Raw genomic sequence first — 54,538 nt, forward strand, 5'->3', positions numbered from 1 at the left:
TCCGCATGGCGGGTTGGCGCCGCACGCGGAGCGGGTGTATTGCTGCCACCGACAAAGCCATGGCTGGGAAGAGCGAGGGAAACACCGGGATGAGCGACGTCACCATCTACCACAACCCGCGCTGCACCAAGTCGCGCCAGACGCTGGAGCTTCTGAGGTCCAGGGGCGTCGAGCCCACCGTCGTGGAGTATCTGAAGACCCCGCCCGGCCCGGCGGAGCTGAAGGCCATCCTGGCCAAGCTGGGCAAGGGTCCCCGCGACATCCTGCGCGCCAAGGAGGCGGCGGAGGCCGGGATCGCCAAGGATCTCGACGGCGACGCCCTGATCGACGCATTGTCCGCCAACCCCGCCGCCATCGAGCGGCCCATCGTCGTCACGGGCGACAAGGCCCGCGTGGGCCGCCCGCCGGAAAGCGTTCTGGAGATCCTGTAAGTGACCAAGCCCGCCCTGGACCTCACCCCCGCCGACGCGGCGACCGAGCTGCGCACCGTCCGCGACCTGATCCGCTACGGCGTCAGCCGCTTCAATGAGGCCGACCTGGATTACGGCCACGGCACCACCAACGCCCATGACGAGGCGGTGTTCATGGTGCTGGAAGGGTTGAGCCTGCCCATCGACCAGCTCGACCCCTATGTGGACGCCCGGCTGACCCTGGCGGAGCGCCGCAAGGTCGCCGACCTGCTGCACGCCCGCGTGGAGACGCGCAAGCCGGCGTCCTACCTGCTGAACAAGGCCTACATCCAGGGCATCCCCTTCTATGTGGACGAGCGGGTGATCGTGCCGCGCTCCTACATCGGGGAAATCCTGTTCTCCGACCTGATCGGCGGCGACGACTTCACGCTGGTGGAGGACCCGACCGAGGTCGAGCGGGTGCTCGACCTCTGCACCGGCTCCGGCTGCCTCGCCATCCTGGCCGCGCAGATCTTCCCGGAGGCCCATGTGGACGCGGTGGACCTGTCCGCCGACGCGCTGGAGGTGGCCAGGCGCAACGTCGCCGACAGCGGGTTCGAGGACCGCATCGCCCTGCACCACGGCGACCTGTTCGCGCCGCTGAAGAACCGCAAGTACGACGTCATCATCACCAACCCGCCCTATGTGGACGCCGAGGCGATGGCCAACCTGCCGCCGGAATTCCGCCATGAGCCGCAGATGGCCCTGGCGTCGGGCGAGGACGGGCTGGACATCGTGCGCCGCATCCTGAAAGAGGCGCCCAAGCACCTGACTCCGGAGGGCGGCCTGCTCTGCGAGTTCGGCACCGGCCGGGAGATCCTGGAGGCCGAGTATCCGGACCTCGACTTCTTCTGGGTCGAGACCGCCAACAGCTTCGGCGAGGTCTTCTGGCTGACCCGCGACCAGCTGAAGCCGGGCCGGTAACTAGACCGCTGATCAGATCGGGCGCCGGAGCAGCACGCTTCCCCCCTGGTGCGGCAGACGCTCGTGCCAGGGGATGTCGGCGCGGCCGATCTCGGCGAAGCCTTCCTTGGCGTAGAGTTGGCGGGCGTCGGCGTTGTCGGCCCAGACATGCAGCGTCACCCGGTCGAACCGGCCGCGCCGCGCCCGTTCATAGACCCAGGCGAGAAGCCGGGAGGCGATGCCGCGGCGGCGCCACGCCGGATCCACGGCCAGCGCCGACAGGAAGTAGCTGCCCCAGTCGTGCACCCGGTTGAAATCCTCCATGTGGGCCAGCCGGTCGGCGGGCAGTCCGGTGTAGTCCTGGGTCTTGATCCAGTCCACGGGATAGGCGTGGACGATCCCGACGATGCGCCCCGCCGCCTCCGCCACGCCCGAATGGCGGTGGGAGAAGGACCCCGACGTGCCCGCCAGCCCCGGCACCAGCATCTCCGCCGCCGTCTGGCCGGGCACCAGCCCGTCGAGCAGGAACTCGTAGACACCGCCGCCGGCCATGTCGATCAGCCGCGCCAAGTCCGGCGCGTCGTCCGGCTCGGCCGGGCGGATGTGAATGCCGTTGTCGTTCATGACCCGCGTTTCCAGTTGACTGCGCTTGTGCCCCTCCCCGGGGGCGGGAGAGGGAATTTCCTGACTCCATTGACCATGGCCGCCCATCGCCCTATCCTGACGCCCATGATGGACCGTCACCTTACCCTGGGTCTGCGAATTAGCAGCCCGGTTCTCCTGTGAGAGCCGGGGTTTTCGCGCGTCTGCAGGTCTGACCCTGCACTCATCGACTCAAGACCAAGGTAAGAGCGACCCATGTCCACCGTCACGTTGTCCACCGTCACGCTGGCGGCGCCCGCCGCCGAATCTCGTCCGACCGATCCGAACCGCCTCGTCCGCTTCGCCGTGCAGGCCGACGCCGATCCCGGCAGCCTGCCCCGCGTGCTGGAGCTGTTCGCCAAGCGCGGCCTCGTCCCCCTGTCGCTGAACAGCCGCCTGCTGGGCGAGACGCTCACCGTCGAGGTCGAAATGGCCGGCATGGTCGCTGCGGAGTCGAACCATGTCGGCAATTGCCTGCGCCAGATCCCGATGGTCCTGACGGTCGCCGTGACCGAACGGACCCTGCCGCTGGACCTGCCCGCCGCCGCCGAGTGACGGCAACGGCGGGCCTGCCGCTCAGTCGTTGGCCATTCAGTCGTTGGCCATTCAGTCGTTGGCCGTCTTCGTGACGTCGGCCGTCTTTGCGGCTTCCGACGAGGACGGCACGTCCGGAGTGGCGGGCGCGGGTTCCTCCGCCGGCGTCTCCTCCGTCTCCTTCATCAGCTGGGCGGCCTGCTGCAGCTTGCGGAACTGCGCCACCGAGAAGGGCAGGCTCGCCAGATAGGCCAGCCCGAGGAAGGCGAGCGTCCACCAGGGCTGGCTGACCAGCGAGGCGGCGAGCAGGCCGACGCCGACCAGACCCGGCACCACATACTGGGTCGGCACCCGCATGCCCTTGAAGGAGAAGGTCGGCAGCGTGCTGACCATCAGCCCGCCCATCGCCAGCGTCCAGGGCACCACGACGGCCGGGTGGCCGGCGATGTCCGGCCCGGCCTCGAAGCCGATGACCATGGGAAGGATGGCCAGACCGGCGCCCGCCGGGGCGGGAACGCCGGTGAAGTAGTTGAAGGCCCAGGGCGGCAGGTCGACGTCCAGGCGTGAGTTGAAGCGGGCCAGCCGCAGCGCCGCGCAGACCGCGTAGGCCATGGCGGCGATCCAGCCCAGGCTGCCGGCGCCGTTCAGCGCCCACAGATACATCATGAAGGCGGGGGCCACGCCGAAGCTGATGACGTCGGACAGGCTGTCCAGCTCCGCGCCGAACTTGCTCTGCCCGTTCAGCAGGCGGGCGATCCGTCCGTCCAGCGCGTCGAAGATCGCCGCGATGACGATGCAGACGACCGCCTGCTCCCACCGCTCGTGCATGGCGAAGCGGATGGCCGTCAGGCCGGAGCACAGCGCCAGCACCGTCAGCACGTTGGGCAGAAGATGGTTGATCGACAACCCCTTCAGCCGCGGATGCGGGCGGCGCGCCCGGCGCTTGCGGAACACTGCCGGCTTGAAGACCGGACGCTTCATCGGCGGACATCCCCCTGCCGTTGCGGTTCGGTGGCGGTCAGGTCGGCCAGCACGGTCTCGCCGCCGATCGCCGTCTGCCCGACGCAGACCAGCGGAACCACGCCGTCCGGCAGATAGACGTCGGTGCGGCTGCCGAATCGGATCAGGCCGAACCGCTCGCCCGCCTTGACCTCCTGGCCGGCCTTCACCCAGTAGAGGATGCGGCGGGCGACGAGGCCGGCGATCTGCACATAGGCGATCTCACGCCCGTCGGGAAGGCGGTGGCGGAAGGCGGCGCGCTCGTTCTCCTCGCTGGCCTTGTCCAGCGCGGCGTTCACGAAGGTGCCCTTGTGATACTCCGCCGCGACCACCGTTCCGTCCGCCGGCACGCGGTTGACGTGCACGTTGAAGACGTTGAGGAAAATGCTGACGCGGGTCAGCGGCGTGTCGCCCATGCCCAGCTCCGGCGGCGGAACCGCGGGAACGATCATGGTCACGCGCCCGTCGGCGGGGCTGACCAGCAGGCCGGGGCGCGTCGGCGTCACGCGATCGGGATCGCGGAAGAAATACACGCACCACAGGGTGAGCACGAGACCCAGCCAGCCCAGCGGCTTCGCCACGGCAAGCCCGAGAATCAGGGAGACCACGGCGAAGGCGGCGATGAAGGGCCAGCCGGCGCGGTGGATCGGAACGACTACGGTGTTGAGGGCGGACATCGCCGGTTACTTCAGCCTCGGATCGTTGGAGCGGCGCATTCTAGACAGCATCCCCCGCCCTTTACAGAATTTTAGCAGGGAAGGTGGAGAGTGACGCCACCGACACCACAGGAATGAGCGAGCCCCCGTGTCCGTTCCCGCCGCCCGCCTTCAGGCCATGCCGTCGCTCGCGCAGGTCTCGCAGACCGCCCTGCCCTTCAGCCCCGACACCTTCGTGATGACCCCCGAAGGCGTGCTGGGCATCGCCCAGCCTCCGCGTCCGGCGCGGCTGCACTTCATGGCCGACGGGCTGCCCTTCAGCATCGCCGTGGGCTTCGACGGGGAGAAATCGCGCTCGCAGGTGTGGGCGGAGATCGGCCACATCCCCTACACCGCCCAGTCGCCGGAGCGGCGCCGCCAACTCCTGGCGATCCTGCGCGGCATCCAGGACCGCCGGGGCACCCGCTTCCTCGTCCAGGAGGGCCAGAAGATCCTGCTGTTCTCCGAAGCGGAGTTCGAGGGGCAGGCGACGCCGGAGGATCTGATCCACCAGACGGTGGTCGCGCTCCAGCAGGCGCGCCCCTTCCTGCGCCTGCTCGCTCCTTATCTCTAAGACCCGGTTCGAAAAAAGCTCAGTTCGAAAAAGCTCAGTTCGAAACCGGCAGCGCGAAGATCTGGCCGGGATAGATGAGATCCGGGTCGCGGATCTGGCCGCGGTTGGCCTCGTAGATCAGCGTGTACTGCACGCCGTGCCCGTAGGTGGAGCGGGCGATCCGCCACAGGCTGTTGCCGGGCTGGACGACCATCGACCGGCCGTCCGGCAGGCTGGCCGGAACCTCCGACACCTGAACCGGCAGTTCGACGCGGGCGGTGACCTTGCCCGAGTCGGTGACCTGATCGGCGCGCAGCGTGTAGACGCCCGGCGGCACGGCCCGTTCCGGACGCAGCCGCCACTGGCCGTTCGGGTCGGTGTGGGCGCTGCCGACCAGCAGATTGTCGAGATAGAGCTGCACGGCGCTTCCCGGCTGCGCGCGGCCGCCCATGGCGACCTGCCCCGAGGCGTCGTAATCCATGCTTTCCAGCGACACGCCCCCCGGCGGCGGCGGGGCCGCCACGCCGCGGGTCGCCGGGGCGGCGGGACCCTTCGGGGCCTGCAGGATCGTGCTGCCCAGCCCGTCGCGCGGCACAGCCACGGCCAGCGGACCTGTGGGCGCTTCCGAAGACGCGCCGCCGGTGGCGGGCGGCGGCTCGGGCACGACGACGACGACGACGCGCTCCGCCGGAACCGGCTCGGCGTCGGGGGCCGCCTTCTCCGACAGGCTCAGTTCTCGGGCGCCGGGGGTCAGGGGCTGGTCGGGAAGGAGGACCCATTCGCCGCGCGCGTCGGCGTTGACGGAGCCGAGCGCGCGCTCCCCGTCATGGACGGTCACCGACGAGCCCGGCGTGGCGCGGCCGGCCATCACGGTGGCGCCGTCCGGGGAGACGCGCACGATGTCGAAGCGCGGACCGGCGGGCTCCTCCGCGGCTTTCGCCGGGGCGGGCGCGGTGGCCGGCGGCTTGGCCGGGGCCACGCTGCCCAGCGCGACGGTCGTTCCAGACCCGGCCGTTCCGGCGCGGGAGCCCGGCGCGGGCGCCGGATCGATGGCCACATACGCGACCGCGGCAGCGGCGATCACCGCCGCCGCACCGCCGAACAGGAGAGCTTGCTTCACCGGAGCACCGCCGCATCATTGCCGGCGGACACGCCGGCTTGCGGCAGGATAGCAGATTGCGGCGGCGGAACTGAACACCGCCGATGGAGCAGACGCCTAGCCGCATCGGGACCGGCCCACCGCCTTCGCGCCGCCGGGCGGGGCGGTTCCCCCGCCGACCTCTCCGGACTCACTTCTCCAGCTTGGCGACCGTCTCGGAATGGCGGCCGGAGGACAGGTCGCCCGAGGACATGTCGGCCGCGGAGACGCTGGTTTCCGCAGCCCGAACCGTCGTGGCGCCGCCCGCGTTCGCCTTGCCCCCGCCGGTCAGGAAGCCGATCCCGCCGCCGAAGCCGAGGAACAGGAACGTGGCCACCGAAATGGCGGCCAGGGCGTTGACGACGCGCGAATCCATAATGATCCCTCCCGATGGGCTGAAGTCCGATGTCCGGGTAGACGCCGCCCCGGCTTTGCTATTCCCTTGCTTTAGGTGACCCCGCCGGACGCACCGGAACAGTCACCGGAACGTGTACCCAACCGGCGAGAAAGGGTGAGCGATGAAAGCCCTGAATTCCGTCTGCGTCTATTGCGGCTCATCCAGCCGCGTCGCCGCTGTCCACAAGGAGGCCGCCCATATGTTGGGCGACGGACTCGCCCGGCGGGGCATCCAGCTCGTCTACGGCGGCGGGCGGGTCGGGCTGATGGGCATCGCCGCCGACGCGGCACTCGCCGCCGGGGGGCAGGTGGTCGGCATCATCCCGGAGCACATCCAGTCCGCCGAGATCGAGCACACCGGCCTGACCGAACTGCACGTCGTCGACAGCATGCACACCCGCAAGCGCATGATGGTCGACCGGGCCGACGCCTTCGTCGTGCTGCCGGGTGGCCTCGGCACGCTGGACGAGGCGTTCGAGACATTGACCTGGAAACAGTTGGGCCTGCACGACAAGCCGGTGGTGATCGCGGATGTGGACGGTTACTGGCGCCCCCTGCTCGGCCTGATCGACCATACGGTGGCGCAGGGTTTCACCCAGCCGGCGCACCGCGCGCTGTACACCGTCGTCGATGACGTGGACGACGTGTTTGCCGCGCTGGCCTATGAACCGGAGCCCACGTTGAAGATTCCCACACAAAAGCTCTGAAAAGGCCAAGTGGTAGGACCAGATCGCGCAAATTGCGCCGTTTTCAGCGCGATATCGTCTGTTTTGATGCCCCGCGGTCCTTTCTTTCGGCGGTGCCCCGGTGCTATATAACCGCCATCCGTTTCCGTCCGGGGAACCGGGGCCCGTCTTCGGATGGACGCCCCGGCCCGTGCCCTCGCACAGCGCGCCCGGCGTCCAAGCATAAGACAACCCCTACCCGTTCGGGGAGAACTCGCACCCATGACGAAGATCAAGGTAGCCAATCCGGTCGTCGAACTCGACGGCGACGAGATGACGCGCATCATCTGGCAGTTCATCAAGGACAAGCTGATCCTGCCGTACCTCGACATCGAGCTGAAGTACTACGATCTCGGCATCGAGAACCGCGACAAGACCGACGACCGGGTGACGGTCGAATCGGCCAACGCGATCAAGCAGTACGGCGTCGGCGTCAAGTGCGCGACCATCACCCCGGACGAGGCGCGGGTGACCGAGTTCAGCCTCAAGAAGATGTGGAAGTCGCCGAACGGCACGATCCGCAACATCCTGGGCGGCACCGTCTTCCGCGAGCCGATCGTCTGCTCCAACGTTCCGCGCTACGTTCCGGGCTGGACCAAGCCGATCATCATCGGCCGTCACGCCTTCGGCGACCAGTACAAGGCCACCGACTTCGTCGTTCCCGGCAAGGGCAAGCTGACGATCAAGTGGGTGCCGGAAGGCGGCGGCGAGCCGATCGAGCACGAGGTCTATGATTTCCCCGGCGGCGGCGTCGCCATGGGCATGTACAACCTGGACGAGTCGATCGAGGGCTTCGCCCACTCCAGCTTCATGTACGGCCTGGAGCGCGGCTACCCGGTCTACCTGTCCACCAAGAACACGATCCTCAAGGCCTATGACGGGCGCTTCAAGGACATCTTCCAGAAGGTGTTCGACGAGCATTACGCCGCCCAGTTCAAGGCCAAGGGCCTCGTCTACGAGCACCGCCTGATCGACGACATGGTCGCCTCGGCCCTGAAGTGGGAAGGCGGCTTCGTGTGGGCCTGCAAGAACTACGACGGCGACGTGGAGTCGGACGTCGTGGCGCAGGGCTTCGGCTCGCTGGGCCTGATGACCTCGGTGCTGATCACGCCGGACGGCAAGACCGTCGAGGCGGAGGCCGCCCACGGCACGGTGACCCGCCACTACCGCGAGCACCAGAAGGGCAAGGAGACCTCCACCAACCCGATCGCCTCGATCTACGCCTGGACGCAGGGTCTGGCCTACCGCGGCAAGTTCGACAACACGCCGGACGTCGTGAAGTTCGCCGAGACGCTGGAGCGCGTCTGCGTCGAGACCGTCGAGTCGGGCTTCATGACCAAGGATCTCGCGATCCTCATCGGTCCGGAGCAGCCCTGGCTGACCACCAAGCAGTTCCTCGACAAGCTGGACGAGAACCTGCAGAAGAAGATGGCCGCCTGGGCGTAACGCGACGTCCGCGTCAGGTGCGACGACGCGTCCCGGTCAAACGGGACGCCCGGTCGATGTAAGGTTGCGGCGGGGAGTTTCGGCTCCCCGCTTTTTTCTTGCCCGCGCGGCCTGGACGGCGACGCGGACCTGACGAACCGGAATTCGAGACTTTCCCATGGCCAAGGACATCTTCCGCATCGCCGTGATCGGCGCCGGCGAAACCGGAACGCCCCTGCTGACGCAGCTTCTGGACGCACCCTTCGTCGAGATCCTCGGCGTTGCCGACCTCGACGCCGAGGCGCCCGGCATGCGGCTCGCCCGCGCGCGCGGCGTCGCCACCACCACCGATTTCATGGACCTCGCCCGGCTCGGCGCGGCGGTGGATGTGCTGATCGACGTGACCGGGGTGCCGAAGGTGCGCGAGGCGCTGCGCCAGCACATGCAGGACAGCGGCAACACCCACACGCTGATCGTCCACGAGATGCTGGTGCAGCTGATGCTGTCGCTGCTGAGCGGCCGTCTCGTGCAGGTGAAGCACGAGGTCGAGGAGTACTGACCCCCACCGGTGTTCCGCCCCCTTTCCTGCGAGCCGCCGCGCCACCACATCCACGCGGCGACCAGGGAACAGGGAATTGGAACAGGACATGGACACGAAGGACCCGGCTCGGGCGTCCGCGCTGCTCAAACGGCTGCACGGACGCATGACCGGCGACAAGCCATCGCTGGGCGAGGTGCTGGGCCATCTCGGCGACCGCGCGCCGGGCTTTCTGCTGCTGGCGCTGGCGATCCCGGCCGTGGTTCCGACGCCGGGGCTGCCGGCGGGGATGATCTTCGGCACGGTGCTGGCGCTGGTGGCGATCCAGATGATCGTCGGCCGCGACCGGCTGGAGGTGCCGGGCTGGATCGGGCGGCGTCGCGTCGCCCGCAGCACGCTTGAAAAGATCGTTGAGAAGGGAACGCCGCTGGTGGAGCGGTTGGAGGCCCGGCTGCGGACGCGCTGGCCATCCCTGACTCACCGGGGCGTGCTGCGGCCGCTGGGCCTTTTCGTGCTGATGATGGGAATCCTGATCGCCCTGCCCATCCCGTTCGGCAACACCCTGCCCGGCTTGGCGGTGCTGGTCATCGCGCTGGGGCTGATCGTGAAGGACGGTCTGGCGGTCGCCGCCGGCCTCGGTCTCGGCGTGGCGGCGGCGGGTGTCTCGGCGATGCTGATCGCCGGAAGCTGGTGGGCGATCACCGCGGCGCCCATTTGATCGGCGCCGATCCGGAAGCGGTCGTTCCGGAGGCCGTGTCGGGCGGGCGCCCGCGTGAAGAGCGCCCGAAATCCGGAAACCCGGCGGAGAAATCCAGCGGAGAAATCCAGCGGAGTCTAGGCGGCGCCGACGTTGCGGTCGCCGGTGTTGCGATCCTCGTCGCGCTTCTTGCCGGAGGACGCCGGCTGGTAGGCCACCGCCGCGTGCTCGGCGCAGTAAGGCAGGCCGGGCAGCGAGGGCTTGCCGCAGAAATGGAAATCCTGGTGCTTCGGGTCGCCAACCGGCCACTTGCACATGCGCTCGGTCAAAGCGAGGATCGTCGCACCGCGGGTCGGCTTTTTCTTGATCGGCGACGGGCGTCCCGACAAGCCGAGACGGTGCGCCTTCCCGATCACCGCGTTGCGGGTGATGTCGCCCAGGATGTCCGCGATTTCACTCGCGCTCAGCCCCTGGGCCCAGAGGTCCTTAAGCTGCTGAACCCGTTCGTCCGTCCAACTCATCCCCTGTCTCCCGTGGTCCGGTAACCGGTGACTTGGTTAACCAATATACCTTCCGACCAGACGGCCGTTTTCCATAAGGCGCAATATTTTGTGCCCAACGCCGGCCAACCTACCAGATGGCCGGATAGAGGGATAGGGGGCTCGAACAACATTCCTGTGCATAAGTCTGTGGGTGTTATGAGTTCAACGCGCCGTACACCTCCTCGGCTATGGCCGAAAGGGTCACTCGGTCGAGGTCACCCGTCACCGCCCAGGCCAAACCGTTGTCCCGCCAATAGAAAGCCTGGACGTTGCCGTCCCGGGCAAAGCGGAAGGAGGTGTCCGGCGCATCCGAGGACGGCCGGATGTAGAGGGTGATGCGGCGACCGGCCGCATCCTGGTACATGAGTTGGGCCGCCGGCCCCCGCGCGTCGGACAGCAGCCGACCGCCCACCAGATCGTAGCCCTTGTCGGCAAGCCGCGGCGCCCGCAGGGGCTTGCCCAGGCGCTTGGACAGCCAGCCCACGAGATGCGCCTCCTGGTCGGCCCCGACCTCCACGGGATGGCGGACCTCCACCGCGAAGACCCGGTGCGCGGCCACCGCGTCGGCGACGAAGGCCGCCCCGCCGCCGCCCGCGCCGCCCGACCAGCCGCGCAACCACCAGCCCCCCGCCCCGCCGGCGACGAAGACCAGCAGGACCGCCGCCGCGGCCAGCGCCGGAAGCCATCGGCGCGGGCGCGCCGCCGGTCGATCAACCGGCCGGGCGTAGGGCGGCACCAGGGCCGCCGGCAACGGACGATCGATCAGCGGGCCAAAGGTTCCCTGGAGCATCGCCCTCTGGGCGCGGTAGCGGTCGAAGCGGCGGGCCAGATCGGGATTGCCCGCCAGATGGCGCTCGACCTCGCCGCGCCGTTCCTCCGGCAATTCGCCGTCCATCCAGGCGTGCAGGTCGGCCTCGGTCACCGGGGCGTCCGGTTCGGTGTCCATCACTTGATCCTCCTCACCGCCTGCTCCGTCCCGCCGTCCAGCAGGAGGCGCAGCCGTTCCCGGGCGCGGGCCAGCCGCGACATGACGGTTCCCACCGGAACCCCCAGCACATCCGCCGCCTCGCGGTAGGACAGCCCCTCCAGCCCGGTCAGGAGCAGCACGGCCCGGTGCTCCTCCGACAGCTGGTTGAAGGCGCGCACGAAGTCCCGCACCTCCGCCCGGTCGGCGGGGGCGGCGCTGAGCGCCAGATCGTTCGCCAGATCCTCCACCGGCACCTCCGGCCCGCGGCGGCGGCGCCAGCGCAGGCCGGAGACATGCAGGTTGTGCAGGATCGACAGCAACCAGCCGCCGAGCCGGGTGACGTCCCGCAGCGTGTGCCGGTTGGCCAAGGCCTTCTCGATGCAGTCCTGCACGAGGTCGTCGGCGTCGGGCAGGTTGCCGGCCAACGCTGCGGCGTAGCGGCGCAGCCGCGGCACCTGGGCGGCAATGGCCCGCTCGTCCACCGGAGAACCGGCCGTCGGGCCGTTCGCTGGCGGGGGATCGGGAGGCGGCTTTGGCAGAGGCATGCGGCGGCGCTCCCCGTGGAAGGATGTCCTGCCCGTCTGGACGTCCGGCGGAGACGGATTATTCCGCCGCTTCGCGCCTTACGCGGCCGAAAAACCGGACTTGCCGTCGAAGTTGCACAGGTTTTCGGTCTGGGTGAAGTCGAGCCCGGCGCGCGCGAGCCCCGACAGCAGCTCGACGATGTCGGGGTGGCCGACCGCCACGCCCTCCGGCGCCAGGAAGCGGCAGCGCCAATGATCGGTGCAGAAAACGCCGATGTTGCCCTCCGGCCAGACCTTCTGCGAGCGGTTGGAGATGCTGGACAGGCGCAGCGCCGGGGTGGCCACCGGCAGGACCAGGCCGGCCAGCTCGTCCGGGTTGCCGCCCGGCCAATGCAGGAACACGTCCACCCCGACCAGCTCCTTCACCGCCTTGCGGCGGGGGGACAGCCGAACCCCGGATTCATAGGCGGGCCGCGCGGTGACGGCGTAGCCGACGGTGGGCAGGGTCACCGGCATCTGGCCCAGCCGCTCCACCACCGCGTTCGCGAAGGCGTGGGTGCCGACGCGCTGGCGGCTGACCCCGCGGTTGAAGATGTCGACGGTGTGGACGCCGTCCTCGATGGTCTTGAGCCAGGCGTTGTGGATGCGCGCCGCGACGTCGCCCTGCCCGATGTGGACCAGCATCATCACCGCGGCCATCAGCAGGCCCGACGGGTTGGCGATGCCCTGCCCCGCGATCATCGGCGCCGAGCCGTGGATCGCCTCGAACATGGCGCAGGCGTCGCCGATGTTGGCGGAGCCGGCCAGCCCGACCGAGCCGGTGATCTGGGCGGCGATATCCGACACGATGTCGCCGTAGAGGTTCAGCGTCACGATCACGTCGAAGCGCTCCGGCTGGTCGGCCAGACGGGCGGCGCCGATGTCGACGATCAGGTGATCGGCCTTGATCTCCGGGTATTCGGCGGCGATCTCGTTGAAGATCTTCAGGAACAGCCCGTCCGTCATCTTCATGACGTTGTCCTTGACGAAGGCCGTCACCTTGCGCCGGTGGTTGGCGCGGGCGTAGTCGAAGGCGTAGCGCACGATGCGCTCCGACCCCGGCCGGGAGATCAGCTTGACCGACTGGATCACGTCGTCGGTCTGGCGGTGCTCGATCCCGGCGTAGAGGTCCTCCTCGTTCTCGCGGATGATCACCACGTCCATGCGCGGGTGCCGCGTGCGGACGTAGGGATGGTGCGACACGCAGGGCCGCACGTTGGCGAACAGCCCCAGCGTGGTGCGCGCGGTGACGTTCAGCGACTTGTTGCCGTATCCCTGGGGCGTGGTGATCGGCCCCTTGAGGAAGACGCGGGTGCGGCGGATCGACCCCCAGCCGGCAGCGTCCAGACCGCCCAGATGGCCGCGGCGGTAGACCTGCTCCCCCGCCGGCACCTCCTCCACCTTCAGGCGGGCGCCGGCGGCCTCCATCACGTGAAGCACCGCGTCGGTGATTTCCGGACCGATGCCGTCGCCGCGGGCGACCGTGATGGGGGTGGTTTCGCGCATCCATTCACTCCTGGGGAAACCCTCGAAGGAACGAAGCCGGAGGGACCGGAGCGACCCTAGACGAAAGCAGGCCCGCAGTTCAATGGGCGGCGCTTTTTTCCACCTGCAAAGCCGGGACCATTGATGCGGCGACTTGACGCTGAGCTGCAATGCTTGCGTTTTCCCCATGGCGGCAATGGCAAAACGGTGGGGGCGTCCGCCGGGTTGGGCTTCTATCTTCCCGCACCCTTCGACCTTGCGACCCGCCCCGATGCTGCAATCGCTCCCCCGCGCCCCGTCCAACTCGCTTCTCGAACAGGGCTTGATCCGTGCCCTGAAGTCCTTCAACGGGCTGCTGCACGTGGTCCTGGCGATCGCCCTGGTCGCGGCAAGCGCCATGGTGGTCTGGGAGTTCTTCGTGGAGGCCTGGGCGGCCTTCCAGAAGGACCAGCTGGCGCACGGCTTCCTGCACGCGCTCGGCGTGCTGTTCATCGTCTGGACATTGTCCGCGCTGATCTCCGCGGAGGTCGACTATGTGCGGACCAACCGCTTCCACCTGCGGGTCTTCCTGGAGGTGGCGATGATCACGTTGCTGCGGCAGCTGATCGTGCGCCCGGTCCAGGCGGTGGCGGGCGACGTGCAGACCGGCGACTGGTCCAGCCTGTGGCAGTATGGCCTTCTGCTCGCCGGCCTGATCACCGTCGCCATCGCCCATCGCCTGATCGGCGACGAGGACGCGCTGAAGGGTTGACCGCAAGCGCGACGGCTTAGCCCTCGCGCCCCACGGTCTGGATCACCTCGAAGCCTTCGAACTGCGGCGGGCCGAGATAGAGCGGCTTGCGGTCCCCCGCCCCGCGATGGGCGGCGCGGAACTCCTCCGACCGGGTCCAGGCCTGGAAATGCGCCTCCGACTCCCAGACGGTGTGGGAGGAGTAGAGGCGGTGGTCCTCGTAGCGCGGGCCGCGCAGCATGTGGAATTCCACGAAGCCGGGGACCTTGTTCAGATGGACCTCGCGGTTCAGCCAGACCTCCTCAAAGTCCCGCTCCGAGTCCGGACGCACGCGGAAACGGTTCATGGCGATGTACATGGCGGAGCCTCCCGATGCCGTCCCAAGAAAGCTGAATCGTCAAGCTGACCCTCAAGGTGACGGCGGAGGCCCGCCCCGTCAACCGCCCCCGGCCGTCAGATCTCGCCCTTGGCGAGCGCGCTGTGCAGGCGTCCGATGGTGTCTGCCAGGTTGACGCCCAGATCCTTCGCCACCTTGTCCCAAGGCATGGCGGTCCAAGCGCCCTGATCCGCGCACTTCTTGCAGGCGCTCCGGGTTCCCGACCCGATGTTCACTTCCTTGGGTGAGCGGACGGCCACATATTCCTTGTATGCCTCTTCCGCAGGCTCCGCCTTCGACAGCTTGCCTTTCAGGATCTTGTCGTACAGCTCGACATTCTCGAGCGACATCTCCTGCTTCGCGACCTTGTGCAGCAGTTTGAACCAGTAGGGCGATTTGAAATAGCCTTCGATGGTCTTTGGCAGGCCGTCGAACCGTTCCAAATCCGTCACGACGCTGCCGGCGATCTTGTTCAGCGACGCCACCATGTCGGCGCAGGCTTCGGCGTAGACCGCGTCGCCGTCCTGCTTGGCCGCCTTGCCCGCCGCGTCGAGCGTGGGGATGTAGCCGCTTGCCGCGGATTGGAAGGCGCGGGCGTGCTTCTGCGCATCCTGCACGGTCGTGGCGGCGTCGTAGCTCTTCAGCGCGCCCTCCAGGCCGGTCGAGCTGATCTTGCTGAACAGCTTGCCGAAACGGCTCTTGGGGTCGGGCTTCTTCTTGCCCGTCGTCTTCTCGAAGCGGTCCTTCGCCTTCTTCCAGGACGCCAGATAGGATTTCGCCACGGTCAACCCTCCATTCGAACGCGAATGGCCGTGACGATAAAAACGGGATTTCGGTCCGGCAAACGCCGTTCGGTCCGTTCAGGAGGTAATGGTTCGGGGGCCTGCGCCATCGCACGCCCCCGAACCCCGTGCGCGGCCCCTTACGCGGCGCGGATGCCGGCCAGGAAGCGCTCCACCTCCGTCCGCAGGACCTCCGACTGGCGGGACAGTTCGCCGGCGGCGCCCAGCACTTGGGTGGCGGCGGAGCCGGTCTGGGTGGCGCCGTCGCTGACCTCGGTGATGTTGGTGGTCACCAGATGGGTGCCCTGCGCGGCCTGCTGCACGTTGCGGGCGATCTCGCCGGTCGCCGATCCCTGCTCCTCGACCGCCGAGGCGATGATCGTGGCGATCTCGCTGATGGTGCCGATGGTGTCGCCGATCCCGTTGATGGCCGCCGCCGCTCCGCCGGTGGCCTCCTGCATGGAGGCGATCTGGGAGGCGATCTCCTCCGTCGCCTTGGCGGTCTGGTTGGCGAGGTTCTTGACCTCCGACGCCACGACCGCGAAGCCCTTGCCAGCCTCCCCGGCACGCGCCGCCTCGATCGTCGCGTTCAGCGCCAGCAGGTTGGTCTGGCTGGCGATGTCGGTGATCAGCTTCACCACGTCGCCGATCCGCTGCGCCTGCGCGACGAGGCCCTGCACCCGCTCGTTGGTCTGCTGCGCCTCGCCCACCGCGTGGCTGGCGATGTTGGTGGAGCGCGTCACCTGACCGCTGATCTCGTTGATCGACGCGCTCAGCTCGTTGGTCGCCGCGGCGACGGTCTGCACGTTGACCGACGCCTGCTCGGCCGCCGCCGCCGTGCTGGCCGCCTGTCCCTTGGTCTGGTCGGCGGTCGTCAGCATGCTTTGCGCCGTGGCCTCAAGCTCCGTGGCGGCGGAGGCGACGGTGCGCAGGATGCCGGAGACGTTGCGGTCGAAGGACTGCACCAGCTCCTCGACGGCGTGGGTGCGCCGCTCCTTGGCCCGGCGCTCGGCCTCCTCGGCGACCCGCATGCGCTCGCGGTCCACGGCGTTGTCCTTGAAGACCGCCACGGCCTTGGCCATGCCGCCGATCTCGTCGCCACGGCCGAGGCCCGGCACCGTCACCGAGGTGTCGCCAGTCGCCAGACGGGCCATGACGTCGGTGATCCCGGCGATCGGGCGGGAGATGCCGACGCGCGCGACCAGGACGCTCAACGCCAGCGCGCCGAGGCCGCCGCCGATGCCGACGACCATCATGAGCGTCGTCATCAGGCTGTTCACGGCGGTCAACTCGTCATTGGCCTTGTCGATGCCCTGCATGTTGCGTTCGGAGGCCTTCTCGAGGAACTGCCCCAGCTTGCTGCGCAGCGCGCGGGCCTCGGGGGTGTCGCCGTGCGCGCGCGCCTTTTCGGGGCCAGCCTCCATCCCGAGGCGGGCGACCTCGTTGCGGTGCAGGACGAAGGCGCGCGCCGTCTGCTGTGTCTCGCCGAAAGCGGCCTTGCTTTCCGGCGGCAGCAGGGCTTCCAGCTTAACCACGAGCTTTTCCAGCTCGCCGGTGGCGCCGATGATGTTCTTGGCGTAGGGCGTGGCATCCGCCGTCCCATCCGCGGCGTAGATGCCGCGGCTGTCCATGACGACCTTGTAAATCAGGCTGTTGATCTGTTCGTTGATCAGGGCGCGCCGGGACCAGTTCTGAATCTGGTCGAACTTGTCGTCGTAGGCCTGCATTCCAAACGAGCCGACACCACCAATGATAGCGGCCACCACACCCAGGATCGCGACAACGCTGTAGATTTTGCCGCTGATGCTGATGCGCGCAAGAACACCCTCCATTTTCCCTGACCCTCATCGACTGCATGCTGTGAACGGGAAGCCACATGTTCCGTAATGCAATCGTATGCGTTCAAGGCAGAACGATTCTCAGCAATCCTTTGTCCACGAATGTTGCCAGGAAGCCTCAGAAATGACGATCAATGTTTAAAACGAAGGAAAATCGGACCCTGATTGTATCATATAGTAATACAAGTTGGAGTAATGTTCAGATACTTAACTTTACGACTCGGATTCCTTGATCTGCGAAATCCGTAAATTCATTCCGTTTCCTAAGCAAATAGATTCGAGCGCGCAGACACTGACAATCTCTTCTCATCCAGAGATTGATAGTCCATCCTGTTTTAAATTTCCAGCACACATCATCCATTTCGGCACACGCCGATGGATTGAACATCCGTGCCGCTGGGCTGGATTTTGATGGCGCGCGGTTGTTCGGATGCCCTAGCGCACCAGCTCACGCATCGCCGCGTCCAGACCCTGCAATGTCAACGGGTACATGCGCCCGCCCAGTAGCCGCTGCAGCATGCGGGTGCTCTCGGTATAGCCCCAGCGCGATTCCGGCGTGGGGTTGAGCCAGACGGCGCGGCTGTAGACGGAGAGCATCCGCTGCAGCCAGACCTGCCCCGGCTCCTCGTTCCAATGCTCGACGCTGCCGCCGGCATAGACGATCTCGTAGGGGCTCATCGCCGCGTCGCCGACGAAAACCAGCTTGTAGTCGGCGGGATAGGTGTGCAGCACGTCCCAGGTCGGGGTGCGCTCGTCGTGGCGGCGCCTGTTGTCGCGCCACACGCTCTCATAGACGCAGTTGTGGAAGTAGAAGTGCTCCAGATGCTTGAACTCGCCCCGCGCGGCGGAAAACAGCTCCTCGACCAGCCGGATGTGGTCGTCCATCGAACCGCCGATGTCGAGGAACAGCAGCACCTTCACCGTGTTGTGCCGCTCCGGCACCATCTTCAGGTCCAGCCAGCCGGCGTTGCTGGCGGTGGCGCGGATGGTGCCGGGCAGGTCCAACTCGCTGGCCGCCCCGGTGCGGGCGAACTTGCGCAGGCGGCGCAGCGCCACCTTGATGTTGCGGGTGCCGATCTCGACCTGATCGTCCAGGTTCCGGAACTCCCGCTTGTCCCACACCTTCACGGCGCGGCGGTGGCGGGATTCGTTCTGGCCGATGCGCACGCCCTCCGGGTTGTAACCGTAGGCGCCGAAGGGCGAGGTGCCGGCGGTGCCGATCCATTTGGAGCCGCCCTGGTGCCGTCCCTTCTGTTCGGCCAGCCGCTCGGCCAGCGTCTCCATCAGCTTCTCCCAGCCGCCCAGCGCCTGGATTTGCGCCTTCTCCTCCTCGGTCAGGAAGCGTTCGGCCAGCTTGCGCAGCCATTCCTCCGGCAGGTCGACCACGGGAATCTCGTCGCCCCCGGTCCCCTCCGCGCCTTCCAGCCCCTTGAAGACCTGTCCGAACACGCGGTCGAAGCGGTCGAGATTGCGCTCGTCCTTCACCAGACAGGCCCGGCTGAGGTAATAGAAGTCTTCGACGCGGAAGTCGGCGACGCCGCGCTTCATGGCCTCCATGAGCGTCAGGTACTCGTTCAGCGAGACCGGCACGCCCGCCTTGCGCAGTTCGAAGAAGAAACCCGTGAACATGCCGCTTCCCCCCGTGGGGTTTCGTCCCCATCCGCCCTCATCGTAGCGCCGACCCGCCAGGAACGCCATGACAGCCCTTCTCGACTTCGCCCGCGCGTTGGAGTTCGCCGCGCACAAGCACATCGACCAGCGCCGCAAGGGCGTGCGCGCCGAGCCCTACCTCAACCATCTGTCGGAGGTGGCGTTCCTGTGCGCCGAGGCGACGGCGGGCAAGGATCCTGTGGTGGTCATCGCCGCCCTGCTGCACGACACGCTGGAGGACACCGACGCCTCCTATGAAGAGATCGAGCAGCATTTCGGGGCGGAGGTTGCCGGCGTCGTGGCCGAGACCACCGACGACAAGCGCCTGCGCAAGGCGGAGCGCAAGCAGCGGCAGATCGACGCCGCGCCCACGGCGTCGCCCCGCGCCAAGCTGGTCAAGCTGGCCGACAAGGTGTCCAACCTGCGCTCCATGGCGCACAGCCCGCCCGCCGACTGGCCGCTGGAGCGCAAGGTCGAGTATTTCGAATGGGCGCACGCGGTCGTCGCCGGCCTGCGCGGCACCGACGCGCGGCTGGAATCGCTGTTCGACCGCGCCTATGAGGACGGTCTGGCCGAGCTGCGCGGCGAGGCGGTCTAGGCCCATTTTGCCGCCGCGGCGGCCGATTTACCGCAGTGTGACTACATCACGGAAGGCTTATAAAGGAGGGGCTAGGTTGACCGTCGCGTCACAGCAAGGTCGCACGCCATGTCCCTCACCTCCCCCGCCGCCCAACCCCCAGCCTCCCATGATGCCGACCAGCCGCGCGAGCGCTGGTTCGTGCAGCGCCCCAAGGTCTACGCCGCCGACGTCCATGGCCGCTTCCGCCGGCTGAAATGGCTGGCGCTGGCGGTCCTGCTCGGCGTCTACTACGTCACGCCGTGGCTGCGCTGGGAGCGCGGGCCGGGCATTCCCGACCAGGCGGTGCTGGTCGACATGGTGGGCCGGCGCGCCTACTTCTTCTGGATCGAGATCTGGCCGCAGGAGGTCTATTACCTGACCGGCCTGCTCATCATCGGCGCCTTCGGCATCTTCTTCGCCACCACCCTGCTCGGCCGCATCTGGTGCGGCTACGCCTGCCCGCAGACGGTGTGGACCGACCTGTTCATGTGGGTGGAGCGCAAGCTGGAAGGCCCGCGCACCGAGCGCATCCGGCTCGACAAGGCGCCGCTTTCGGCGCGCAAGCTGGGGCTGAAGGCGTCCAAGCACGCCATCTGGCTGGTGATTTCCCTGGTCACCGGCGGCGCCTGGATCTTCTACTTCAACGACGCCCCGACCCTGCTGCGCGAGATCGCGACGGGCGAGGTATCATGGAAGGTCCTGGCCTTCGCCGGGCTGTTCACCGCCACCACCTATTTCTTCGCCGGCTGGGCGCGCGAGCAGATCTGCATCTACGTCTGCCCGTGGCGCAGCTTCCAGGCCGCGATGGTGGACGAGGACACCTACGTCGTCACCTACCAGGACTGGCGCGGCGAAGGGCGCGCGCCGCTGCGCAAGTCGCAGAGCTGGGAGGAGCGGACGGCGGAGGGGCTGGGCGACTGCATCGACTGCAAGCTCTGCGTCCATGTCTGCCCGACCGGCACCGACATCCGCAAGGGGCAGCAAATCTCCTGCATCGGCTGCGGCCTGTGCGTGGACGCCTGCAACGACGTGATGGCCCAGGTCGGGCGCCCCGGCGATCTGATTTTGTTCGACACCCGCTCCAACCAAGTGGCCAAGGCCGATGGTCAGGCCGCCCCGGTGCGGCTGCTGCGCCCGCGCACGGTGATCTACGCGCTCATCATCCTGGTGGTGGCCGGCGCCATGGCGATCTCGCTGGCGCTGCGCCCGACGCTGGACGTCAGCGTGCTGCGCGACCGCGCCCCGCTCTACGTGCAGCAGTCGAACGGCGACGTGCAGAACGCCTACACCATCAAGATCCTCAACAAGACGCACGAGGCGCGGACCTACCGCCTGTCGGTGGAGGGTTTGGCGAACGCCGACCTGTCGGTCGCCAGCGTGGACGCCCAGTCGGGGCGTTCGCTGACTCTGGCCGCGGAGGCGGACTCGGTGGCGACCTACCGCATCTTCGTCCGCGTGCCGCGGGGCGCCGCGACGCCGGGGTCCACCGACGTGACGGTGCTGGCGCGCGACCTGACGAGCGGCGAGATCGGCCGGCACCGCAGCGTGTTCATGGCGCCCTAGGAGCCCCTCTCCCGTCCCGGGAGAGGGTGGCCCGAAGGGCCGGGTGAGGGTCGTGCGAGGATCAGATGCTGATTCTTGGCAGCACCCTCACCCTTCCCGCGCCTTGCGCGGGCCCCTTCCCTCTCCCGGGGCGGGAGAGGGACAGTCCGCATCCGTTCAGTGCATCGTGTGCCCGCCGGCTGCGGCGGCACCGGTGAGCAGCGTCGGGTCCAGCATGCCGAAGATCATGGCGATGTGGGCGACGATCAGGAACAGCCCGACCAGCCCCGCGTGGATCGCCATGCGGCCATGCTCGCCGCGGCCCCGGCCGATCAGCCCGAGGTCCAGCAGCGCGATGCCGCCGAGCGGAACGATGCCGGCGAGGTAGAAGCCCACCGCCAGCACGTCCGCCGGCCCGCGCCAACCACCGGACACGGTCAGCGGAACGACCGCGTTCTGCATCAGATACGCGAAGACACCCGTGAAATAGACGCCGACGGTGATGCCGGCCCAGCGGTTCAGCCGCCGCACCGGGCCGTCATAATCGCGGGTGTAGAGCAGGTACAATTCGCTGATCGCCACCGTCTCGGCCAGGATGACGGGGACCGCCATGAAGATCAGCAGGTTCCAGGGCTGGTTGACGGCCAGCAGTTCCATGTAGTGGGTCATGGTCATGGGATGACTCGCGCGTGTTCGGCGGGCGCGCCGGTGCCTCGATGGACAGGGGTCCGGGCACGGCTTGTGGGCGCGTCCACGGGTCGGGGAAAAGGCGACGGAACGGCGGAAGTCAGGCGCGCGGCGGTGGCAGTGGCGGCGCGTGGGCAGCGGCGGCGGGCTCGGCGTCCGCGCCGGGAAGCAGGGTCGCGAGGCGATGGCCGAAGGGCACGCCGACCCGGGCCGGCAGGCCGGCCAGATCGCAGGCCCCGCTCAGGCAAAGGCACCCGGCGGTGCCGTGCGCGTGGGCCTTCCCCGGAACCGGGCTGTCCGTCGGGTGGTGGATGTCGCCGTCCGCGGCATCCCGCACCGCGGTGGATTCGCAGTGCGGTGCCGGAAGGTCCGGCATGCGCAGGGGTGCGGCACCGCCGAGAAGCCCGGCGGCCAGAACCACAAGCGCGAGGAGGGACACCAGACGAGCCACGGGGTCAACCGGCCTTATGCCTGCGCGGCCACCGCCCTTCCGACGGTGCGCCCGCAGGCCGATCCTGCGTCCCTGACCGGCCCGCGGTCATTGATGCCGATCAAGCGGCGGCGAGCGTCCGCACCAGCGTGTCGGAATCCACGTTGCGGCCGGACAGCACGGCGACGGTCTGCCCCTCCGCCGGCGCCTTCCCAGCCAGAAGCGCCGCCATGGCCGCCGCCCCGGCGCCTTCCGCCACCATGCCGAACGAGCCGTGCAGGGTCCGCATCGCCGCCGCGACCTCCGCCTCTTCCACCTCGACCAGGGCGTCCACGAAGCCGGCCAGCAGGGCCTGCGGCAGCTTGCCCAGCGCGTCCACCGCGATCCCGTCGGCCAGGGTCGGCCCCCGCCGGCGCGCCAGCCGCACCCCGACCACGGTGACGGAGGGCTTGCGCGCCTTCACCGCCGCCGCCATGCCGGCCAGCAGGCCGCCCCCTCCCACCGGCACCACCAGCGTCTCAAGGTCCGGACGGTCGGCCAGCACCTCCAGCCCCACCGTGCCCTGCCCGGCGATCACGTCCGGATCGTCGTAGGGATGCACGAAGGTCAGCCGCCGTTCCGCCGCCAGTTGCAGCGCGCGGGTCTTCGCCTCCCCCACGGTGGCCCCGGACAGCACGACCTCGGCGCCCAGCGCCTCCGTCCGCTCAACCTTGCAGCGCGGCGCGGTGACCGGCATGACGATGGTCGCCGCCACCCCGAGCCGCTGGGCGTGCAGCGCCAGACCGGCGGCGTGGTTGCCCGCCGACATGGCGACGACACCGGCAGCGCGCTCCAGCGCCGTCAGGCGCAGCAGACGGTTCAGCGCGCCGCGCTCCTTGAAGGCGCCGGTCGCCTGGAAGGTCTCCGCCTTCAGCCAGACGTCACGCCCCAGCACCGGCGCGGGCAACAGCGGCGTGCGGACGATCCGCCCGTGCAGACGCTCGGCGGCGTCCTCGATGGCGGAGAGGGGGAGCCAGGACGGCAGACGGTCTTCGGCATCACGGCGGACGGAAACGGAAGGCAGACGGGTGGCGTGCGCGGACGGCATCGCGGGAGTCCTCGGGCGGAGGGAACGAACGGGGGCGGAAAAGGAAGGCGCGAAACCCGGCCCGCGTCAGCGGACCGGGACGATAATTCGCGCGGAGCCCCGCATTCGCTCCGCCGGATGGCGCAACGCACGCGTGAAGGAATGGGTCAGGGGATCGTGATGGACCGGATTGCGGGTTCCGGAAGACCCAGGGCGCACGGACACGCCACACTCCACACCAGATTGCGAAAACGAACGCTCGCGGTCCGGCGCCCTCTGTCAGAGCGCCGGGGCGGTAATTCGCATTCGGTTCAGGTGCGGGGTCGATTGCATGGGTTCAGGCTGCCCCAGAAGGCCGGCCGCGGTCAAGCGCTTCCTAGCGCCCTTCCCGCTTGGCGAGAAAAGCCAGCCGTTCCAGCAGGTGAACGTCCTGCTCGTTCTTCAAAAGCGCACCGCACAGCGGCGGTATCAGGCTGCGGGCGTCCTTGGCGCGCAGGGTCTCGGGGTCCACGTCCTCGACCATCAGCAGCTTGATCCAGTCGAGAAGCTCCGACGTGGAAGGCTTCTTCTTCAGCCCCGGCACCTCGCGCAAGCTGTAGAACAGCGTCATCGCCTCGCGCAGCAGGTCCTGCTTCAGGCCGGGATAATGGACGTCCACGATCCGCTCCATGGTGTCGCGGTCGGGGAAGCGGATGTAATGGAAGAAGCAGCGGCGCAGGAAGGCGTCCGGCAGTTCCTTCTCGTTGTTGGAGGTGATGATGACGAGGGGGCGCCGCGCCGCCTTGACGGTCTGCCGCGTCTCGTAGACGTGGAACTCCATGCGATCGAGTTCGAGCAGCAGGTCGTTGGGAAACTCGATGTCGGCCTTGTCGATCTCGTCGATCAACAGCACGGGGGGCTCGGGCGCCTCGAACGCCTCCCACAGCTTGCCGCGCACGATGTAGTTGCCGATGTCGTGCACCCGCTCCTCACCGAGCTGGCTGTCGCGCAGGCGGCTGACCGCGTCGTACTCGTAGAGGCCCTGCTGCGCCTTTGTGGTGGACTTGATGTGCCAGGCAAGCAGCGGCTTGTTCAGGGCCCGGGCGACCTCCTGGGCCAGCACGGTCTTGCCGGTGCCCGGCTCCCCCTTCACCAGCAGCGGGCGCTCAAGCGTGATGGCCGCGTTGACGGCCACCATCAGATCGTCGGTGGCGACGTAGGAGTCGGTGCCGGTGAAGCGCATGCCAGTCGGTTCCACGGTATCGTTCGTTGACCCGCGCATCCTTCCAGCACGGCGGGCGTCATGCAAGACGGAACCGCCGCGGGCCGCCCGGCGTTCCCCCGCGGAAGGAGTCCGCCATGGCGACCGATCCCAATTTCTGGCCCGATTATCTGGAACAGCACCGCGACCCGACGAACCGGGCGCTGCACGTCGCCGGCACGCTGTCGGCGGCGGCCCTGTTGGGGGTGGGACTGGCCCGCCGCGACTGGCGGGCGCTGGTGGCGGCGCCGCTGGTCGGGTACGGAGCGGCGTGGCTGGGCCATTTCCTGGTGGAGCGCAACCGGCCCAGGACGCTGGACGCGCCGCTGGCCTCGCTGGCCGCAGACATCCGCATGGCCGGGCTGGCCCTGACCGGCCAGTTGGCGCGGGAATACCGGCGCTACGGCATTCCCGACCGCCCCGGCCTCGTGATCCGCCAGCACCCGCCGAGCGCACCCGCTCCGGCTTTGGAGAGGGTAGCGCCGGACGGGACGCGCGGTAGTTAGGAGGCGGCCTTGGCCGCCACGGCCTTCTCGATGGCCTCGACCGCGGCGGGCGCCAGCGCGGCATCCGGACCACCGGCCTGGGCCATGTCCGGACGGCCGCCGCCGCCCTTCCCGCCCAGCGCCTCCGCACCGACGCGCACCAGATCGACGGCGCTGAGCTTGGCCGTCAGATCCTCGGTGACGCCGACGACGATGGACGCCTTGCCCTCGTTCGACGCGATCAGAACGACGACGCCGGAACCGACCTGCTTCTTCAGCTCGTCGGCCATCGGCTTCAGGTCCTTGGCCGGCAGACCCTCGACCACGCGGGCGGCGAACTTGACACCCGCGATGTCCTTGGCCTCGTTGCCGCCCTCGGCCTTGGCGCCACCGCCCATAGCGACCTGACGGCGGAGTTCGGCCAGCTCGCGCTCCATCTTCTTGCGCTCGTCGACCAGCGCGGCGAGGCGCGACGGGACGTCTTCCGGACGGACCTTCAGCACGGACGCCGCCTCGGTCAGCAGATGGTCGCGTTCCGACAGCCATGCCTTGGCGCCGGTGCCGGTCAGCGCCTCGATGCGGCGCACACCCGCGGCGACGGCGCCCTCGGCGACGATCTTGAACAGGCCGATGTCGCCGGTGCGGCGGACGTGCGTGCCGCCGCACAGCTCGATCGAGTAGTCGCGGTCCAGCTCACCGTGCGGGCCGCCCATGGAGACGACGCGCACCTCGTCGCCGTACTTCTCGCCGAACAGGGCCATGGCGCCGGAAGCGCGGGCCTCGTCCGGGGACATCAGGCGGGTGACGACCTCGCTGTTGCCGAGGATGCGGCGGTTCACCTCGTCCTCGACCGCGGCGATGTCCGCCGGGGTCAGGCCGGTCGGCTGGCTGATGTCGAAGCGCAGGCGCTCCTGGGCGACCAGCGAGCCCTTCTGGGTGACATGCTCGCCCAGGCGGCGGCGCAGCGCCTCGTGCAGCAGGTGGGTGGCCGAGTGGTTGGCGCGGATGGCCGAGCGGCGCTCCGTGTCCACGCGCAGCTCCACCACGTCGCCGACCTTCAGCGTGCCCTTGGTGACCGTGCCGACATGGGCCCAGACGGCGCCCAGCTTCTTCTGGGTGTCGGAGACGGCGACCTCGGTGCCCTCGGCGGAGAAGATCACGCCGGCGTCGCCGACCTGACCGCCCGACTCGCCGTAGAAGGGCGTCTGGTTGACGATGACCATCACCTCGTCCCCGACGGCGGCCTGCTCGACGCGGGCGTCGCCCTTGACGATGGCGGTCACCTTGCCCTCGGCGACCTCGGTGTCGTAGCCGAAGAACTCCGTGGCGCCCAGCTCGTCCTTCAGCTCGTACCACAGCTTCTCGGTCGTCGCTTCGCCCGAGCCGGCCCAGGATTCGCGGGCCTTGCGGCGCTGCTCGTCCATGGCGGCCTTGAAGCCGCTCTCATCGACCGGACGGCCCTGGGTGCGCAGCACGTCCTGGGTCAGGTCGAGCGGGAAGCCGTAGGTGTCGTACAGCTTGAACGCCACGTCGCCGGGCAGCGGCTGCCCTTCGCCCAGGCGGCCGACCTCGTCCTCCAGCAGGCGCAGGCCGCGCTCCAGCGTCTGCTTGAAGCGGGTCTCCTCCAGCTTCAGCGTCTCGACGATCAGGGCGCGGGCGCGGTTCAGCTCCGGATAGGCATCGCCCATCTGCTGGATCAGCGCCGGGACGAGGCGGTGCATCAGCGGCTCGCGGGCGCCGATCATGTGGGCGTGGCGCATGGCGCGGCGCATGATGCGACGCAGCACATAGCCGCGGCCCTCGTTCGACGGCAGCACGCCGTCGGCGATCAGGAAGCAGCAGGAGCGCAGATGGTCGGCGATGACCCGGTGCGAGACGGCGTGCGCGCCGTCCGGCGCGGTCTTCGTCGCCTCGGCGGAGGCCACGATCAGCGCCCGCATCAGGTCGATGTCGTAATTGTCGTGCTTGCCCTGGAGCACGGCGGCCAGACGCTCCAGCCCCATGCCGGTGTCGATCGACGGCTTCGGCAGGGCGATCAGGTCGTCGGGACCGCGCTGCTCATACTGCATGAACACGAGGTTCCAGATCTCGATGAAGCGGTCGCCGTCCTGGTCGGGCGAACCCGGAGGACCGCCGGCGATGTGCGGACCATGGTCGAAGAAGATCTCCGAGCAGGGGCCGCAGGGGCCGGTGTCGCCCATGCGCCAGAAATTGTCGTCGGTCGGGATGCGGATGATGCGGTCGTCCGACAGGCCGGCGACCTTGCGCCAGATGCCCGCCGCGTCCTCGTCGGAGCTGTGGACGGTGACCAGCAGCTTGTCCGCCGGCAGCCCGAACTCCTTCGTCACGAGATTCCAGGCGAAGGCGATCGCGTCGTCCTTGAAGTAGTCGCCGAACGAGAAGTTGCCCAGCATCTCGAAGAAGGTGTGGTGCCGCGCCGTGTAGCCGACATTGTCCAGGTCGTTGTGCTTGCCGCCCGCGCGCACGCACTTCTGCGAGGTGGTCGCCCGTGAATAGGGCCGCTGCTCCGCCCCGGTGAAGACGTTCTTGAACTGCACCATGCCGGCGTTCGTGAACATCAGCGTCGGGTCGTTGCGCGGAACCAGCGGCGACGACTCCACGATCTGGTGGCCGTTCTTCGCGAAAAAGTCCAGGAACGTGCGGCGGATGTCGTTGGCGGTCTTCATAAGCTGTCCAGGCTCCGGCTACGGTCGGCTACAATCGGCGGCGCGGCCTTGTTCTGCGGCCGAACCGTGCTTTTAACGTGACTTGCGGTGGCTGTCCACAGAGTGCCCGTCACTGGAACGAAAGCGCGTGAGGATGGCGAGAAGCGCGTGGCCCGACCTCGCTCCATCAGGCGTTGGAGAAGAAGCAGGGCATGTCCGGATCGAGAAAGCTCGGCGGATCGCTGCGTCCGAGCGCATAGTCAGGCCAAGCGTCGGCGAGTGCGTGCTCGCACGCCCGTCTCAATTTGCATGCTGGTTCAGAAACGGACCTCGATGGAAGGAACTGGCAGACCGGCCGCGACCTTATCTGGAATTCGGAGTTATGGGCGCGCCGATCCGCAGCAGATTGCCGTCCGGATCGATATGGGCAAACTCGCGCAGGCCATAGGGCGTGTCGGCCGGGGCGGTCAGACGACCATCGACTTTGGCGGCCTGCCACGCCGCATGCAACGCGTCAGCGTCGTTGACGTAGAGATAGCAGGCTGTGGTTGAGCGTGCTGGCTCCAGGTCGGGAACCAGCGTCAAGTGAAGACTCACGTCGCCCCAGACAAGAAAACCATAAATGGGGTCCTCATCCGTATCGTTGTAGGCGGACGCCTCGAAGCCAAGACGCCGGTAATGGGCGAGCGCTGCGCGGACGTCCCGGACCGGCAAAATCGGCGTTACCCGTTCGAACTGCACAGCCATGATGCCGTCATCCCCGTTCGCCAACCGTGGCGCATGATGCAGGAGAGGCGCGGCGAAGCACAAGCCTGAGGGGTCCGACCTCAGCGAGGCTTGGAAACGGAAGAATGCGCCGTGCTGTTTGCTCGCGCCCCGTTTGCTCTCCAACCACGAAATACAAACAGCCGACCGAAGGGCGCCGCCGCCGGAATGACGCATGAAAAAGGCGCCACCCTGTGGAGTGGCGCCCTTTCCCTGGATGGCTTCGTCAGGGACCTCCATCCACGAGGTCGCATCCCCGGATCACTCCGGCGTGGCGGCGTCCCCGTCGGTTTCCGGGGTGCCCATCATCGCGTCGGCGACAAGGCCGGCGTTGCCGCGGATCTTCGCCTCGATGGCGTCGGCCGTGGCCGGGTTGTTGCGCAAGTAGTTCTTGGCGTTCTCGCGGCCCTGGCCGATGCGGGTGCCGTCGTAGCTGAACCACGCGCCTGACTTCTCCACCACGCCGGCCTGGATTCCGAGGTCGAGAAGCTCGCCCACCTTCGACACGCCCTCGCCGTACATGATGTCGAACTCGACCACGCGGAACGGCGGGGCCATCTTGTTCTTCACCACCTTCACGCGGGTCTGGTTGCCCACCACCGTCTCGCGGTCCTTGATCGCGCCGATGCGGCGGATGTCCAGACGGACGGAGGCGTAGAACTTCAGCGCGTTGCCGCCGGTCGTCGTCTCCGGGTTGCCGAACATCACGCCGATCTTCAGGCGGATCTGGTTGATGAAGATCACCAGGCAGTTCGACTTGGCGATGGAGCCGGTCAGCTTGCGCAGCGCCTGGCTCATCAGGCGGGCGTGCAGGCCGACGTGGCTGTCGCCCATCTCGCCTTCCAGCTCGGCGCGCGGCACCAGGGCGGCCACCGAGTCGACCACCAGCACGTCGACGGCGCCGGAGCGCACCAGCGTGTCGGCGATCTCCAACGCCTGCTCGCCGGCGTCGGGCTGGGAGATCAGCAGCTCATCCACGTTCACGCCCAGCTTGCGGGCGTAGGACGGGTCCAGGGCGTGCTCCGCGTCCACGAAGGCGCAGGTGCCGCCGCCCTTCTGGGCCTGGGCGATGGCGTGCAGCGCCAGCGTCGTCTTGCCCGAGCTTTCCGGTCCGTAGATCTCGATGATGCGGCCGCGCGGCAGGCCGCCGATGCCCAGCGCGATGTCGAGGCCGAGCGAGCCGGTGGAAACCACCTCCGTCTCGACCGTGTTCTCGCGGGCGCCGAGCTTCATGATCGAGCCCTTGCCAAAGGCGCGCTCGATCTGCGCCAGAGCGGCATCCAGGGCCTTCTGCTTATCCATGGAATCCTTCTCGACCAAACGAAGCTGTGCGGACGACATGCCCGTCTCCCCTTGTTAGATCACATCCGCGGCCCCAGGGCCAACGATCTCACCAACGGTCATTCGGTGAGAGGGAATGTACCAGCTTTGTTCTCCTGCGCAAAGCTCTAAGTTCCGCGAATGTTCTCATCGCAAGTTAGGAACGATCCGGCGCTGTGCAATGACCATTCGCCTCTGGCGCCATGACCGTCCGGAAGCGATGCAACGGAATTCCAACTGCGGCGTTCATGAGGAGATGCTCCGCCAACGACACCCCGAAAAGCCACACATGACGACCGCCCACTCCACGCTCGACCGGATGATCGACCGCCTCACCACCCAGCGCGTCGCGCTCGGCTGGGCCGCCGGCTGCGTCGCTGGGACCCCCGGCCTGGTGATGGAAATCGGTCTGGGAAAGGGCCGCACCTACGACCATCTGCGCCACCTGTTCCCGCCGCGCGACATCCTGGTGTTCGATATGTGGGCGCGTGTTCCCGCGTCCCTGCGCCCGGACGAGGACCGGCTGCTCCTGGGTGACTTCCGCGACACGCTGCCGGCCGCGGCGGAGCGCTTCCACGGCGCGGTGCGGCTGGCCCACGCCGACATCGGCAGCGCGCGGGAGGACGCGGAGGACGGCATCCGCCAGTGGATCGGCGGGTTGATCGAACCCTTCCTGGCGCCGGGCGCCCTCGTCCTGTCGGACCGCCCGATCGGCGCCGGGCGTCGCGGGTGGGAGGCTCTCGACGTGCCGGGAACGGACCGCTGGGCCTATCACGGCTGGCGCGTCGGATAAGGCCCCGCCCCGTCACTTCCCGTCGCGGATGACCTCCTTCACCTTGGAGGCGAGCTGCTTCAGGGAGAAGGGCTTGGGCAGGAAGTGGGCGACCTCGACCCCGTCGATCTCGCCCAGCCGATCCTCGGCGTAGCCGGAGATGAAGATCACCCGCATGTCCGGGCGCATTTGCCGGACATGGCGGGCCAGGGTCGGTCCGTCCATCTGCGGCATCACCACGTCGGTGATCAGCAGGTCGATGCGGCTGCCGTCCGTGCCGATCTGCTGCAACGCCGCCTCGCCGTTCTTGGCCTCCAGCACCTGATAGCCCTTGTTGCGCAGCGCGCGGGCGGAGAAGACGCGCACGGCGTCCTCGTCCTCGACCAGCATGATGGTGCCGGAACCGGTCAGGTCGCTGCCGCGCCGTTCCCGCGGCTCGCCCTGGTCGGGACGGGCCTCGCCCTTGTGGCGGGGCAGCAGGATGGTGAAGGTCGTCCCCTCCCCCTTCTCCGATTCGACCAGCACGAAGCCGCCGGTCTGGCGGACGATGCCGTAGACGGTGGACAAGCCCAGCCCGGTGCCAGACCCCACGCCCTTGGTGGTGAAGAAGGGCTCGAAGATGCGCTGGAGATTCTCCCTGGGGATGCCGCAGCCGGTGTCGATCACCTCGATGGACACATACTCGCCGGCCGGTATCGTCTCGTGCTCACGGCGCTGCGCCAGCTCGACCACATGGTTGGAGGTGACGATGGTCAGCCGCCCGCCCCCGGCCATGGCGTCGCGCGCGTTGACCACGAGGTTGATGATGACCTGCTCCAGCTGGTTCTGGTCGACCTTGACGTAGCCGATGTCCCGGCCGTGGAGCATCTTCAGCTCGATGTTCTCGCCGATCAGCCGGCGCATCAGGTTGCCAAGCTCGGCCAAGACGTCGGTCACGCTCAGGATGCGCGGCTGAAGCGTCTGCTGGCGCGAGAAGGCCAGAAGCTGCCGCACGAGGTTGGCCGCGCGGTTGGCGTTCTGCTTGATCTGCATGATGTCGCTGAAGGACTGGTCGCCCGGCTTGTGGCGCAGCAGCAGCAGATCGCAGAAGCCGATCATCGCGGTCAGCAGGTTGTTGAAGTCGTGGGCGACGCCGCCGGCCAGCTGGCCGACCGCCTGCATCTTCTGCGACTGGGCGAACTGGGCCTCCAGCCCCTTGCGCTCGGTCATGTCGATGAAATGCAGGATCAGCCCCGCCGCCCCTTCCGGCCCCACCCCTCCGAGCCGCCGCGCGTAGAGCTGGGCCACCAGCTCGCGCCCGCCGGTCAGCCGCACCTCCAGCGGGGCGGCGGGGTTGGCGCCGCCTTGCACGGCGGTCAGCCGCTCGGTCACCATGGCGCGCTCCGCCGGGACGATCAGGTCGGCCATGCCCCGCCCGAGGACGTTGCCGGCCTCGCTGCCGATCAGCGCCAGGAAGGCCTGGTTGCATTCGGCCAGCCGCCCGCCCTCGTCCACCAGCGCGATGCCGATGGGCGCGTCCTCGAAAAAGCGCTGGAAGCGCTGCTCGGACAGGCGCAGGGCCTCCTGCCACTCGCGCTCCGGCGTCAGGTCGCGCACGACCGAGCGGGTGTGGGAAATCCGCCCGTCCTCGCCCCTCACCACGCTCTGCGCGACATAGGCCTGGAAGCGGCGTCCCTGGAGCCCGTGCATGGCGATCTCGCCACGCTGCTCCAGCCCCCCACCCTCCAGGAGGTCGTAGGGAGCGGAGGCGGCGGGCGGGTGGGCCAGCACGTCGTGCAGGCGGCGGCCGCCCTCGACCAGCTCCTCCGGCGCGCAGCCCAGCCACTTCGCCAGGGTCGCGTTGACGAACTGGAAATGCCCGTCCTGGTCCACCGAGAAGAAGCCGATCGGCGCGTGGTCCATGAAATCGACGAGCTGGGTCTGCTCGCGCCGCGTCACCTGCTCCAGCTCGCGCCGCGCGGTGATGTCCTCGACGCGCCACATCACCGCCCCGGCGTGCCCGTCGATGGGCTGGCCCTGGATGCGGCGCCATTCGGCGGCACGGCCCTGCTGGCGGACCGCCAGCTCGATGGAGCCGGAATAGCCGCCCTTCACGCGCTCGCACAGGCGTCGGAAGGCGTCGGCGCTGTCCGCATCGTCGGCGAACTGGCGTTCGAGCGCACGCAGCGGCGGCTCGCCCTCGCTCCAGCCGGTCAGCGAACGGAAGGTGCTGTTGACGAAGACCACATGCCCGGCCCCGTCGCAGACGAGCTGGCCGGACGGAAGCCCCTCCAGCGCGCTTCCCAGCAGCGCGCCGACGCGGGCCGCCCGCCGGCGCGCGCGGACCATGCGGAGCGCCAGGGCCAGGGCCCCGGTCCCCGCGGCGGTCAGACCGGCCCAGGCCAGCGGGTCGCGGTCCAGGATCACCCCGGTTCCCGCCGCCACCAGCCCGGCCACGAGAAGCACCGCGAGCACCCCGGTGGCGACGGCGCCGCCGGGCCGTTCCGCCACCCCCGCGGCACCATCGCTGCGGTGGCCGGCGGGAGCGCTGTCGGCAAAGGAAGAGGTCGTGTCGTCCACCGGAACTCCAGGTCAGCCGTTCGCCGCAAGGAAAGGTCCGGGAACGGTCCTCAGTTCCGCACCGCGCGTCCTTTCAGCTTGAAGACATAGGTAATGACTTCCGCCACGGCGCGATAGTGCTCGGACGGAACCTCCTCGTCGATATCGCATGCGGCATAGAGCGCACGGGCGAGGGGCGGATTTTCCATCACCGGCACGCCGTTCTCCTCGGCGATCTCGCGGATCTTGAAGGCGACGGCGTCGGCGCCCTTCGCCACCACCATCGGAGCACCCATGGTGGAGGAGTCGTATTTGAGCGCGACGGCGAAGTGGGTCGGGTTGGTCACCACCACGTCGGCGCCGGGCACCGCCGCCATCATGCGCTTGCGCGCCCGCTCGAACCGCAACTGGCGGATGCGGCCCTTCACGTGCGGGTCGCCTTCGGCCTGCTTGTGCTCGTCCTTCACCTCCTGCTTGGTCATGCGCATCTTCTTGTCGAAGCTGTGGCGCTGCCAGAACAGGTCGGCCCCGGCGATCAGGGTCAGAATGGCCAGCACGCCGGACAGCAGCCGGAAGGTCAGGCCGTCCATCTCGCGGAGCAGCATCATCATGTCGATGCCGATGAAATGCCCGATGGTGAGCATCATCGGCTGAAGCGCGATGTAGGCGACCACGCCGACCACCGCGACCTTGGCCAGGCTCTTCAGCAGGTCGACGCCCTTCTGGGCGCTGAACAGGTTGGCGATGCCGGAGATCGGGTTCAGCTTGCTGAACTTCGGCGTGATCAGTTCCCAGGAGACGTTGAAGCCCTTCTGCCCGATCGTGCCGATCACCCCGGCGAACAGCAGGAACAGGATGGGCAGCCACAACGCCCACAGGATGTCCTTCATCACCCGCATCAGCACGGCGCCGACCCCGCCCTGGTCCATGGGGATCTGGTCCAGATTCTCGAAAAAGAAGTTCAGGCGGGGCACCATGCCCTTCAGCGTTCCGGGCAGGGTCGTGACCAGGATCACCAGCGCCGCGGCGATCATCAGCCAGTTGCCGATTTCCTGGGTCATCGCGAACTGGCCCTGCTTGTGGGCCTCGTCGAGCTTCTTTTGCGTCGGCTCTTCTGTTTTGGATGATTCATCCGCGTCTTCGGACACCGGATCCCTCCCCGCTCAGCCCGGTCTCAGGAAGTCGACGAAGGCGGCCTCGAAATGGGTCAGCCAGAACATCATCATCGCGGCCAGCGTCAGGGCGAACATGAACAGCCCCAGCGCGACCTGGAGCGAGGTGAACAGGAAGAACACCTGGATCTGCGGCGCCAGCTTGTTCAGCAGCCCCAGCGCCAGCGCGAACAGCATGCCGGAGATCAGGAACGGCGCCGCCATCTGGACGCCCAGCACGAAGGATTTGCCGACCAGCTGCCCGACCACGTTCGCCATGTCGTCGATGGGGATCGCCGCCCCCGGCGCGAAGGTCGAATAGCTGTCCACCACCGCCATGATCAGCAGATGGTGCAGGTTGGTGATGAAGATCAGCAGCAGCCCCAGCCACCCCAGCAGGGCGCCGGGCAGAGATCCCTGCGACGCCATGGCCGGGTTGAACATCTGGGCGTTCGACAGGCCGGACTGCAGCGCGATGATCGTCCCGGCGACCTCCAGCGCGCCCATCAGCAGGCGCGCGACGGTGCCCATGAAGATGCCGACGGTCACCTCCCCGGCGATCAGGACGAACAGGCGGAAGATGTTGTCGGGCATCGGCGGCATGCGGTCGCCCAGGACCGGCGCCACCAGGACGCTGACCGCGACCGAAAAGAGAAGGCGCGTGCGGGCGGAGACGAAGGCGTCGCCGATGGTCGGCATGATGCTGAAGGCGGTCCCGACGCGCGCGAAGACCAGCAACCAGACGAAGATCTGGTCGCCCAGGAACTGCTGAAGCAGGTTCATCCGCCGCCGCCGGGCAGGTTTCCGGCGTTGGGGACGGTGTTCACGCCGGTGCCGATGGCGACGATGCGGTCGGCGACCTCATGCTCGAAGAAGGAGCGCAACTCGCCCAGCATGAAGGGCATCAGCAGGATGGACAGGCCGAAGACCAGCAGGACCTTCGGCACCATGGCCAGAGTCTGCTCGCTGATCTGGGTGACCGCCTGGAACACCGAGATGATCGTGCCGACCACCATCATGGCGACCAGCACCGGCGCCGCCACGAACACCAGCGTGACGATGGAGGTGCGGCAGATCTCGATGACGTCGGTTTCGCTCATGATGCTTCGCTCAGGCCACGTGTGCTCGGGGTCCGCCGGCCGCCGTCAGATCGGCATGCGCAGGATTTCCTGATAGGCCGACAGCACCTTGTCGCGCACGGCGGTGACGGTCTGCAGCGTCACCTCGGCGTTGGTGACGGCCTGGACCACGTCGGTCAGGTCGGCCTGCCCGACGGCGGCCTTGGCGGTCATCGTCTCGCCCTGCTTCAGGTCGCCGATGACCTCCTTGGCGGTCTGCTCCAGCACGTCGCCGAAGCTGACGCCGCCGCGCGGGGCCATGCCCGGCCCGGTCGTGGAGGCGGCGGTGTTCGCGTAGGCCGCGGCGGCGTTGATCGGGTTGACCATGGGACGTTCGTCCTTCCTTCAAAAATGCGTCGCCGCGTCAGGCGCGGAGGATGTCGATGGTGCGCATCAGCATCTGGCGGGCGCTGTCCACCGCCGACAGGTTGGCCTCGTAGGAGCGCTGCGCCTCGCGCATGTCCATCGCCTCGACCACCGAATTGACGTTGGGCAGCAGCACATAGCCGTCGGCGTCCGCGGAGGGATGCGAGGGGTCGTAGCGCCGCTCGAAGTCCTTCTTGTCCACGTCGATCTTGGCGACGCGGACGAGATCGACCCCCATCTGGCGGTCCAGCGCGTTCTGGAACATCACGACCTTGCGCCGGTAAGGCAGATCGCCCGGCGTTTCCGCCGTGGTGTTGGCATTGGCCAGATTTTCCGCGATGGTCTTCAGGCGGGTGCCCTGCGCCTTCATGCCGGACGCGGACACCGCCATCGACGTGTAGAGATCCATCTTCCGCTTCCTTCTGCGAGCTTGGCGCCCCGAACCCCGCCTGAACGCCGACTGTCCTCAACCGCCGCTGCGGATCGCGGAGCGGATCAGGTTGACCTGCTTCTTGTAGAGGTTCGTGATCGTCTGGTAGTCCATGCCCGTCTGGCCCTGCTTCAGCATCTGCTCTTCCAGGACCACGGTGTTGCCGTCCGGCGCCGTCTCGTAGGGATTGCGCTGGCGCTGCTCCTGGTTCAGCCCGCCCGCGCCCCGCGTCCCCTGCAGGTGCGAGGCGTTGGTGGCGGTGGGCTGGAGGCGGCGGCTGTCGGACAGGGCGTCGCGGAAGGTGAAGGGCTTCAGGTCCCGGCCCTTGTAATCCGGCGTGTCGGCGTTGGCGATGTTCGCCGCGATCACGTTCTGGCGTTCGGTCAGCCAGCCCATCTTGCGCGACATCAGCTTGAAGAGGCCGAGATTCTCGAGATTCATCGCCGGGTTCCGGTCTGAGGGCCTGCCGCCCGGACACGCGAAGGCGCGCATCGAGACAGGCGGGATGCATCACAGCATTCCGATCTTCCGCCGTTTCAGTTAATCAAAGATGAATCCCGCCCGCGGCATCGTTCCGTCCATCCCCGCAGCGCTTGAGCTTCATGCTTCGTTAAGCATGTTCCGCCAGGATACGCCCATCGACACAGGCCATCCGGCAGGAGCCCCTTGTCCGAGCCGACTCCGAACCACCGCCCCCTCCCCAACCGGCCCGTCGCGGTCGCGCTGAAGTATGAGCTGGGCGACCAGTCCCTGCCCCGCGTGGTCGCCACCGGCAAGGGCCATGTGGCCGAACAGATCCTGGAACTGGCCTTCGCCAACGGCGTCAAGGTGCGCGAGGACGCCGACCTCGTGCAGATCCTGTCGGCGGTGGACATCGATTCGGAGATCCCCATCGAGGCCATCGCCGCCGTGGCCGAGATCCTCGCCTACGTCTACCGCGCCAACGGCACGCTGCCGCCTTCCGCGGAACCGGTTGCCGGAGAGGCTCCGTGACCGGCGCCGCGACGCTCCGCCGGGACATCCAGGCTCTGGCCGCCGCGCTGGAGGAGACCCGCGACCAGATGGAGGCCGGGCTGGCGGCGGACCTGACCGGGCTCGACACCCGCGTCGCCGCCCTGTGCGCCGAGGCGCGGTCGGTCCGCGGCGACGCCGAACTGGCCGCCGCCTTGGAACGCCTGCTCCCCACGCTGGACGCGGTCGCGGCAGCGCTGACCCGCCAGAGGGAAACGCTGGCCGCCGCCGCCGAGGGACGCCACGACCCCCATTCGGCGCGCCAGCGCGCCAGCGCCGCTTACGGCCGCAGCGCCCCCGCCGACCTTCCGTCCGACCCGCCGGCCACGCCGTCCCGACAGAGCTGACCTGATCCATGGGCCTCGACCAGTACATCCAATTCGTTCTCGCCCTCGCCTTCGTCATCGCGCTGATCGTGCTGGTGGCCTGGGTGATGCGCCGCATCGGCTTCGGCGGCATGACCGCGACGTCGGGGCGCCAGCGCCGTCTGGGCGTCGTCGAGGTGCTGCCGCTCGACGGCAAGCGCCGGCTGGTGCTGGTCCGCCGCGACGACCGCGAGCATCTGCTGCTGCTGAGCGCCTTCGGCGACCAGGTGGTCGACCAGACGCCGCGCGGCGGCTTCCCGGGCGCGCTGGCCGAGGCCGCAACCCCGCCGTCCAGCACCCCGCCGTCCAGCGCCCCGCCATCTGCCGGGGTCCGGTCATGACGACCGGCACGGGCGTGACGAAGCGGCTGGCCCTCGCCGGACTGCTGGCGCTGGCGATCGGGCTGGCCGGGGCGCTGGCCGCCGGGCCGGCGCTGGCGCAGAGCATGACCTTCGACCTGGGCGACGCCGGGGGATCGACCACCGGGCGCATCGTCCAGATGGTCGCGCTGATCACGGTGCTGTCGCTGGCGCCGTCGATCCTCATCATGATGACGGCGTTCACCCGTATCGTCATCGTGCTGTCCTTCCTGCGCTCGGCGCTGGGCATCCAGCAGGTGCCGCCGAACACGGTGCTGATGTCGCTGGCGGTCTTCCTGACCTTCTTCGTCATGGCCCCGGTGTTCGAGCGTTCCTACAACCAGGGCATCCAGCCGCTGATCAACCAGGACATCGACGAGACGGAGGCGTTCCGCCGCACGGTCGCCCCGCTGCGCGAATTCATGCTGAAGCACGCCAGCGAGAAGGACCTGCGCCTGTTCATGGACATGGCGCGCATCGAGAACGTGACCGACGCCGAGCAGACCCCGCTCCACGTCCTGGTCCCCGCCTTCATGATCTCGGAGATCAAGCGGGCCTTCGAGATCGGCTTCCTGCTGTTCCTCCCCTTCCTGATCATCGACATGGTGGTGTCGTCGATCCTGATGTCGATGGGCATGATGATGCTGCCGCCGACCATGGTGGCGATCCCCTTCAAGATCATCTTCTTCGTGCTGGTCGACGGCTGGTACCTGATCGCCGGGTCGCTGGCCCGCAGTTTCGGGACGCTCTAAAGCGGATTGCAATCCGCTTTGGACCGCGCCGGCGGTCCCGGTCGCGCATGCGACCGGAGCCCGCCGGCGAATGAGGCGCTATGAGTCTAAAGCGAACGGAAGTTCGCTTTAGTGGCAGACATTCGGATTGCCGATGGCCCAGATCGTCGCAGGTGAAACCGCCTGCGGACGGGCGCATCGGCTTGCGCTAGTATTGGATCCGGGAAGAGCGTAAGAGGATCGGCCCGCGCGAGCGCACCGACCGCCGCCGTACCCGCAGCTTGTGGCTTCTTCGTCCCCCGCTCGGACTCCCAACGGACTTCCTTCCACGTCCCACATGTCAGACACGACCCTGAAAGCCGCGGCACCCGACAAGGGCAGGCTGGCCGCGCTCACCCTCGGTGCGCTTGGCGTCGTTTACGGCGACATCGGCACCAGCCCGCTCTACACGCTGCGCGAATGCTTCTCGCCGGAGCATGGGCTCGCCCTGACCCCGCAGAACATCCTCGGCATCATGTCCATGGTTTTCTGGGCGCTGGTGCTCGTGGTCACCGTGAAGTACGTGCTGTTCGTCATGCGCGCCGACAACAAGGGCGAAGGCGGCATCCTGGCCCTGCTGGCGCTGGCGACCAACAGCCGGCCCGACTCCACCGGGCGCCTGTCAGGCCTGATGGCGATGGGCCTGTTCGGCGCCGCCCTGTTCTACGGCGACGGCATGATCACCCCGGCCATCTCCGTCCTCTCCGCGGTGGAAGGGCTGGAGGTGGCTCAGCCGGCGCTGGAGCGGGTCGTCGTGCCGGTGACCGTGGGCATCCTGATCGCCCTGTTCGGAATCCAGAGCCGCGGCACCGAGAAGGTCGGGCGGCTGTTCGGCCCGATCATGGTCGCGTGGTTCGCCACGCTGGGCCTGCTCGGCCTGATCGAGCTGGTCAAGGAGCCGCAGGTCCTGGCCGCGCTCGACCCGCGCCACGCCGTCCGTTTCTTCGTCTCGAACGGCTGGATCGGCTTCCTGGTGCTGGGCGCCGTCGTTCTGGCCGTCACCGGGGGCGAGGCGCTCTACGCCGACATGGGCCATTTCGGCCGCCGCCCCATCAAGGTGGCGTGGCTGGCGGTCGTGCTTCCCGCGCTGCTGCTGAATTATCTCGGCCAGTGCGCCCTGCTGCTGAGCGACCCCACGGCGGTGCGCAGCCCCTTCTACCTGCTGGTGCCGGAGTGGGGCCTCTACCCGATGGTCCTGCTGTCGACCTGCGCGGCGGTGATCGCCAGCCAGGCGGTGATCTCCGGCGTCTTCTCGCTGACCCGGCAGGCGGTGCAGCTCGGCCTGTGCCCGCGCCTGGATATCCGCCACACCTCGCAGGAGGAAGGCGGGCAGATTTACATCCCGCGCGCCAACTGGGGCCTGCTGTTCGCGGTCATCGGGCTGGTCCTGTGGTTCGAGTCCTCCAGCCGGCTGGCGACCGCCTACGGCATCGCGGTGACCGGCGACATGGTCATCACCACCATCCTGGCGCTGGTCGTGGCGCATCGCCGCTGGAACTGGAGCCTGCCCGTCTGCTTGGCGCTGGGCGCCCTGTTCCTCAGCGTCGATCTGGCGCTGTTCCTCGCCAACGCGGTGAAGATTCCGCACGGCGGCTGGGTGCCGCTGGTCATCGCCGCGGTGACTCTGGGCCTGATGTCGACGTGGCGCCGCGGCCGTGCCGTCCTGAACCGCCGGCTGGCCGAGGATTCCCTGCCGCTGGACGGCTTCGTCAAGCGCCACGCCAAGTCCTCGGACATCCAGCGGGTGAAGGGCACGGCGATCTTCCTGACCTCCAGCGCCGACACGGTGCCCATCGCCCTGCTGCACAACCTGAAGCACAATCAGGTGATGCACGAGCGCATCGTCTTCCTGACCGTGATGGTCGAGGACGTTCCCCGCGTTCCGGCCAAGGAGCGCGTCGTCCTGGAGGGGCTGGCCGACGGCTTCTACCGCCTGACGGTGCGCTACGGCTTCTCGCAGGAGCCGAACATCCCCAAGGCGCTGCGGCTGTGCAAGGCGTTCGGGCTGGAGTTCGACGTGATGACGACCTCCTTCTTCCTCGGCCGCGAGACGCTGATCCCCCGCATCAACCCGCAGATGGCCCAGTGGCGGGAAAAGCTGTTCGTCGTGATGTCGCGCACCGCGGTCAGCGCCACCGACTTCTTCAAGATTCCGCCGAACCGCGTGGTCGAGCTGGGCACCCAGGTCCAACTCTGAAGGGTCCAACTCTGAAGGGTCCAACTCTGAAGGGACCAGCTCTGAAGGGTCCCGCTCTGACGGTCTGCCGCCGCGCCAACGAGAAAGCCCCTCTCCATCGGAAAGGGGCTTTTTCATTGAGAAAAGGCATGTCCGAAGGCGCGGTCAGTTGATCGCTGCGCTCTGCTTGCCGCGGTAGTTCTTCAGGAACTTCTGGAACACGTCCACCTCGGCGACGCGGGAGCGGACGGTGTTGACGTCGATCAGGCCCAGCGCCTGCTCCGGCCGGGTCAGCACGCGGAAGGCGTCGGCGTCGGGGCCGTTGGTCATCGCCGAGCCGAACTCCTTGCGCAGCAGATTCAGGTTCGTCCCGTCCCCCGCCAGCGCCAGCGCCACCGCGCGGTTCAGGACCAGCTGCGAGGTCGCCGGGTTGATCGGCTGGGTCGGTGGCGGCGGCGGGCCGATCAGCTTGTTCAGGGCGAAGGCCGCGGCCTCCCATTTCTGGGCGCGCCACGCGATGTCCACCCGCAGCGAGTTGGCCGGCTTGCTGTCGTCCTCGGAGAGCAGCAGCAGCGCCTCGTCGCCACGGCCCATCTCGGCCAGCGCCTTGGCCTGCATCAGGCGGCGCTCGCCCACCAGATCCGCCGGCAGGTTCGGCACATTGGACAGCTCCAGCGCGCGCAGGGCGTCCTCCGGCTTGTTGTCGAGCAGGCGGACGGAGGCGAGCCGGGTGCCGACGCGCGCCTTGTCCTCGCCGGACAGGCGGTATTCCACCTGATGCTGCAGCAGGTCGGCGGCGCGGTTCAGCAGGTCCACCGAGATCAGCCGCTCGGCGAGTTGCCGGATCACCTCGTCGCCCGCCTCGCCCACCGGGGTCAGCTCGCGGAACTGGTCGTAGAGCTGGAGCGCCTCGATGGTCGGCAGCTTCTGCGCCCCGTCCTTGTAGAGGTCGGCGAAGACGCGCGACATCTCGCGGGTGATCTCCTCCGCCCGCGGCGTGTCGGCGACCAGCGCGGCGGTCTCCTTCATGGCGTTGAAGCCGTCGGCGTACTGGCCGGCGGCGATCAGCACCTCGCCCATGCGCTGGCGGATCTGCATCTCCAGCTCGTCGCCGCGCCAGGTGAAGGTCAGACCGGCCAGCCGTTCCGCCGCGGCGGGGGGCGACATGCGGCCTTCCGCCAGCTGCAGGTTCACCAGCGCCAGCCCGGCCTTGGCCCGGTAATAGCGGTCGAGGCTGTTGTAGGAGGCGGTCAACTGCTCCAGCGCCCGCTCCGGCTCGTTGGTCTGGGCGTAGTAGAGGCCGCGGAGATACTGGACGTCGGGCCGTTCCTCGGCGTCCGTGCCGCCGCGCTCGACGATGCGGTCGAGCAGCCGCTTGGCGAAGGGCGCGTCGCCGGTTTTCAGCGCGGCCTCGGCGGCGCGGGTCGCCAGCTTGGTCAGGATCGGGTCGGGGTAGGAGTTGAGGATCGGCGCCGCCGCCTTGAAGCCGGCCTGGGCCGTCGGCCAGTCGTTGCGGTCCGCCGCGATGGCGGCGCGCCACAGCGCGGCCTCGCCGTTGTTGGCGAGATTCGGGTGGGCGAAATCCTCCGCCGCGGCGTCGGTGTTTCCTGCCAGGAAGCGCGCGGCCCCGCGCAGGGCGCGGAACTCCGGCCAGCCTTCCAGGTCGGGCTGCGCCTCCTGCAGCACGTCCATCATGCCGATGGCCTCCTGCCCGAAGCCGTTCGCCAGATAGAAGCGGGCGAGGTCGAGCTGGGCGCGGGGCCGTTCGGAATCCGGCGCGTTGACGATGTTGAGCTGAAGGTTCTGCCGCGCCTCGGTGTAGTGGTCGAGGTCGCCCTTCTTCCAGGCCGGCAGGTCGAACAGGCGACGCCCGGAAGGCACCGGCTTCGGGTCGGTCGGCGGCGTCAGCGTGTTGGACGCGCCGCCGGGGGACGGCTTCGGCGGCAGCGAGGCCGTCTGCGTCGATGCCGCCGGGCGGCTTCCGGCGTCGGCCATGGGCGACAGGTGAAGGCCCCCCGCCGCGGTCACCTCCACCCCTTCCTTGACCGGGCGCACGGTGATCGCGTCGGCGATGGGCCGCACGACGACGCCCTGGTAGCTGGGCAGCAGCTCCAGATCGGCGTAGCGGTGCGATTCGGGAATGGCGTTGCCGGGAACCGGCAGCGGCACGACCTGGAGGCGGTCGCCCACGTCGGGGTCGGACAGCGTCACCACGGTCGCCGCGTCCGCGGCGCGCACCAGCAGGCGGGCGCCCAGCAGGAAATCCGGTTCCGGATCGATCTTCAGCTCGAAGGGCGGCGTGCCGGTCAGACGGCTGGCGGGCGTGATCTTCCAGCTCGTCCCCTGCCGCTCGATCTTCGGCCAGACCAGCGCGCCGATCTTGGTGCGGAAGGCGCTGCCGCCGGTGGCCGGCACCGGCTCGATCGCGCCGACCGTCCCGGCCCCGCCGATGGCCTTGCCAGCGCCGATGGGCAGAGACTTGTCGAACACGATGTAGAGATGGCCGGCGCGCGGGTAGACGGCGATGGACGCCGGGCCACCCGCGTCAAAGACCAGCGTCGGCCCCTGCGGCTCGGCTTTTGCCGGATCGGCTTTGGCGGCTTCGGGCTTCGTGGCCTCAGGCTTCATGGCCTCGGGCTTCATGGCCTCGGGCTTGGAAGGCGCCGGGGCCGCCGCGACCTCCTTCGGCGGGGGAGGCGTCGCAGCCGGCCTCGCGGCGGGCATGGCGGCCGGGGGTGTCGCGGGCGGTGGGGCCGCGGCTTCGGCCGAGGGCGGACGCACCGTGGTCGTGGTGGCGCCGGACGGCGGGGCGGCGTTGGCCGCATCGCCCGTCGGCAGACCGGCGCGCGTGCCCGGATTCTGCACGTCGATCACCACGGAACGGCCGGACTTGCTGTCCTTGATCTCGGCGTCCTGCGGCACGGCGAAGGTCACCGCCAGCGCGCCGTTGGCCTGCCGGAACTGCTCCACGTTCTGGATGTTGCGCAGCGCCGTCCTGGCCACCGGCGCCAGATCGGCATTGCCGCTGCGGTCGAACAGCAGCGTGGCCGACGCGCCGTCGCGACGCAGCGTGTAGTTGACGCCCTCCGGCCAGGTGAAGGACAGGCGGCTCTGTTCCGGCGTGTCGGCCGCGCTGACCGCCACCCGCCCCGCGGAGCGCGCCGGAGCGGGCGCGGCCGGAGCGGCCGGAGCGGCGGGCGCCTCCGCCTTGGCGGTCGGGGCCGGCGCCTCGGCGGCGGGGGTCAGGTCGAGCGCCACGGCGTTGCCGTTGCGGAAGCTCTTCAGCGTCACCGGGCGCTTCAGGTCGAAGGTCACCGTCTTGCCGTCGCCGCCGATCCTCACACCGGACAGATAGCCGGGCAAGGCCGCCACGGTGCGGTCCAGCGCGGCGTTGATCGGCTCGTCGAAGCGGATGACCAGCGTGTTGCCTTCCACCGACGCGCTGTAGCCGGTCTGGCGCGGCCAGTCGAAGACCATGCGCCCGAAGGTCTTGTGGGTGGCCGCCCGCACCGGAACGTCGACGGCCCAGGCAGCCGGCGAGACGGCGATCTGGGCGGCGAGCAGGGCCGTGGCGGCCACGAAGCCGCTCAACCAGCGCCGGTTTACCCCGCCCCGCCCCATCCGGTTCACTCCTCCACGTCCACATCGGCGGCGGCCGGCCCGGACACCGGCGGCCCCGCCGTCTCCTCGCGCACCACCACATCGACCCGCGCCCCGCCGGGCACCGGATCGATGCCAGGCGCCTCGCTCATCAGGCTGCGCGCCACGAGGTCGCGCTTGTAGCCCGTTTCGCGCAGCAGCGCCGCAACGGCAACCGCGCGCGTCAGGGCGCGTTCCCAGGCCAGCCCCGCGGACTGGTCCTCGCGCTCGGCGTGGCCGACCACCTCGATCCGGTTGCCGATCCGCCCCACCGCCGCACCCAGCAGATACAGCACGCGCCGCCCCTGGTCGGTGAAGCTGCCGCCGGTTGGGTCGAACATGACATGGGCCGGCAGGCCGATCACCACGCGGTCGTCCTCCCGCCGCACCTCCACCGCCGCCAGATCCTCGTTGGCCGCGGTCTGGGTACGAAGCAGGGCACTGAGATAATCCAGATTGATCGCCGAATATGACTCCACCGTGGCGGCGTTGAAGGCGGCCTTCGGCTCGGGCGGCGTCGCGGAGGGCGTCACCGCGGTGGAACGGGCCGACGACAGCGACTTGACCAGCCCGGTCCAGCGCTGGGCCTCCGGCTCGCTCATCGAATACATCAGCACGAAGAAGGCGAGCAGCAGCGACATCAGGTCGGTGAAGCTGATCAGCCAGATCGTGCGGTTGTGGCCGCCGCTCTTGTCCTCGGCCTTGGGCAGTTTGGGCAGGCGGATCATCGGCGCCCTCCCCCCGGCAGATCGTCCATGGCGCGCAGGCTGAACAGCAGGCGGACGGCGCCCGGCGCGCCGCGCTCGATGCCCACCGTCACCGCGTCCGCCGGCGCCCCGTCGGCGATCAGCAGCCGGGCCAGCGCGCCGGCCCGCACCACCGGGCCGGGCGGCTGGCTGGGGCCACCCGCCGGACCGATGGACAGCAGCGCGTCCAGCTCGATCCGCTCGCCGGGCCGGTTCTGCAACAGCGCGTCGGCCACCCGGTCGATCAGGCCGATGCGGTCCGGGCGCAGGTCGGCCGTGCCGGGCAGGAACAGCTCGTCGGCGGGCAGGCGCACCTCCAGAAGGCGGCCCGGCGTGACGCTGTCAACCTTCGCCACGGCGATGGCGGTGGCGAACAGGTTGCCCAGCCCGTCCAGCCGCTGCACGGCGAAGACGGTGCCGGCGCGCGAGGCCAGCGGGTCGGTCGGCTCGCGCAGGCGGGGGTCGATGTAGAAGGCGGGGAAGCTGCGCTCCAGCGACACCAGCACCGTGCGCACCCGCTGGGCGGTCTGCACGGACTGGGCGTTCAGAACGATGAAGAAGACGAGCAGCAGCAGGAACAGCGACAGCAGAAGCACGATGCTTCCGTTGTTCGGGTTCGGCCGGCTGCCCGACAGGTCCGGCTTCCTGTGGCCGGGCGCAGCCATGGGATTAATCGAAGCTCGCCAGCAGGCGGTCGATCTCGTCCTGGTCCATGGCGGCGCTGGTCATCTGCGGCCCGTGCAGCAGCCCGGCCTCCGGGTCGTCCGCCGGGCGGTCGGTGGCGAAGTTCGGGGCCGGGTCGGCGTGGGCCTCGGCCGCGGCGACCGCGGCGGCGGGACGGGTGTGGTTCTGCCGCACCTCGTCGCCGAAGGCCGCGACGATCATGTCCACCTTCGATTCGATGTGCTTGAGCGTGCGCACGACCTTGGAGATGCGCTGGCCGGTGATGTCCTGGAAGTTGCAGGCCTCGAAGATCTTGGTCACCTGCTCGGTCAGCTTCGCCGAAGTCTCCGGGTCGATCTGGCCGGAGATGCCGGTGATGACGTCGCAGGCGTCGAAGATGGCGAAGGTGGCCTGCTCCGTCGCGCCGACGACGGCATCCAGTTCATCGGTGGCGTTCGGGATGTGCTGGTCGCGGATTTCCGCGGGCTGCAGCGCCGCCAGCTCCTGCTTGGCGCTCTCGATGAAGCGGGCGAGGTCGACCACCTCCTTGTAGAGGCGCAGGTCGGTGGCGGAGATGTCGCCGTCCATGCTGCCGAGGATGGAGCGGACGATGTCCGTCACCTCTTCGCGGCTCAGCGGCTGGGCCGCCTCGGCATGGGCGGCGTCGAGCTGCTGGCGCAGGAGCTTCTGGTCGGCGAGCGAGGAGGAAACGGGCGGGGCCATGTGCGATCCGATGTGAGCGTTCCGTGGTCTTGTCCGGCCTGCGTGCGATCGGGTGCGTCGGCCGGCCCGGACGCAGACGCCCGAAGCGGGTCCGACCCAACCTCGCGCCCTCGCACGGCCGCCGCCGACTCGGAGCCTCGTCAGCCTTTCCAACCCTAATTTCGCTCGGTTAACACGCCGTTAAGCGCCTGAAACGTCGCAACGCAAAGACTGGGCGGAATCACGCGACCGAAAAGAAAGCGGAAGCGTTGTTCTGCGCCCGCATGCCCTCGACCAGCGCTCGCCATTGTCGAACTTTAATGAGAGCTGCGGCAATTTGTTTCAATCGGGGTCCGCACACGGATTGTTTCAATCGGAGTCCGCACACAGACAAAGGGCCGCCTCGGGGGCGGCCCTTCTTCACCGTGGCGCAGACCAATTGTTCCGTCAGGCTAAGCCGGCGGTGAACTCGTCAGGGACGACATGGTCCCGGCGGTCAGCTCCCGCTGCTCCGCCCGCCGCCATGGCTGTGTTCGCCGCCCTTGCGGCCCGCTTCCGATGCGCGTTCCGGATCGTTCTTGAAATTGCCGCCGGACGCCTGCCCACCCTTGTGGCCGGCTTCCGCCGCACGCTCCGGATCGTTCTTGAAGTTGCCGCCGGACGCCTGGCCGCCCTTGTGGCCGGCTTCCGCCGCACGCTCCGGGTCGTTCTTGAAGTTGCCGCCGGAAACCTGACCGCCCTTGTGGCCGGCTTCCGCCGCACGTTCCGGATCGTTCTTGAAGTTGCCGCCGGAGTGCTGACCGCCCGAGCTACGGCCCTGGTTCTGGTCGTTCATCTTGTCTCCTTCCTTCTTGTTGTTGGGCAAACTTGCGTTGCCCGAACACGCCGGAGCCAACATGAAACGAAGCCGACCGTCGCGGGCCTTCTACCATCCTGACAGTACGTGTACGTATATTCAGTAGATGTGGCACGGGGGGCAGGTATGACCAACCGCACGGTCATACCCGACTTGCCGTCATCGCAATCAAAGGGCGTATTCAGTTCCTCTGTGCCGCGGGCACACCGCGCCGCTCGATAAGCGCGGAGGTCAGTTCCTTGGCCTTCAGAGGGTCCATCGCGGCCAGGATCGGCGCCGTCTTGGTTTCCTTCATCTTCTCCACCACCCCCAGCAGGACGGGCATGTCCAGCTCCTCGAAAATGCGGGCGGCTTCCTTGGGCTTCATCGTCTCATAGATCTTCACGAGGCTTTCGAGCTGCGCGGTCTGCTTCTCGTCGCCCTGGCGCATCAGCTTCTGGATATCGGTGCGGACCTTCTCCATCTCCTGCACCTTCTGATCGATGCGCTTCTCGGCAGCCGTCAGCAGGGCCTCGCGCTGCTCCAGTTCCTTGGTGCGGCGCTCGATCTCGGCGCGGCGTTCGGCGAAATGCTGGAGAAGCTCCTCGTTCTTCACCGGACCGAGGGCGGCGTTGTCCGGCGGCGTCGGGTTGGGTGGCGCGCCGTTGCTGGATCCGCCCTGGGCCGGTTCGGGCGAGGGCTTGGCACCGTTGGCGGCGAGCTGCATGGGCGGCGCCGGAACGGCGCTCTGCCCCTGGGCGAGGGTCGCCGGGAACTCCGGCAGGCGGGCGTCGCGCGTGGTGATCCGCCACAGGTCGCCGACGCGCACCCCCAGCATCAGGACGGCGACGAAGATGGTCAGGGGCAGGATGCGGAACCGCCACGCCTTCATCTTCTCGCGCATCCGCTCCGACAGCGGGCGCCGCGGAACGGCCGGCTTGCGCTTGGCTTTCGCCTTCCCCTTGGCCTTCGGCTTCGCCCTGGCAGCGGATTGGGTGGCGGCTTGGGTGGCGGCTTGGGCGGCGGCTTGGGCAGCACCCGGAGCCGGCGGCTGACCGGCCACGCTCGGACTGGTGCGGACGCCGGTCGGGGTGGCACCGGCCGGGCGGATCACGACCTTGGGCTCCCCGCCGGCTGCGGCGGTCGCGCCTTTCGTGCTGGTGGCGTCGCTCATCCGACCCCCTTGCCGGCGTTCTCGATGGCTTGCAGAAGTTCACGCTCGGCGCGGGACAGACTCTCGCCCTCGCGCAGGATGGGATCGGGCGCCGGAGCGGGGCGGCGCGCCAGGGACTCGGCCCGCGACGGATCGGCGCGCAGCGGCTCGTTCCGGAACGCGGCGGAACGCAGCGGCGGCAGGTCGTCGTGATCGTCGTGGTCGATGGGGCCGTGATCGTGGAGATCGTGGTCGTCGTGATCGTGATCGTCGTCGTGACCGTGATCATCCTCGACGATCGGGCGCGGAGCGACGGCCGGACGCGACGCGACGGGCGGACGGGCGGACAGGCCGGGGCGCGCCGCCGGACGGGCCGCCGGACCGGGCTTCGGCCGTTCCCCGCCAACGTTGCCCAACCGGTTCGCCATGGCGTCGGCGGCCTCGATCATGAATTCCAGCTCGTCGCGCAGGGTCTGCGCCTTGGCGACCGTGCGCTGGAGGTCGTCGCCGGTCTCATGGGCGGTCTTCTTCAAGCCGCGCACGCCGGTTTCGGCGCGCGACATGGCCTCGTTCAGGCCGCGCACCAGCTCGGCCATCTCGCCGCGGCTCTCGCGCAGCTTGATGATCTGCCGGTTGAGGATGATCGCATAGGCGATGGTCGCGGCGAGCAGCCCCACCATCACCAGATCGAGGACGAGCGTGAGGGTCGGGCTCATAGCCGCATGACCTCCTGCTTGGGCAGCTCCCGCTCGATCCGCACGGCGATGTGCCCGCCCTTGCGGCCCATGCGGCCTTGGAACATGGAAACGTCGCCGCAGCGCAGCTCGATGGTGCCGTCCGGCGTGGCGTTCAGAAGGATTCGCGTGCCGACGCGCCAGTTCAGCACGTCGTGCAGGGTCATGGTCACCTCGTCCAGCACCGCGGAGATGTCCACGTCGGTGACCAGCAGTTCCGAGGCGAGGTGGGTTTCCCAGATCGAGTCGCGGCCGAACTTCTCGCCCATGAACATCTGGAGCAGAAGCTCGCGCACCGGCTCCAGCGTCGCGTAGGGGATCATCAGCTCCAGGCGGCCGCCGCGATCCTCCATGTCGATGCGCAGCTTGACCAGCACCGCCGCGTTGGCCGGGCGCGCGATGGTCGCGAAGCGCGGGTTGGTCTCCAGCCGGTCGAAACGGAAGGTGACGGGCGACAGCGGGTCGAAGGCGGCGGACAGGTCGGACAGCACCACATGGACCATGCGCTCGACGAGGTTGCGCTCGATGGTCGTGTAGGGGCGGCCTTCGATGCGCATCGCCGCGGTGCCGCGCCGTCCGCCCAGCAGCACGTCCACGATGGAGTAGATCAGCGCCGAGTCCACGACCATCAGGCCGTAGTTGTCCCACTCCTCCGCCTTGAAGACGGACAGCATCGCCGGCAGCGGGATCGAGTTCAGATAGTCGCCGAAGCGCACCGAGGAGATCTGGTCGAGGCTGACCTCGACGTTGTCGGAGGTGAAGTTGCGCAAGGACGTGGACATCATGCGGACGAGGCGGTCGAAGACCACCTCCAGCATGGGCAGGCGTTCGTAGTTGACCAGCGCCGAGTTGACCAGCGCCATGATGCCGGAGTTGTCGCCGTCGCCGGCCCCGCCCTGGTCGAAGCCGAGCAGGCTGTCGATCTCGTCCTGGTTGAGGACGCGGGTCGAACCGCCGCCGCCCATGTCCGCCATGTCGCCCATGTCGCCGCTGTCCTCGGCGAGGGCGGCCCACTCGGCGGCAAGGCGTTCTTCTTCGCTCAGTTCCTCGGTGTTGCTCATGGCCCGTTTCCGCCGCCCCTACTGGACCAGCATTTCCTTGAACAGAACGTCCTTGACCTTCACCGGATGGGCGGAGGCGGTGATCCGCATCAGCAGCTCCTGGCGCAGGCGGTACATGCCGGCCGACCCCTTCAGATCCTCCAGCCGCAGTTCGCGCAGATAGACCTGGAAGTTGTCGATGATGCGCGGCAGCACATGCTCGATCGCCGGTATGTCCTCGCCCTTGGCGAGCTGGATCGAGATCTTGATCTTCAGGAAGGCCGGACGCTTGCCGCTGCTGTTCAGGTTCACCAGCATGTCCGGCAGGTCGTAGAAGACCGGTGCGGCGTGGAGGTCGGGCTGCGCCGGCTCCGCCGGCACCTCCGCGTGCTCCTCCTTCTTGCCGAGCAGCGAATCGAGCAGGCCGCTGAAATAGACGCCCGCCCCGGCGCCGATCAGCAGCACCAGCGGCAGGATGACGAACAGGACCAGCTTCTTGCCGCTGAATTTCTTGCGCGGCAGGCCATCGGTCGGAACGTCGTCTTCAGCGTGCGCGGTCATGGAATCCTAAGCGCGAGCGGTGGCGGAGCGTGGCCTTACCAGCCCAGCAACCCTATCTTTCGGATAGTTAACAAAGCCTTTCAGGCAGGGTCCGGGGCTGTGACAGACGTGCAACCACAGGCGGCGGCACGGTTCTTGATTGGGGCATCGCCGGAAATCCCGGTCAACCGAGGAGCGAACGCCCGAGCCACGCCCGCCACCCCATCCGCATCACCCCGCTCCGCCTCGTCCGCCACCCGTCCGCCCGCCTCCGGCGGAGGGAGCGGCCTTGCGATCCGCGCGCCGCCCGCGCCGCGGCAACGGGGCGCTTTTGCCCGGCGTCGGGCGGCAGCCCTTGCCATCCCACCGGCAGTTCTTGCCCGGCAGGGGATTCCCCGGCGGCGGCGGCGACCTCCTACGCCGCGCTTCCAGCCGTCATCCATCCTGGCACGCGCCGTGCATTGCCATTTGCGCCGGTCGGAACGCTCCCCCGGCCGGAATGGAAGAGGCCGCCGATGGAAAACCCGATCTACGTGTCCCTGTCGCGTCAGATGACCCTGCGCCGCCAGTTGGACGTGATCTCGAACAACATCGCGAACATGAACACCACGGGCTTCAAGCAGCAGCGCATGCTGTTCACGGAGTTCCTGGAGCGGCCGGGCATGCACGAGCAGATCAGCTTCGTGCAGGACCGCGCCGTGGTGCGCGACCTCTCGGCGGGCGGCATGATGCAGACCGGCAACCCGCTGGATCTGGCGCTGACCGGCCACGGCTACTTCACGGTCGATACGGCGAGCGGCCCGCGCTACACCCGCGCCGGCAACTTCCGCCTGAACGACCAGCGCCAGATCGTCGACGGCGGCGGCCTGCCGGTGCTGGGCGACAACGGCCAGCCGCTCGCCATCCCGAACGGCACCAAGGACATCATGGTGTCCGGCGACGGCACCGTCTCCACCGAGCTGGGGCAGGTCGGCCGCCTGAACATCGTCACCTTCCGCAACGAGCAGCTGATGACCGAGGTCGGCGCCGGCCTCTACGTCAGCGACGAGGAGCCGCAGGCGGCCCCCGCCGACACGAAGGTGGCACAGGGAATGCTAGAGAATTCCAACGTGAAGCCGGTGGTCGAGATGACGGCGCTGATCGAAATCCAGCGCCAGTACCAGTCGAACCAGAAGCTGATCGAGAACGAGCACGAGCGCATCCGCAGCGCCATCCAGAAGCTGGGCCGCACGGCCTGATCGACCGCGTAAAGGAGCAAGAACCATGCGCAGCCTCGCCATCGGCGCCACCGGCATGATCGCCCAGCAGCTGAACGTCGAAACCATCTCGAACAACATCGCCAACGCGACGACGACCGGCTTCAAGAAGCAGCGGGCCGAGTTCCAGGATCTGCTCTACCAGAACTTCCGCCGCATCGGCTCCACCTCGTCGGACGCCGGCACCATCGTGCCGACCGGCGTGCAGGTGGGTGCGGGCGTGCGCGTCGCCGCGGTGGCCCGCGTGCTGGAGCAGGGCAACCTGACCGTCACCGACAACAAGCTGGACGTCGCCGTCAACGGCTCCGGCTATTTCCAGGTGCAGCTCCCCAGCGGCGACACGGCCTACACCCGCGCCGGCAATTTCAAGCTGTCCCCGGAGGGCATCATCGTCACCGCCGACGGCTATCCGGTGCAGCCGGCGATCACCATCCCGGCGGAAGCGGTGGACGTCGCCATCAACGCCTCGGGCGAGGTGATGGTGAAGCTGGACGGCCAGGTGGCCCAGCAGAATGTCGGCCAGCTCCAGCTCGCCACCTTCGCCAACGCGGCCGGCCTGGAGGCCGTCGGCGACAACCTGTTCCTGCAGACCGGCGCGTCGGGCGAGGCGGTCGGCGGCAACCCCGGCGCCCCCGGCTTCGGCCGCGTGGTGCAGGGCGCGCTGGAGACCTCCAACGTCAACATCGTGCAGGAGATCACCACCCTGATCTCGGCCCAGCGCGCCTACGAGATGAACTCCAAGGTCATCAAGACCACCGACGAGATGATGCAGCAGGCTTCGCAGCTCCGCTGATTTCGGCACCGCCGTAAGGCTCGTCTTTGCAAGGAAGTCCCGCCATGCCCCGCCCCGCCCTGCGCATCCTCGGCACCGCCGCCCTTCTCGCCGCCGCCCTCGCCGGCGGCCAGACGGTCATTGCCCGGACGGCCCTCGCCCAGACGATGGACGGCGCCGCCTCGCCGGCGGCGCAGGCGGTCGTCTACAGCCCGGCCCATGTCGAGGCGGTGCTGTCCGACGCGCTGTCCCGCCAGATCACCACGGGACGCCTGCAGATGGAGCTGGACAACCGGGCGGTGGAACTACGCGCCCCGGCGGGCGCCGGCAGCCTGACGGTGGAGAACCTTTACTACAACCCGGCGCAGGGCCGCTTCGCCGCGGAGGTGATCGTGGCCGACACCCGCCCGGCCGTGCGCCTCCCGGTGTCGGGCCGCGCCTACGGCGTGGTCCAGGTGCCGGTCCTGTCGCGGCGCATCGCGCCCGGCGACGTGATCGGCCCCGGCGACGTGGATTGGCAGGACGTGCGCGCCGACCTCGCCGGCAGCGACATCGCCGCCACCGACGCCCAGCTCATCGGCCTGACGCCGCGGCGCGGCGTCCCGGTGAACCAGCCGGTCCGGCTGCGCGACCTGCAGTCGCCGCGGGTCGTGGACAAGGGCGCGCTGGTCACCATCACGCTGGCCACCGAGAACCTGACCCTGTCGGCCCAGGGCAAGGCCCTGCAGGACGGTGGCCGGGGCGACGTGATCCGCGTCATCAACACCCAGTCGAACCGCATCCTCGAAGCGACCGTCGCCGGCCCCAACATCGTCGCCGTGGCAAAGCCCGGCGTCATTGCGAAGTAAGGAGAAAGCTCCATGCGCGCCTTCAAGATGCCCGCCCCCACCAACACCGCCCGCACGGCTTTCCGCTTCGCTCTGCTCGCCGCCGTCGCCGCCGGCCTCCCCGCCTGCAACGCCATGTCGCGCGTGGCGGACATCGGCTCCGCTCCGGAACTCACCAAGATCAAGGACCCGCAGGCCCAGCCCGGCTACCAGCCGGTCAGCCTGCCGATGCCCACCCCGCTGCCGACGGAGCGCAACCCGAACTCCCTGTGGCGGACCGGCGCCAAGGCCTTCTTCAAGGACCAGCGCGCGTCCAAGGTCGGCGACCTGCTGACCGTGGACATCCAGATCAACGATCAGGCCCAGCTCAACAACCAGACCACCCGCACCCGCGGCAATTCCGAGAAGGCCGGCATGCCGAGCTTCCTCGGCTTCGAAGGCAAGGCCCTGCAGCGCGCGCTGCCCGACGGGGTGAGCGCCGACAGCCTGCTGGACCTTTCCAGCTCGACCTCCAACGACGGCAAGGGCGCCATCAACCGCAAGGAGCAGATCACCCTGAAGGTGGCCGCCCTGGTCACCCAGAGCCTGCCCAACGGCAACATGGTCATCCAAGGCCGGCAGGAGGTCCGCGTGAACTACGAGGTGCGCGACCTCATCATCACCGGCGTGATCCGGCCCGAGGACATCACCGCGCAGAACACCATCAGCTACGAGAAGGTTGCCGAGGCCCGCATCTCCTACGGTGGGCGTGGTCAGATCACCGACGTGCAGCAGCCGCGCTACGGCCAGCAGCTCTTCGACATCATCATGCCCTTCTGAGGACGGTCCAGGAACGCTGGGCCGGAACGCAACGGCACATCGATGTGGAAGGGACACCAATCCCTTCCGGAGCGATGGGCGGGGGCCCTCGGCCGTTTCCCCACACACTGCGATCGGGCAGTTTCTGCAGCCCGGCCGGATTTGCCGCGCCGTTCCTGCCTCCCCCTTCCCGCCCCCATCGGCGTCCCGTCACCGCGGGCCTGCCCCCGCCTACCGGCGCCCGCATTGCATCGGTCCGCGTCAGGACGTCCGCGCGCAAAAGCGCCACACCGAAGGGCGAGGCGTCATCGGAAGACGTTCGTCTTTTTG

The 54,538-nt window shown here is 68.5% G+C and carries 58 protein-coding genes; 22 read left to right on the forward strand and 36 right to left on the reverse strand.

Annotation, left to right across the window (positions count from 1 at the left end):
• The first annotated feature begins 89 nt into the window (after positions 1–89).
• Positions 90–431: an arsenate reductase (glutaredoxin) gene (gene arsC / locus D3869_RS03360; RefSeq protein WP_014240928.1), complete on the forward strand. Its 342-nt coding sequence runs from the start codon at positions 90–92 to the stop codon at positions 429–431.
• On the forward strand, positions 432–1,373 hold the full coding sequence (gene prmB / locus D3869_RS03365) for a 50S ribosomal protein L3 N(5)-glutamine methyltransferase (protein WP_137138946.1): 942 nt from the start codon (positions 432–434) through the stop codon (positions 1,371–1,373).
• A gap of 12 nt (positions 1,374–1,385) precedes the next feature.
• Here prmB and D3869_RS03370 read toward each other — a convergent pair whose 3' ends face one another.
• Positions 1,386–1,976 (reverse strand): GNAT family N-acetyltransferase, encoded by a 591-nt coding sequence (locus tag D3869_RS03370; RefSeq protein WP_137138947.1) that lies wholly within the window; start codon positions 1,974–1,976, stop codon positions 1,386–1,388.
• Positions 1,977–2,210: 234 nt separating this feature from the next.
• On the opposite strand from D3869_RS03370, the gene D3869_RS03375 reads away from it, so the two are divergent.
• On the forward strand, positions 2,211–2,549 hold the full coding sequence (locus tag D3869_RS03375) for a hypothetical protein (protein ID WP_137138948.1): 339 nt from the start codon (positions 2,211–2,213) through the stop codon (positions 2,547–2,549).
• Between the two features lie 51 nt (positions 2,550–2,600).
• Here D3869_RS03375 and pssA read toward each other — a convergent pair whose 3' ends face one another.
• Positions 2,601–3,509 carry a CDP-diacylglycerol--serine O-phosphatidyltransferase gene (pssA, locus tag D3869_RS03380; protein WP_137138949.1) on the reverse strand — a complete coding sequence of 303 codons (909 nt, stop codon included), beginning with the start codon at positions 3,507–3,509 and terminating at the stop codon, positions 2,601–2,603.
• Complete coding sequence (locus D3869_RS03385) at positions 3,506–4,204, reverse strand: phosphatidylserine decarboxylase (protein ID WP_114857496.1); 699 nt, start codon at positions 4,202–4,204, stop codon at positions 3,506–3,508. The genes pssA and D3869_RS03385 overlap by 4 nt, the downstream gene beginning before the upstream one ends.
• Before the next feature lie 127 nt (positions 4,205–4,331).
• On the opposite strand from D3869_RS03385, the gene D3869_RS03390 reads away from it, so the two are divergent.
• On the forward strand, positions 4,332–4,796 hold the full coding sequence (locus D3869_RS03390; RefSeq protein ID WP_014240935.1) for a hypothetical protein: 465 nt from the start codon (positions 4,332–4,334) through the stop codon (positions 4,794–4,796).
• Positions 4,797–4,830: 34 nt separating this feature from the next.
• Here the strand turns inward: D3869_RS03390 and D3869_RS03395 are convergent, their stop codons facing one another.
• Both D3869_RS03395 and D3869_RS03400 read right to left on the reverse strand, forming a co-directional pair.
• Positions 4,831–5,895 (reverse strand): LysM peptidoglycan-binding domain-containing protein, encoded by a 1,065-nt coding sequence (locus D3869_RS03395; RefSeq protein ID WP_137138950.1) that lies wholly within the window; start codon positions 5,893–5,895, stop codon positions 4,831–4,833.
• A gap of 169 nt (positions 5,896–6,064) precedes the next feature.
• Positions 6,065–6,289 carry a hypothetical protein gene (locus D3869_RS03400; protein ID WP_137138951.1) on the reverse strand — a complete coding sequence of 75 codons (225 nt, stop codon included), beginning with the start codon at positions 6,287–6,289 and terminating at the stop codon, positions 6,065–6,067.
• A 142-nt stretch (positions 6,290–6,431) separates the two neighbouring features.
• Between D3869_RS03400 and D3869_RS03405 the strand changes: the two genes are divergently transcribed.
• The 4 genes from D3869_RS03405 (at position 6,432) to D3869_RS03420 (ending at position 9,715) form a co-directional block, all read left to right on the forward strand.
• Positions 6,432–7,016: a TIGR00730 family Rossman fold protein gene (locus tag D3869_RS03405; RefSeq protein ID WP_137138952.1), complete on the forward strand. Its 585-nt coding sequence runs from the start codon at positions 6,432–6,434 to the stop codon at positions 7,014–7,016.
• A 240-nt stretch (positions 7,017–7,256) separates the two neighbouring features.
• The gene (locus tag D3869_RS03410) at positions 7,257–8,480 is read left to right on the forward strand and encodes an NADP-dependent isocitrate dehydrogenase (RefSeq protein WP_137138953.1); all 1,224 of its coding nucleotides are present in this window, start codon (positions 7,257–7,259) and stop codon (positions 8,478–8,480) included.
• A 157-nt stretch (positions 8,481–8,637) separates the two neighbouring features.
• A complete protein-coding gene (locus D3869_RS03415) occupies positions 8,638–9,018 on the forward strand; it encodes an oxidoreductase (RefSeq protein ID WP_137138954.1) in 381 nt (126 codons plus the stop codon).
• 88 nt (positions 9,019–9,106) lie between these two features.
• Entirely contained in the window at positions 9,107–9,715 is a 609-nt protein-coding gene (locus D3869_RS03420) for an exopolysaccharide biosynthesis protein (RefSeq protein WP_137138955.1), read from the forward strand.
• A gap of 116 nt (positions 9,716–9,831) precedes the next feature.
• Here the strand turns inward: D3869_RS03420 and D3869_RS03425 are convergent, their stop codons facing one another.
• From D3869_RS03425 to D3869_RS03440, 4 genes are all read right to left on the reverse strand, one after another.
• Entirely contained in the window at positions 9,832–10,215 is a 384-nt protein-coding gene (locus D3869_RS03425; RefSeq protein WP_094302970.1) for a GcrA family cell cycle regulator, read from the reverse strand.
• A gap of 175 nt (positions 10,216–10,390) precedes the next feature.
• Positions 10,391–11,182, reverse strand: coding sequence for an anti-sigma factor family protein (locus D3869_RS03430; protein WP_137138956.1), 792 nt, complete (start codon positions 11,180–11,182; stop codon positions 10,391–10,393).
• Positions 11,182–11,748, reverse strand: a complete 567-nt coding sequence (locus D3869_RS03435; RefSeq protein ID WP_247895706.1) for an RNA polymerase sigma factor — start codon at positions 11,746–11,748, stop codon at positions 11,182–11,184. Before D3869_RS03435 ends, D3869_RS03430 begins: the two co-directional genes overlap by 1 nt.
• Positions 11,749–11,826: 78 nt before the next feature.
• The gene (locus tag D3869_RS03440) at positions 11,827–13,272 is read right to left on the reverse strand and encodes an NADP-dependent isocitrate dehydrogenase (RefSeq protein ID WP_137138957.1); all 1,446 of its coding nucleotides are present in this window, start codon (positions 13,270–13,272) and stop codon (positions 11,827–11,829) included.
• 250 nt (positions 13,273–13,522) lie between these two features.
• Here D3869_RS03440 and D3869_RS03445 point away from each other — a divergent pair, with 250 nt between their 5' ends.
• A complete protein-coding gene (locus tag D3869_RS03445) occupies positions 13,523–14,002 on the forward strand; it encodes a phosphate-starvation-inducible PsiE family protein (RefSeq protein ID WP_014240946.1) in 480 nt (159 codons plus the stop codon).
• Positions 14,003–14,018: 16 nt separating this feature from the next.
• Here the strand turns inward: D3869_RS03445 and D3869_RS03450 are convergent, their stop codons facing one another.
• The 4 genes from D3869_RS03450 to D3869_RS03465 all read right to left on the reverse strand — a co-directional run bounded on the left by D3869_RS03450 (position 14,019) and on the right by D3869_RS03465 (position 18,606).
• A complete protein-coding gene (locus D3869_RS03450) occupies positions 14,019–14,339 on the reverse strand; it encodes an antibiotic biosynthesis monooxygenase family protein (protein WP_137138958.1) in 321 nt (106 codons plus the stop codon).
• 95 nt (positions 14,340–14,434) lie between these two features.
• Positions 14,435–15,139 (reverse strand): hypothetical protein, encoded by a 705-nt coding sequence (locus tag D3869_RS03455; RefSeq protein WP_137138959.1) that lies wholly within the window; start codon positions 15,137–15,139, stop codon positions 14,435–14,437.
• 140 nt (positions 15,140–15,279) lie between these two features.
• On the reverse strand, positions 15,280–16,971 hold the full coding sequence (locus D3869_RS03460; RefSeq protein ID WP_137138960.1) for a methyl-accepting chemotaxis protein: 1,692 nt from the start codon (positions 16,969–16,971) through the stop codon (positions 15,280–15,282).
• A 441-nt stretch (positions 16,972–17,412) separates the two neighbouring features.
• Positions 17,413–18,606 carry a vWA domain-containing protein gene (locus tag D3869_RS03465; RefSeq protein WP_137138961.1) on the reverse strand — a complete coding sequence of 398 codons (1,194 nt, stop codon included), beginning with the start codon at positions 18,604–18,606 and terminating at the stop codon, positions 17,413–17,415.
• A gap of 67 nt (positions 18,607–18,673) precedes the next feature.
• Between D3869_RS03465 and D3869_RS03470 the strand changes: the two genes are divergently transcribed.
• On the forward strand, positions 18,674–19,225 hold the full coding sequence (locus D3869_RS03470) for an HD domain-containing protein (RefSeq protein ID WP_137138962.1): 552 nt from the start codon (positions 18,674–18,676) through the stop codon (positions 19,223–19,225).
• 108 nt (positions 19,226–19,333) lie between these two features.
• Positions 19,334–20,809: a cytochrome c oxidase accessory protein CcoG gene (gene ccoG, locus D3869_RS03475; protein WP_137138963.1), complete on the forward strand. Its 1,476-nt coding sequence runs from the start codon at positions 19,334–19,336 to the stop codon at positions 20,807–20,809.
• Between the two features lie 156 nt (positions 20,810–20,965).
• On the opposite strand, the gene D3869_RS03480 is transcribed toward ccoG, so the two are convergent.
• From D3869_RS03480 to D3869_RS03495, 4 genes are all read right to left on the reverse strand, one after another.
• Entirely contained in the window at positions 20,966–21,463 is a 498-nt protein-coding gene (locus D3869_RS03480; protein ID WP_137138964.1) for a DUF6803 family protein, read from the reverse strand.
• Between the two features lie 112 nt (positions 21,464–21,575).
• Entirely contained in the window at positions 21,576–21,926 is a 351-nt protein-coding gene (locus tag D3869_RS03485; protein ID WP_137138965.1) for a hypothetical protein, read from the reverse strand.
• Positions 21,927–22,026: 100 nt separating this feature from the next.
• A complete protein-coding gene (locus D3869_RS03490) occupies positions 22,027–22,992 on the reverse strand; it encodes a pyridoxal-phosphate dependent enzyme (protein ID WP_137138966.1) in 966 nt (321 codons plus the stop codon).
• A gap of 355 nt (positions 22,993–23,347) precedes the next feature.
• Positions 23,348–24,193, reverse strand: coding sequence for an AAA family ATPase (locus D3869_RS03495; protein ID WP_137138967.1), 846 nt, complete (start codon positions 24,191–24,193; stop codon positions 23,348–23,350).
• Between the two features lie 116 nt (positions 24,194–24,309).
• On the opposite strand from D3869_RS03495, the gene D3869_RS03500 reads away from it, so the two are divergent.
• Positions 24,310–24,717, forward strand: coding sequence for a DUF962 domain-containing protein (locus D3869_RS03500; RefSeq protein ID WP_137138968.1), 408 nt, complete (start codon positions 24,310–24,312; stop codon positions 24,715–24,717).
• On the opposite strand, the gene alaS is transcribed toward D3869_RS03500, so the two are convergent.
• From alaS to recA, 3 genes are all read right to left on the reverse strand, one after another.
• Complete coding sequence (gene alaS / locus D3869_RS03505) at positions 24,714–27,383, reverse strand: alanine--tRNA ligase (RefSeq protein ID WP_137138969.1); 2,670 nt, start codon at positions 27,381–27,383, stop codon at positions 24,714–24,716. The genes D3869_RS03500 and alaS overlap by 4 nt on opposite strands.
• Positions 27,384–27,725: 342 nt before the next feature.
• Positions 27,726–28,109 carry a bleomycin resistance protein gene (locus D3869_RS03510; RefSeq protein WP_137138970.1) on the reverse strand — a complete coding sequence of 128 codons (384 nt, stop codon included), beginning with the start codon at positions 28,107–28,109 and terminating at the stop codon, positions 27,726–27,728.
• A 279-nt stretch (positions 28,110–28,388) separates the two neighbouring features.
• Positions 28,389–29,468 carry a recombinase RecA gene (gene recA / locus D3869_RS03515; protein ID WP_094302986.1) on the reverse strand — a complete coding sequence of 360 codons (1,080 nt, stop codon included), beginning with the start codon at positions 29,466–29,468 and terminating at the stop codon, positions 28,389–28,391.
• Positions 29,469–29,736: 268 nt separating this feature from the next.
• Between recA and D3869_RS03520 the strand changes: the two genes are divergently transcribed.
• Positions 29,737–30,240, forward strand: a complete 504-nt coding sequence (locus D3869_RS03520; RefSeq protein WP_137138971.1) for a class I SAM-dependent methyltransferase — start codon at positions 29,737–29,739, stop codon at positions 30,238–30,240.
• 12 nt (positions 30,241–30,252) lie between these two features.
• On the opposite strand, the gene D3869_RS03525 is transcribed toward D3869_RS03520, so the two are convergent.
• From D3869_RS03525 to flgB, 7 genes are read right to left on the reverse strand one after another with little or no spacing between them, the layout of a single operon-like run.
• Entirely contained in the window at positions 30,253–32,778 is a 2,526-nt protein-coding gene (locus tag D3869_RS03525) for a hybrid sensor histidine kinase/response regulator (protein ID WP_137138972.1), read from the reverse strand.
• Positions 32,779–32,828: 50 nt separating this feature from the next.
• Positions 32,829–33,905 carry a flagellar biosynthesis protein FlhB gene (gene flhB / locus D3869_RS03530; protein WP_137138973.1) on the reverse strand — a complete coding sequence of 359 codons (1,077 nt, stop codon included), beginning with the start codon at positions 33,903–33,905 and terminating at the stop codon, positions 32,829–32,831.
• A 15-nt stretch (positions 33,906–33,920) separates the two neighbouring features.
• Entirely contained in the window at positions 33,921–34,691 is a 771-nt protein-coding gene (gene fliR / locus D3869_RS03535; protein ID WP_137103270.1) for a flagellar biosynthetic protein FliR, read from the reverse strand.
• On the reverse strand, positions 34,688–35,008 hold the full coding sequence (locus D3869_RS03540; RefSeq protein WP_137138974.1) for a flagellar biosynthetic protein FliQ: 321 nt from the start codon (positions 35,006–35,008) through the stop codon (positions 34,688–34,690). Before D3869_RS03540 ends, fliR begins: the two co-directional genes overlap by 4 nt.
• Before the next feature lie 45 nt (positions 35,009–35,053).
• Positions 35,054–35,353, reverse strand: a complete 300-nt coding sequence (gene fliE / locus D3869_RS03545; RefSeq protein WP_137138975.1) for a flagellar hook-basal body complex protein FliE — start codon at positions 35,351–35,353, stop codon at positions 35,054–35,056.
• Positions 35,354–35,390: 37 nt separating this feature from the next.
• Positions 35,391–35,801 (reverse strand): flagellar basal body rod protein FlgC, encoded by a 411-nt coding sequence (flgC, locus tag D3869_RS03550; protein WP_109070595.1) that lies wholly within the window; start codon positions 35,799–35,801, stop codon positions 35,391–35,393.
• Positions 35,802–35,858: 57 nt separating this feature from the next.
• Positions 35,859–36,263, reverse strand: coding sequence for a flagellar basal body rod protein FlgB (gene flgB / locus D3869_RS03555; RefSeq protein WP_137138976.1), 405 nt, complete (start codon positions 36,261–36,263; stop codon positions 35,859–35,861).
• Between the two features lie 225 nt (positions 36,264–36,488).
• Here flgB and D3869_RS03560 point away from each other — a divergent pair, with 225 nt between their 5' ends.
• The 5 genes from D3869_RS03560 (at position 36,489) to D3869_RS03580 (ending at position 40,524) form a co-directional block, all read left to right on the forward strand.
• Complete coding sequence (locus D3869_RS03560) at positions 36,489–36,815, forward strand: EscU/YscU/HrcU family type III secretion system export apparatus switch protein (protein WP_137138977.1); 327 nt, start codon at positions 36,489–36,491, stop codon at positions 36,813–36,815.
• Complete coding sequence (locus D3869_RS03565) at positions 36,812–37,180, forward strand: hypothetical protein (protein WP_137138978.1); 369 nt, start codon at positions 36,812–36,814, stop codon at positions 37,178–37,180. The genes D3869_RS03560 and D3869_RS03565 overlap by 4 nt, the downstream gene beginning before the upstream one ends.
• An 8-nt stretch (positions 37,181–37,188) precedes the next feature.
• Positions 37,189–37,539 (forward strand): FliO/MopB family protein, encoded by a 351-nt coding sequence (locus D3869_RS03570; protein WP_137138979.1) that lies wholly within the window; start codon positions 37,189–37,191, stop codon positions 37,537–37,539.
• Positions 37,536–38,309 carry a flagellar type III secretion system pore protein FliP gene (fliP, locus tag D3869_RS03575; RefSeq protein WP_175426393.1) on the forward strand — a complete coding sequence of 258 codons (774 nt, stop codon included), beginning with the start codon at positions 37,536–37,538 and terminating at the stop codon, positions 38,307–38,309. Before D3869_RS03570 ends, fliP begins: the two co-directional genes overlap by 4 nt.
• Before the next feature lie 316 nt (positions 38,310–38,625).
• Positions 38,626–40,524, forward strand: coding sequence for a potassium transporter Kup (locus D3869_RS03580; protein WP_137138980.1), 1,899 nt, complete (start codon positions 38,626–38,628; stop codon positions 40,522–40,524).
• Positions 40,525–40,668: 144 nt separating this feature from the next.
• On the opposite strand, the gene D3869_RS03585 is transcribed toward D3869_RS03580, so the two are convergent.
• The 9 genes from D3869_RS03585 to D3869_RS03625 form a co-directional block, all read right to left on the reverse strand.
• Positions 40,669–44,082, reverse strand: coding sequence for a tetratricopeptide repeat protein (locus D3869_RS03585; RefSeq protein ID WP_247895776.1), 3,414 nt, complete (start codon positions 44,080–44,082; stop codon positions 40,669–40,671).
• Positions 44,083–44,129: 47 nt separating this feature from the next.
• A complete protein-coding gene (locus tag D3869_RS03590; protein WP_137138982.1) occupies positions 44,130–44,870 on the reverse strand; it encodes a flagellar motor protein MotB in 741 nt (246 codons plus the stop codon).
• Positions 44,867–45,553: a hypothetical protein gene (locus D3869_RS03595; RefSeq protein WP_247895707.1), complete on the reverse strand. Its 687-nt coding sequence runs from the start codon at positions 45,551–45,553 to the stop codon at positions 44,867–44,869. The genes D3869_RS03590 and D3869_RS03595 overlap by 4 nt, the downstream gene beginning before the upstream one ends.
• 4 nt (positions 45,554–45,557) lie before the next feature.
• Entirely contained in the window at positions 45,558–46,274 is a 717-nt protein-coding gene (locus tag D3869_RS03600; protein WP_137138983.1) for a protein phosphatase CheZ, read from the reverse strand.
• Between the two features lie 475 nt (positions 46,275–46,749).
• Positions 46,750–47,088: a general stress protein gene (locus D3869_RS34725; protein WP_094303000.1), complete on the reverse strand. Its 339-nt coding sequence runs from the start codon at positions 47,086–47,088 to the stop codon at positions 46,750–46,752.
• 202 nt (positions 47,089–47,290) lie between these two features.
• Positions 47,291–48,262, reverse strand: a complete 972-nt coding sequence (locus tag D3869_RS03610; protein ID WP_137138984.1) for a MotE family protein — start codon at positions 48,260–48,262, stop codon at positions 47,291–47,293.
• Complete coding sequence (locus D3869_RS03615; protein ID WP_137138985.1) at positions 48,259–48,957, reverse strand: DUF6468 domain-containing protein; 699 nt, start codon at positions 48,955–48,957, stop codon at positions 48,259–48,261. Before D3869_RS03615 ends, D3869_RS03610 begins: the two co-directional genes overlap by 4 nt.
• Positions 48,954–50,036 carry a flagellar motor switch protein FliM gene (fliM, locus tag D3869_RS03620; protein WP_137138986.1) on the reverse strand — a complete coding sequence of 361 codons (1,083 nt, stop codon included), beginning with the start codon at positions 50,034–50,036 and terminating at the stop codon, positions 48,954–48,956. Before fliM ends, D3869_RS03615 begins: the two co-directional genes overlap by 4 nt.
• 18 nt (positions 50,037–50,054) lie before the next feature.
• Positions 50,055–50,576 carry a flagellar basal body-associated FliL family protein gene (locus D3869_RS03625; protein ID WP_137138987.1) on the reverse strand — a complete coding sequence of 174 codons (522 nt, stop codon included), beginning with the start codon at positions 50,574–50,576 and terminating at the stop codon, positions 50,055–50,057.
• 494 nt (positions 50,577–51,070) lie between these two features.
• On the opposite strand from D3869_RS03625, the gene flgF reads away from it, so the two are divergent.
• From flgF to flgH, 4 genes are read left to right on the forward strand one after another with little or no spacing between them, the layout of a single operon-like run.
• Positions 51,071–51,793, forward strand: coding sequence for a flagellar basal-body rod protein FlgF (flgF, locus tag D3869_RS03630; protein WP_137138988.1), 723 nt, complete (start codon positions 51,071–51,073; stop codon positions 51,791–51,793).
• 25 nt (positions 51,794–51,818) lie between these two features.
• A complete protein-coding gene (gene flgG, locus D3869_RS03635) occupies positions 51,819–52,604 on the forward strand; it encodes a flagellar basal-body rod protein FlgG (RefSeq protein WP_014240989.1) in 786 nt (261 codons plus the stop codon).
• Positions 52,605–52,648: 44 nt separating this feature from the next.
• Entirely contained in the window at positions 52,649–53,431 is a 783-nt protein-coding gene (gene flgA, locus D3869_RS03640; RefSeq protein ID WP_137138989.1) for a flagellar basal body P-ring formation chaperone FlgA, read from the forward strand.
• A gap of 12 nt (positions 53,432–53,443) precedes the next feature.
• Positions 53,444–54,229, forward strand: a complete 786-nt coding sequence (flgH, locus tag D3869_RS03645; protein ID WP_247895708.1) for a flagellar basal body L-ring protein FlgH — start codon at positions 53,444–53,446, stop codon at positions 54,227–54,229.
• Positions 54,230–54,538: the final 309 nt, after the last annotated feature.

It is taken from the genome of Azospirillum brasilense (assembly GCF_005222205.1).
In the GTDB taxonomy this organism is placed as follows: Bacteria; Pseudomonadota; Alphaproteobacteria; order Azospirillales; family Azospirillaceae; genus Azospirillum; species Azospirillum brasilense_G.

Excerpts from the sequence above, each read along its gene's own strand:
- D3869_RS03435 (WP_247895706.1), bottom strand. The coding sequence starts at position 11,748 with ATGCCTCTGCCAAAGCCGCCTCCCGATCCCCCGCCAGCGAACGGCCCG.
- flgB (WP_137138976.1), bottom strand. The coding sequence starts at position 36,263 with ATGAATCTCGAGAATCTCGGCCTCTTCAAGCTGATGTCGCGCAAGATG.
- fliP (WP_175426393.1), top strand. The coding sequence starts at position 37,536 with ATGACGACCGGCACGGGCGTGACGAAGCGGCTGGCCCTCGCCGGACTG.
- D3869_RS03420 (WP_137138955.1), top strand. The coding sequence starts at position 9,107 with ATGGACACGAAGGACCCGGCTCGGGCGTCCGCGCTGCTCAAACGGCTG.
- D3869_RS03600 (WP_137138983.1), bottom strand. The coding sequence starts at position 46,274 with ATGGCCCCGCCCGTTTCCTCCTCGCTCGCCGACCAGAAGCTCCTGCGC.
- D3869_RS03410 (WP_137138953.1), top strand. The coding sequence starts at position 7,257 with ATGACGAAGATCAAGGTAGCCAATCCGGTCGTCGAACTCGACGGCGAC.
- ccoG (WP_137138963.1), top strand. The coding sequence starts at position 19,334 with ATGTCCCTCACCTCCCCCGCCGCCCAACCCCCAGCCTCCCATGATGCC.
- D3869_RS03595 (WP_247895707.1), bottom strand. The coding sequence starts at position 45,553 with ATGGCTGCGCCCGGCCACAGGAAGCCGGACCTGTCGGGCAGCCGGCCG.
- D3869_RS03375 (WP_137138948.1), top strand. The coding sequence starts at position 2,211 with ATGTCCACCGTCACGTTGTCCACCGTCACGCTGGCGGCGCCCGCCGCC.
- D3869_RS03625 (WP_137138987.1), bottom strand. The coding sequence starts at position 50,576 with ATGACCGCGCACGCTGAAGACGACGTTCCGACCGATGGCCTGCCGCGC.
- D3869_RS34725 (WP_094303000.1), bottom strand. The coding sequence starts at position 47,088 with ATGAACGACCAGAACCAGGGCCGTAGCTCGGGCGGTCAGCACTCCGGC.
- fliE (WP_137138975.1), bottom strand. The coding sequence starts at position 35,353 with ATGGTCAACCCGATCAACGCCGCCGCGGCCTACGCGAACACCGCCGCC.
- D3869_RS03405 (WP_137138952.1), top strand. The coding sequence starts at position 6,432 with ATGAAAGCCCTGAATTCCGTCTGCGTCTATTGCGGCTCATCCAGCCGC.
- D3869_RS03425 (WP_094302970.1), bottom strand. The coding sequence starts at position 10,215 with ATGAGTTGGACGGACGAACGGGTTCAGCAGCTTAAGGACCTCTGGGCC.
- D3869_RS03400 (WP_137138951.1), bottom strand. The coding sequence starts at position 6,289 with ATGGATTCGCGCGTCGTCAACGCCCTGGCCGCCATTTCGGTGGCCACG.
- D3869_RS03385 (WP_114857496.1), bottom strand. The coding sequence starts at position 4,204 with ATGTCCGCCCTCAACACCGTAGTCGTTCCGATCCACCGCGCCGGCTGG.
- D3869_RS03440 (WP_137138957.1), bottom strand. The coding sequence starts at position 13,272 with ATGCGCGAAACCACCCCCATCACGGTCGCCCGCGGCGACGGCATCGGT.
- D3869_RS03495 (WP_137138967.1), bottom strand. The coding sequence starts at position 24,193 with ATGCGCTTCACCGGCACCGACTCCTACGTCGCCACCGACGATCTGATG.
- D3869_RS03500 (WP_137138968.1), top strand. The coding sequence starts at position 24,310 with ATGGCGACCGATCCCAATTTCTGGCCCGATTATCTGGAACAGCACCGC.
- fliM (WP_137138986.1), bottom strand. The coding sequence starts at position 50,036 with ATGAGCAACACCGAGGAACTGAGCGAAGAAGAACGCCTTGCCGCCGAG.
- D3869_RS03615 (WP_137138985.1), bottom strand. The coding sequence starts at position 48,957 with ATGAGCCCGACCCTCACGCTCGTCCTCGATCTGGTGATGGTGGGGCTG.
- fliR (WP_137103270.1), bottom strand. The coding sequence starts at position 34,691 with ATGAACCTGCTTCAGCAGTTCCTGGGCGACCAGATCTTCGTCTGGTTG.
- D3869_RS03610 (WP_137138984.1), bottom strand. The coding sequence starts at position 48,262 with ATGAGCGACGCCACCAGCACGAAAGGCGCGACCGCCGCAGCCGGCGGG.
- flgF (WP_137138988.1), top strand. The coding sequence starts at position 51,071 with ATGGAAAACCCGATCTACGTGTCCCTGTCGCGTCAGATGACCCTGCGC.
- flgA (WP_137138989.1), top strand. The coding sequence starts at position 52,649 with ATGCCCCGCCCCGCCCTGCGCATCCTCGGCACCGCCGCCCTTCTCGCC.
- D3869_RS03510 (WP_137138970.1), bottom strand. The coding sequence starts at position 28,109 with ATGGCTGTGCAGTTCGAACGGGTAACGCCGATTTTGCCGGTCCGGGAC.
- D3869_RS03520 (WP_137138971.1), top strand. The coding sequence starts at position 29,737 with ATGACGACCGCCCACTCCACGCTCGACCGGATGATCGACCGCCTCACC.
- D3869_RS03430 (WP_137138956.1), bottom strand. The coding sequence starts at position 11,182 with ATGGACACCGAACCGGACGCCCCGGTGACCGAGGCCGACCTGCACGCC.
- D3869_RS03415 (WP_137138954.1), top strand. The coding sequence starts at position 8,638 with ATGGCCAAGGACATCTTCCGCATCGCCGTGATCGGCGCCGGCGAAACC.
- D3869_RS03460 (WP_137138960.1), bottom strand. The coding sequence starts at position 16,971 with ATGGAGGGTGTTCTTGCGCGCATCAGCATCAGCGGCAAAATCTACAGC.
- D3869_RS03590 (WP_137138982.1), bottom strand. The coding sequence starts at position 44,870 with ATGATCCGCCTGCCCAAACTGCCCAAGGCCGAGGACAAGAGCGGCGGC.
- D3869_RS03470 (WP_137138962.1), top strand. The coding sequence starts at position 18,674 with ATGACAGCCCTTCTCGACTTCGCCCGCGCGTTGGAGTTCGCCGCGCAC.
- recA (WP_094302986.1), bottom strand. The coding sequence starts at position 29,468 with ATGTCGTCCGCACAGCTTCGTTTGGTCGAGAAGGATTCCATGGATAAG.
- flgH (WP_247895708.1), top strand. The coding sequence starts at position 53,444 with ATGCGCGCCTTCAAGATGCCCGCCCCCACCAACACCGCCCGCACGGCT.
- D3869_RS03465 (WP_137138961.1), bottom strand. The coding sequence starts at position 18,606 with ATGTTCACGGGTTTCTTCTTCGAACTGCGCAAGGCGGGCGTGCCGGTC.
- arsC (WP_014240928.1), top strand. The coding sequence starts at position 90 with ATGAGCGACGTCACCATCTACCACAACCCGCGCTGCACCAAGTCGCGC.
- D3869_RS03490 (WP_137138966.1), bottom strand. The coding sequence starts at position 22,992 with ATGCCGTCCGCGCACGCCACCCGTCTGCCTTCCGTTTCCGTCCGCCGT.
- flgG (WP_014240989.1), top strand. The coding sequence starts at position 51,819 with ATGCGCAGCCTCGCCATCGGCGCCACCGGCATGATCGCCCAGCAGCTG.
- D3869_RS03450 (WP_137138958.1), bottom strand. The coding sequence starts at position 14,339 with ATGTACATCGCCATGAACCGTTTCCGCGTGCGTCCGGACTCGGAGCGG.
- D3869_RS03580 (WP_137138980.1), top strand. The coding sequence starts at position 38,626 with ATGTCAGACACGACCCTGAAAGCCGCGGCACCCGACAAGGGCAGGCTG.
- flgC (WP_109070595.1), bottom strand. The coding sequence starts at position 35,801 with ATGGATCTCTACACGTCGATGGCGGTGTCCGCGTCCGGCATGAAGGCG.
- alaS (WP_137138969.1), bottom strand. The coding sequence starts at position 27,383 with ATGAAGACCGCCAACGACATCCGCCGCACGTTCCTGGACTTTTTCGCG.
- pssA (WP_137138949.1), bottom strand. The coding sequence starts at position 3,509 with ATGAAGCGTCCGGTCTTCAAGCCGGCAGTGTTCCGCAAGCGCCGGGCG.
- D3869_RS03370 (WP_137138947.1), bottom strand. The coding sequence starts at position 1,976 with ATGAACGACAACGGCATTCACATCCGCCCGGCCGAGCCGGACGACGCG.
- D3869_RS03480 (WP_137138964.1), bottom strand. The coding sequence starts at position 21,463 with ATGACCATGACCCACTACATGGAACTGCTGGCCGTCAACCAGCCCTGG.
- D3869_RS03445 (WP_014240946.1), top strand. The coding sequence starts at position 13,523 with ATGCTGCAATCGCTCCCCCGCGCCCCGTCCAACTCGCTTCTCGAACAG.
- D3869_RS03540 (WP_137138974.1), bottom strand. The coding sequence starts at position 35,008 with ATGAGCGAAACCGACGTCATCGAGATCTGCCGCACCTCCATCGTCACG.
- D3869_RS03570 (WP_137138979.1), top strand. The coding sequence starts at position 37,189 with ATGGGCCTCGACCAGTACATCCAATTCGTTCTCGCCCTCGCCTTCGTC.